The 55,612-nt window shown below is 66.8% G+C and carries 61 protein-coding genes, 1 tRNA gene and 2 pseudogenes (1 of these 64 cut by a window edge); 60 read left to right on the top strand and 4 right to left on the bottom strand.

Features of this window, described 5'->3' with window-relative positions:
• The first annotated feature begins 62 nt into the window (after nt 1-62).
• From AS96_RS12565 to AS96_RS12760, 40 genes are all read left to right on the top strand, one after another.
• A complete protein-coding gene (locus AS96_RS12565) occupies nt 63-650 on the top strand; it encodes a hypothetical protein (RefSeq protein WP_036290331.1) in 588 nt (195 codons plus the stop codon).
• Nucleotide 651: 1 nt separating this feature from the next.
• Nucleotides 652-1,041 (top strand): hypothetical protein, encoded by a 390-nt coding sequence (locus tag AS96_RS14775; protein WP_051498881.1) that lies wholly within the window; start codon nt 652-654, stop codon nt 1,039-1,041.
• Nucleotides 1,041-1,646 carry a hypothetical protein gene (locus AS96_RS12575; RefSeq protein WP_036290334.1) on the top strand — a complete coding sequence of 202 codons (606 nt, stop codon included), beginning with the start codon at nt 1,041-1,043 and terminating at the stop codon, nt 1,644-1,646. The genes AS96_RS14775 and AS96_RS12575 overlap by 1 nt, the downstream gene beginning before the upstream one ends.
• A 242-nt stretch (nt 1,647-1,888) precedes the next feature.
• Entirely contained in the window at nt 1,889-3,037 is a 1,149-nt protein-coding gene (locus AS96_RS12580) for a hypothetical protein (RefSeq protein ID WP_036290337.1), read from the top strand.
• A gap of 131 nt (nt 3,038-3,168) precedes the next feature.
• The gene (locus AS96_RS12585; protein WP_036290339.1) at nt 3,169-4,479 is read left to right on the top strand and encodes a DUF3854 domain-containing protein; all 1,311 of its coding nucleotides are present in this window, start codon (nt 3,169-3,171) and stop codon (nt 4,477-4,479) included.
• Complete coding sequence (locus AS96_RS12590; protein ID WP_036290342.1) at nt 4,476-6,410, top strand: hypothetical protein; 1,935 nt, start codon at nt 4,476-4,478, stop codon at nt 6,408-6,410. Before AS96_RS12585 ends, AS96_RS12590 begins: the two co-directional genes overlap by 4 nt.
• Nucleotides 6,411-6,740: 330 nt before the next feature.
• Complete coding sequence (locus tag AS96_RS12595) at nt 6,741-8,039, top strand: RES domain-containing protein (RefSeq protein ID WP_036290346.1); 1,299 nt, start codon at nt 6,741-6,743, stop codon at nt 8,037-8,039.
• Nucleotides 8,040-8,226: 187 nt separating this feature from the next.
• Nucleotides 8,227-9,318 (top strand): hypothetical protein, encoded by a 1,092-nt coding sequence (locus tag AS96_RS12600; RefSeq protein WP_051498882.1) that lies wholly within the window; start codon nt 8,227-8,229, stop codon nt 9,316-9,318.
• 168 nt (nt 9,319-9,486) lie between these two features.
• On the top strand, nt 9,487-9,663 hold the full coding sequence (locus AS96_RS15330) for a hypothetical protein (RefSeq protein ID WP_155947584.1): 177 nt from the start codon (nt 9,487-9,489) through the stop codon (nt 9,661-9,663).
• 26 nt (nt 9,664-9,689) lie between these two features.
• Nucleotides 9,690-9,761: transfer RNA gene (locus AS96_RS12605), tRNA-Arg, on the top strand.
• 55 nt (nt 9,762-9,816) lie between these two features.
• Nucleotides 9,817-10,047 carry a DUF3039 domain-containing protein gene (locus AS96_RS12610; RefSeq protein ID WP_036290349.1) on the top strand — a complete coding sequence of 77 codons (231 nt, stop codon included), beginning with the start codon at nt 9,817-9,819 and terminating at the stop codon, nt 10,045-10,047.
• Nucleotides 10,048-10,064: 17 nt separating this feature from the next.
• Nucleotides 10,065-10,835 carry an FtsK/SpoIIIE domain-containing protein gene (locus AS96_RS12615; protein WP_036290352.1) on the top strand — a complete coding sequence of 257 codons (771 nt, stop codon included), beginning with the start codon at nt 10,065-10,067 and terminating at the stop codon, nt 10,833-10,835.
• Nucleotides 10,836-11,555: 720 nt separating this feature from the next.
• On the top strand, nt 11,556-12,983 hold the full coding sequence (locus AS96_RS12620; protein WP_155947585.1) for a hypothetical protein: 1,428 nt from the start codon (nt 11,556-11,558) through the stop codon (nt 12,981-12,983).
• Nucleotides 12,983-13,429, top strand: a complete 447-nt coding sequence (locus AS96_RS12625) for a hypothetical protein (protein WP_036290357.1) — start codon at nt 12,983-12,985, stop codon at nt 13,427-13,429. The genes AS96_RS12620 and AS96_RS12625 overlap by 1 nt, the downstream gene beginning before the upstream one ends.
• A 72-nt stretch (nt 13,430-13,501) precedes the next feature.
• Entirely contained in the window at nt 13,502-16,198 is a 2,697-nt protein-coding gene (locus AS96_RS12630; RefSeq protein ID WP_036290360.1) for a type IV secretory system conjugative DNA transfer family protein, read from the top strand.
• 192 nt (nt 16,199-16,390) lie between these two features.
• Nucleotides 16,391-16,897 carry a hypothetical protein gene (locus tag AS96_RS12635; RefSeq protein WP_036290364.1) on the top strand — a complete coding sequence of 169 codons (507 nt, stop codon included), beginning with the start codon at nt 16,391-16,393 and terminating at the stop codon, nt 16,895-16,897.
• Nucleotides 16,898-16,983: 86 nt separating this feature from the next.
• Entirely contained in the window at nt 16,984-17,250 is a 267-nt protein-coding gene (locus tag AS96_RS12640; RefSeq protein ID WP_036290367.1) for a hypothetical protein, read from the top strand.
• A complete protein-coding gene (locus AS96_RS12645; RefSeq protein WP_036290368.1) occupies nt 17,243-17,743 on the top strand; it encodes a hypothetical protein in 501 nt (166 codons plus the stop codon). The genes AS96_RS12640 and AS96_RS12645 overlap by 8 nt, the downstream gene beginning before the upstream one ends.
• A gap of 54 nt (nt 17,744-17,797) precedes the next feature.
• Nucleotides 17,798-18,370, top strand: coding sequence for a hypothetical protein (locus AS96_RS12650; RefSeq protein ID WP_036290371.1), 573 nt, complete (start codon nt 17,798-17,800; stop codon nt 18,368-18,370).
• 81 nt (nt 18,371-18,451) lie between these two features.
• Nucleotides 18,452-19,012, top strand: a complete 561-nt coding sequence (locus AS96_RS12655) for a hypothetical protein (RefSeq protein WP_036290374.1) — start codon at nt 18,452-18,454, stop codon at nt 19,010-19,012.
• A 236-nt stretch (nt 19,013-19,248) separates the two neighbouring features.
• Nucleotides 19,249-19,959 (top strand): hypothetical protein, encoded by a 711-nt coding sequence (locus AS96_RS12660; protein WP_036290377.1) that lies wholly within the window; start codon nt 19,249-19,251, stop codon nt 19,957-19,959.
• Nucleotides 19,943-20,407, top strand: coding sequence for a hypothetical protein (locus AS96_RS12665; RefSeq protein WP_036290380.1), 465 nt, complete (start codon nt 19,943-19,945; stop codon nt 20,405-20,407). The genes AS96_RS12660 and AS96_RS12665 overlap by 17 nt, the downstream gene beginning before the upstream one ends.
• Before the next feature lie 166 nt (nt 20,408-20,573).
• Entirely contained in the window at nt 20,574-22,577 is a 2,004-nt protein-coding gene (locus AS96_RS12670) for a hypothetical protein (RefSeq protein ID WP_036290384.1), read from the top strand.
• Between the two features lie 69 nt (nt 22,578-22,646).
• Nucleotides 22,647-23,150 (top strand): hypothetical protein, encoded by a 504-nt coding sequence (locus AS96_RS12675; protein WP_036290387.1) that lies wholly within the window; start codon nt 22,647-22,649, stop codon nt 23,148-23,150.
• A gap of 604 nt (nt 23,151-23,754) precedes the next feature.
• The gene (locus tag AS96_RS12685; RefSeq protein ID WP_036290393.1) at nt 23,755-24,138 is read left to right on the top strand and encodes a hypothetical protein; all 384 of its coding nucleotides are present in this window, start codon (nt 23,755-23,757) and stop codon (nt 24,136-24,138) included.
• Between the two features lies 1 nt (nt 24,139).
• Complete coding sequence (locus tag AS96_RS12690; protein ID WP_036290397.1) at nt 24,140-25,048, top strand: hypothetical protein; 909 nt, start codon at nt 24,140-24,142, stop codon at nt 25,046-25,048.
• A 296-nt stretch (nt 25,049-25,344) separates the two neighbouring features.
• Nucleotides 25,345-25,737, top strand: a complete 393-nt coding sequence (locus AS96_RS12695) for a hypothetical protein (protein WP_036290399.1) — start codon at nt 25,345-25,347, stop codon at nt 25,735-25,737.
• Entirely contained in the window at nt 25,734-26,066 is a 333-nt protein-coding gene (locus AS96_RS12700; protein ID WP_036290402.1) for a hypothetical protein, read from the top strand. Before AS96_RS12695 ends, AS96_RS12700 begins: the two co-directional genes overlap by 4 nt.
• Entirely contained in the window at nt 26,066-26,530 is a 465-nt protein-coding gene (locus tag AS96_RS12705; protein WP_155947586.1) for a hypothetical protein, read from the top strand. The genes AS96_RS12700 and AS96_RS12705 overlap by 1 nt, the downstream gene beginning before the upstream one ends.
• A gap of 65 nt (nt 26,531-26,595) precedes the next feature.
• On the top strand, nt 26,596-27,408 hold the full coding sequence (locus AS96_RS12710; RefSeq protein ID WP_155947587.1) for a hypothetical protein: 813 nt from the start codon (nt 26,596-26,598) through the stop codon (nt 27,406-27,408).
• Nucleotides 27,408-27,641, top strand: coding sequence for a hypothetical protein (locus tag AS96_RS12715; protein ID WP_036290409.1), 234 nt, complete (start codon nt 27,408-27,410; stop codon nt 27,639-27,641). The genes AS96_RS12710 and AS96_RS12715 overlap by 1 nt, the downstream gene beginning before the upstream one ends.
• Nucleotides 27,641-28,492 (top strand): hypothetical protein, encoded by an 852-nt coding sequence (locus tag AS96_RS12720; RefSeq protein ID WP_036290412.1) that lies wholly within the window; start codon nt 27,641-27,643, stop codon nt 28,490-28,492. Before AS96_RS12715 ends, AS96_RS12720 begins: the two co-directional genes overlap by 1 nt.
• Nucleotides 28,489-28,866, top strand: a complete 378-nt coding sequence (locus tag AS96_RS12725; protein ID WP_036290416.1) for a hypothetical protein — start codon at nt 28,489-28,491, stop codon at nt 28,864-28,866. The genes AS96_RS12720 and AS96_RS12725 overlap by 4 nt, the downstream gene beginning before the upstream one ends.
• Nucleotides 28,863-29,237 carry a hypothetical protein gene (locus AS96_RS12730; RefSeq protein WP_036290420.1) on the top strand — a complete coding sequence of 125 codons (375 nt, stop codon included), beginning with the start codon at nt 28,863-28,865 and terminating at the stop codon, nt 29,235-29,237. The genes AS96_RS12725 and AS96_RS12730 overlap by 4 nt, the downstream gene beginning before the upstream one ends.
• Complete coding sequence (locus AS96_RS12735; RefSeq protein ID WP_036290423.1) at nt 29,234-29,461, top strand: hypothetical protein; 228 nt, start codon at nt 29,234-29,236, stop codon at nt 29,459-29,461. The genes AS96_RS12730 and AS96_RS12735 overlap by 4 nt, the downstream gene beginning before the upstream one ends.
• On the top strand, nt 29,458-29,886 hold the full coding sequence (locus tag AS96_RS12740) for a hypothetical protein (protein WP_036290425.1): 429 nt from the start codon (nt 29,458-29,460) through the stop codon (nt 29,884-29,886). Before AS96_RS12735 ends, AS96_RS12740 begins: the two co-directional genes overlap by 4 nt.
• On the top strand, nt 29,883-30,242 hold the full coding sequence (locus tag AS96_RS15520) for a hypothetical protein (RefSeq protein ID WP_036290428.1): 360 nt from the start codon (nt 29,883-29,885) through the stop codon (nt 30,240-30,242). Before AS96_RS12740 ends, AS96_RS15520 begins: the two co-directional genes overlap by 4 nt.
• Nucleotides 30,239-30,940, top strand: coding sequence for a DNA-methyltransferase (locus AS96_RS12750; RefSeq protein WP_036290430.1), 702 nt, complete (start codon nt 30,239-30,241; stop codon nt 30,938-30,940). Before AS96_RS15520 ends, AS96_RS12750 begins: the two co-directional genes overlap by 4 nt.
• A gap of 9 nt (nt 30,941-30,949) precedes the next feature.
• Nucleotides 30,950-31,711: a hypothetical protein gene (locus AS96_RS12755; protein WP_155947590.1), complete on the top strand. Its 762-nt coding sequence runs from the start codon at nt 30,950-30,952 to the stop codon at nt 31,709-31,711.
• 53 nt (nt 31,712-31,764) lie between these two features.
• Nucleotides 31,765-32,406 carry a hypothetical protein gene (locus tag AS96_RS12760; protein WP_036290435.1) on the top strand — a complete coding sequence of 214 codons (642 nt, stop codon included), beginning with the start codon at nt 31,765-31,767 and terminating at the stop codon, nt 32,404-32,406.
• A 2-nt stretch (nt 32,407-32,408) separates the two neighbouring features.
• Here the strand turns inward: AS96_RS12760 and AS96_RS12765 are convergent, their stop codons facing one another.
• Complete coding sequence (locus AS96_RS12765) at nt 32,409-32,690, bottom strand: hypothetical protein (RefSeq protein WP_155947591.1); 282 nt, start codon at nt 32,688-32,690, stop codon at nt 32,409-32,411.
• A gap of 146 nt (nt 32,691-32,836) precedes the next feature.
• Between AS96_RS12765 and AS96_RS12770 the strand changes: the two genes are divergently transcribed.
• Genes AS96_RS12770 through AS96_RS12785 form a run of 4 tightly spaced genes read left to right on the top strand, consistent with a single transcriptional unit; the run spans nt 32,837 to nt 35,794 of the window.
• Nucleotides 32,837-34,429 carry an Eco57I restriction-modification methylase domain-containing protein gene (locus AS96_RS12770; RefSeq protein ID WP_036290442.1) on the top strand — a complete coding sequence of 531 codons (1,593 nt, stop codon included), beginning with the start codon at nt 32,837-32,839 and terminating at the stop codon, nt 34,427-34,429.
• Nucleotides 34,429-35,343 (top strand): XamI family restriction endonuclease, encoded by a 915-nt coding sequence (locus AS96_RS12775; protein WP_036290445.1) that lies wholly within the window; start codon nt 34,429-34,431, stop codon nt 35,341-35,343. The genes AS96_RS12770 and AS96_RS12775 overlap by 1 nt, the downstream gene beginning before the upstream one ends.
• Before the next feature lie 8 nt (nt 35,344-35,351).
• Nucleotides 35,352-35,564, top strand: a complete 213-nt coding sequence (locus AS96_RS12780) for a hypothetical protein (protein WP_036290447.1) — start codon at nt 35,352-35,354, stop codon at nt 35,562-35,564.
• A complete protein-coding gene (locus AS96_RS12785; protein WP_036290451.1) occupies nt 35,561-35,794 on the top strand; it encodes a hypothetical protein in 234 nt (77 codons plus the stop codon). The genes AS96_RS12780 and AS96_RS12785 overlap by 4 nt, the downstream gene beginning before the upstream one ends.
• A gap of 330 nt (nt 35,795-36,124) precedes the next feature.
• Here the strand turns inward: AS96_RS12785 and AS96_RS12790 are convergent, their stop codons facing one another.
• Both AS96_RS12790 and AS96_RS12795 read right to left on the bottom strand, forming a co-directional pair.
• Complete coding sequence (locus AS96_RS12790) at nt 36,125-37,360, bottom strand: MFS transporter (RefSeq protein ID WP_036290454.1); 1,236 nt, start codon at nt 37,358-37,360, stop codon at nt 36,125-36,127.
• Nucleotides 37,357-37,788 carry a MarR family winged helix-turn-helix transcriptional regulator gene (locus tag AS96_RS12795; protein WP_036290459.1) on the bottom strand — a complete coding sequence of 144 codons (432 nt, stop codon included), beginning with the start codon at nt 37,786-37,788 and terminating at the stop codon, nt 37,357-37,359. The genes AS96_RS12790 and AS96_RS12795 overlap by 4 nt, the downstream gene beginning before the upstream one ends.
• Nucleotides 37,789-38,114: 326 nt before the next feature.
• On the opposite strand from AS96_RS12795, the pseudogene AS96_RS12800 reads away from it, so the two are divergent.
• The 5 genes and pseudogenes from AS96_RS12800 to AS96_RS12820 all read left to right on the top strand — a co-directional run.
• A pseudogene (locus tag AS96_RS12800) lies at nt 38,115-38,741 on the top strand (ABC transporter permease subunit); the annotation flags it as partial.
• A 22-nt stretch (nt 38,742-38,763) separates the two neighbouring features.
• Nucleotides 38,764-40,326: a class I adenylate-forming enzyme family protein gene (locus AS96_RS12805; RefSeq protein ID WP_036290503.1), complete on the top strand. Its 1,563-nt coding sequence runs from the start codon at nt 38,764-38,766 to the stop codon at nt 40,324-40,326.
• A complete protein-coding gene (locus AS96_RS12810) occupies nt 40,313-40,990 on the top strand; it encodes a TetR/AcrR family transcriptional regulator (RefSeq protein WP_036290462.1) in 678 nt (225 codons plus the stop codon). The genes AS96_RS12805 and AS96_RS12810 overlap by 14 nt, the downstream gene beginning before the upstream one ends.
• Nucleotides 40,983-41,735: a 3-hydroxybutyrate dehydrogenase gene (locus AS96_RS12815; protein WP_036290465.1), complete on the top strand. Its 753-nt coding sequence runs from the start codon at nt 40,983-40,985 to the stop codon at nt 41,733-41,735. The genes AS96_RS12810 and AS96_RS12815 overlap by 8 nt, the downstream gene beginning before the upstream one ends.
• Nucleotides 41,732-42,640 (top strand): alpha/beta fold hydrolase, encoded by a 909-nt coding sequence (locus AS96_RS12820; RefSeq protein WP_036290506.1) that lies wholly within the window; start codon nt 41,732-41,734, stop codon nt 42,638-42,640. The genes AS96_RS12815 and AS96_RS12820 overlap by 4 nt, the downstream gene beginning before the upstream one ends.
• A gap of 117 nt (nt 42,641-42,757) precedes the next feature.
• On the opposite strand, the gene AS96_RS12825 is transcribed toward AS96_RS12820, so the two are convergent.
• Nucleotides 42,758-43,546, bottom strand: coding sequence for an IclR family transcriptional regulator (locus tag AS96_RS12825; RefSeq protein WP_005050082.1), 789 nt, complete (start codon nt 43,544-43,546; stop codon nt 42,758-42,760).
• A 106-nt stretch (nt 43,547-43,652) separates the two neighbouring features.
• Here AS96_RS12825 and AS96_RS12830 point away from each other — a divergent pair, with 106 nt between their 5' ends.
• The 11 genes and pseudogenes from AS96_RS12830 to AS96_RS12885 form a co-directional block, all read left to right on the top strand.
• Entirely contained in the window at nt 43,653-44,453 is an 801-nt protein-coding gene (locus AS96_RS12830) for a CoA transferase subunit A (protein WP_036290466.1), read from the top strand.
• Between the two features lies 1 nt (nt 44,454).
• A complete protein-coding gene (locus tag AS96_RS12835; protein ID WP_197017308.1) occupies nt 44,455-45,108 on the top strand; it encodes a 3-oxoacid CoA-transferase subunit B in 654 nt (217 codons plus the stop codon).
• On the top strand, nt 45,105-46,289 hold the full coding sequence (locus tag AS96_RS12840; RefSeq protein ID WP_036290468.1) for an acetyl-CoA C-acyltransferase: 1,185 nt from the start codon (nt 45,105-45,107) through the stop codon (nt 46,287-46,289). Before AS96_RS12835 ends, AS96_RS12840 begins: the two co-directional genes overlap by 4 nt.
• An 81-nt stretch (nt 46,290-46,370) precedes the next feature.
• Nucleotides 46,371-47,891 (top strand): annotated as a pseudogene (locus AS96_RS12845) (MFS transporter).
• Between the two features lie 168 nt (nt 47,892-48,059).
• Nucleotides 48,060-49,454 (top strand): alpha,alpha-trehalose-phosphate synthase (UDP-forming), encoded by a 1,395-nt coding sequence (locus AS96_RS12855; RefSeq protein WP_036290512.1) that lies wholly within the window; start codon nt 48,060-48,062, stop codon nt 49,452-49,454.
• Nucleotides 49,451-50,227: a trehalose-phosphatase gene (gene otsB, locus AS96_RS12860; RefSeq protein WP_036290471.1), complete on the top strand. Its 777-nt coding sequence runs from the start codon at nt 49,451-49,453 to the stop codon at nt 50,225-50,227. The genes AS96_RS12855 and otsB overlap by 4 nt, the downstream gene beginning before the upstream one ends.
• Nucleotides 50,228-50,236: 9 nt before the next feature.
• The gene (ilvD, locus tag AS96_RS12865) at nt 50,237-51,943 is read left to right on the top strand and encodes a dihydroxy-acid dehydratase (protein WP_036290475.1); all 1,707 of its coding nucleotides are present in this window, start codon (nt 50,237-50,239) and stop codon (nt 51,941-51,943) included.
• Between the two features lie 60 nt (nt 51,944-52,003).
• Nucleotides 52,004-53,803 (top strand): acetolactate synthase large subunit, encoded by a 1,800-nt coding sequence (locus tag AS96_RS12870; RefSeq protein ID WP_036290479.1) that lies wholly within the window; start codon nt 52,004-52,006, stop codon nt 53,801-53,803.
• Nucleotide 53,804: 1 nt separating this feature from the next.
• Complete coding sequence (gene ilvN / locus AS96_RS12875; RefSeq protein ID WP_036290481.1) at nt 53,805-54,314, top strand: acetolactate synthase small subunit; 510 nt, start codon at nt 53,805-53,807, stop codon at nt 54,312-54,314.
• A 71-nt stretch (nt 54,315-54,385) separates the two neighbouring features.
• Nucleotides 54,386-55,411, top strand: coding sequence for a ketol-acid reductoisomerase (ilvC, locus tag AS96_RS12880; RefSeq protein WP_005050115.1), 1,026 nt, complete (start codon nt 54,386-54,388; stop codon nt 55,409-55,411).
• Between the two features lie 104 nt (nt 55,412-55,515).
• A protein-coding gene (locus AS96_RS12885) for a copper homeostasis protein CutC (protein WP_036290484.1) crosses the window boundary here: on the top strand, nt 55,516-55,612 show its beginning. It continues 635 nt past the right edge of the window; only the first 97 of its 732 coding nucleotides appear in the window; it begins with the start codon at nt 55,516-55,518; the stop codon falls past the right edge of the window.

The following is a 55,612-nucleotide window of genomic DNA, read 5'->3' on the forward strand; positions in this document are numbered from 1 at the left end:
TCTCGCGACACACCTCAAGGATCGCCCACCCGCCCCACAACAGCATTTAGCAACACGGCCTAGTGCGAGCGACCGGCGCGCTACTGGAAGAGGTCGGTGAGCCGATTGAGAACGCGACCATCGTGCACGGCCTCGCGCCGCAGTGGAAGGGAGCGCTTCAGCGAGCATTCGCGAGCGGTGGAGCGCCAGACATCTTCGTGAAGACCGCGTCACTGGTCACCGGTTACGTCAACGGCAAGGCGGTGCCGGAGGAGCGAAATGACGCACGCCGCACCCTCATCATCGACCTCGATGCGCTCCTCGACGACCAAGGCAGCTTCACGGCACGCGCCGTGACCCGCTTGCACGAACTCGCACATGGCATCGGCGCCTATCGGACCATCATCCGGACGCATGCCTGGTTCGAAATGCCGCCTGCGCGCTTCATCACCGAGATGCTGGTCCCCGGCCAGTATGCAGAAGTCATCAAGGAAGGCGACGGTCGCGCGTTCGCAGACGCCGTCGCAGCGACATCGCACTACCGCCGGTCGCTGGCTGACGATGTGGTCACTCTCCGCGGCTGGGACGATGAGTTCTGGGCAGATTTCGACAGCCGCGCGTGGATGCTCGGGGCGCCCATACTTGAAGTCGAACTCGAAAGCGGGGAGTGACATGTCCGCTGTCGCCTTCGTAGAGCTGTGCGAGCGCGCTCAGGAACACGGAGAACACGCCGTCGCATATCGCGCGTTCCTCACCCTCGCCGCAGACCTCTCCCAGGCGTCGAATGAGGAGCTGGAGGAGCTTGTCGTAGACGCACCAGAGGTCACTGGCCGCTGGAAGGATGCGGTTGCTGCGCTCATCGAGCACCGATTTGCCGCGCGACGTATACCGCTACCGGCATGGGTCGAATCGTGCGACGGGCAGCCAGATGACCCCTGGGAGCCGCAGCGAGCCAAGCGCGCCCTCCGGTTCCCCGTGAACCTCAATGAGGTAGCCGAACCCTTCCTGCGCCGCGGCATCCTCATCGAAGCGAATGAGCTGGAGACCGGGAAGCGCGGCTGATGCACACGCTCCTCGTCATCGACGATGGCGCGTTCTTCGCCGACACGCAGCGCGACTACTCGCCGCTGGACCGCTGGGAACGCGCGGTAGTTGACGAGGCAGGCGGGTGGGATGGCAGCGCGCCGGTCTACCGACGTGCGCTCGCATCCTGGCGTGCCCGGCTGATGGAAGTGCTCGCACTGCTCCGCCCCGATGTCATCGCCGTCACGCAGCAGCCCTCGTTCGCGCCCCGCAGAGCCGCGGCCAGAGTGATGTCAGCCCTTCCTCACCGACGTGTGGTGACCGCGATGCTCCCGGTCGCCGACGGCGGTGTTGGGGCGCTCGCCTACGCGGTGGGCCAACTAGCTGGTGAACCCTTCGCGCGCGTTGTCATCGTCTCCGGCCAGCGGGGGACCGGTGACCTCGACACGCTCCGCTCAGAGGTCGCTTGGCGCTGCGGTGTGACACCGCTCATCGTGAACGCGGGGCGCCTTGGCCTGCTGGCAAGAGATGTCGAGAACCTCGCTGCGTCGGTAAACCCGACATTGCCTCAGAAACGGGCGCAGGACGCGCTGTGCGCGCTCCTCGCAGCCGAAACGGCGCTCGACGCGCAGTCGGCGGGGTAGAGGCTCCCAGGCGCTCACAGAGGCGCTGAGCGGAAGCCATTTCGAACGCGTCTACGACCAGCTTGACGCGCGCGTTCACTCATGCTAGTAGCCCTGTGCTAAGCTAGTCCTAGACAGGGTAACCAATAATCGTCTCACTGACGGGTAGCGGTTGTCAAGTCAGAAACAAAGAACACCGACTGGTCCACCAAACCAGTCACCACCCCGAACCGGCCGGAAGGCCCAAACAGAAAGCAACGCAAATGTCCTTCACCCTCGCAACCCCATACGAAGCCCGCGTAGACCTCACGCAGCTCACCGACGCCGAACTGCTCGAAGAGTACGGCGTCTTCACCGGCGAGTTCGCCGAAATGGTCACCCCAGGCCGTGAACGCAGTGAACGCTACGGCAAGCGCGAAGACTCCTACGCGAAGAACATCAAGTTCCAGCTCTGGCTCCGCTGCTACGACCCCGCCTACCGTGCCGCCCTCGCGCACCCCAGCATCTTCACGGAAAGCGAGGCCGAAATCGCCGCTGAAGCCGCCATGGACTACATCCTCGACTTCGAGAACACTGACGGCCTTTGGGCGTCGTGCAAGCGCGGACTGAGCCTCGCAAAAATCGCGGCCGGACTTGCGACAAAGGAGCGCGCACTCGATGAAGTGCACCGCGGTACCGTCGCGAAGAGTGCCGGTGCTCGCACCGACCTCGGCAAGCCGGTCCCGGCAGCAAACCGTCGCATCTACGCCACCGACCCGCACGGGTACGGCTTCGACGCTGCTCGCAGCATCTCCGCAGACGGCCTGTCCTACGACCTGACCGCCGTCGAAGATGCCATTGACCAGGAGCGCTTCGGAGCGCTCACTGAGACCGAAGCGGCCGTCGAATGGCTTGTCGAGACAGCGATGGCAGCCGGTGTGACCCGTGACGAAGCGCTCACCTGGGTGCACACCACAGGCCTCACTGACGAAGTCCAGCAGTACATCGACCTCGTCATTGAAACAGGAGCACACGAGGAAGCCGGGCGTCTTGCCGACCAGCGCCGGTTCCCGCTGGAAGACATTGCTGCGCTGACAGGCGACAGCCTTGCCACCGTGAAGCGCCGCATCAAGAAGACTCGCGACGCGGTCTACTCGGACTGCACTATCACCGGCTCGCTTCGCTCCGGAAGCGTTGGCACCCGCCGTGCCGAAGTGAATGGCAAGACCCTCGCGTTTGCGCTCACCACCTCACTGAAGGCACACGCGCAGCAGGCCGGTCAGACCCTCACCAAGGCGCTCGTCCGGGCGGTACCGAACGCGTTCTTCGCGGACTACATCGCTGAGTACATGGCTGACGGCACTGTCGCGGCTGACATCGACCCGGCACTCATCGTCGAGATGCGCGCCGCAGCCGAGGCGGTCGCGGCGTGAACGGGCCATTCGCAGGCTGGACGCCTGAAAACCAGACGTTTGAGAGGAGCATCCTCGGCTGGAGGTCGCACGAGGGCGCAGAATATCTGCTTGACCGATTCAATGCTTACCCGTACCCCGACACCGAGAAAGTGCTGAGCGCGAGCGGCATCTCACTCGTCGAGGCATACAAGCGCGGAATCCGATACATCGACAACGTCACCCTGCCCAAGCACAAGCTTCCGGTGCTCGGAGGAGGGTTCAGCACGAAGGGAATCCCAGCCTCCAGCAGCTACGGCCTCGTCTTTCCGCATTTCTCACTGGACGGGCGACGCTCGTTGCAGTTCCGCCCCTTCGTTCCGTACGTAACGAAGTTCATGAAGGCGGACGACAAGGCACGTAAGTACGACTGGGAACGCGACGCCGGAAACGGACTCTCCATCGGCTACAACGCTGCGCTCCGGCTCGCCGACGGCACCGCGCATCGCCTCGTCATCGTGGAAGGGACGAAGCAGGCTATCGCAGCCGACATCTACGCGCCCGCCGACGTTGCGGTGGTCGGCATCGCAGGCATCTGGAACGGCCAGTTCACCAACGAAGACGGCGAGCGAGAACTGCTCGGCGACCTCGCGAAGCTCGCCGGTCAGTTCTCTGACATCACCGTCGTCCCCGACGGAGATGTGAAGACCAAGCCTCACGTGTGGGACGGCGCCTCGCTGCTCTGCGAGCTGCTGTACGACGCGGCGTGCGCCGACCTAACCGAAGAGATGGGCGGAGCCGACCTGGACACGTCCGTCCGGCTCATGCGCCAGGCCACCGAGCGTGCACCGAAGGTTGCTGCGCTCCCCACCGCCGAGGGCATCGACGACATCCTCGGGCGTACCGAAGAGACCGAGCGCGTCGCCCTCATGGCGTCACTGCTCGACAACGCTGACGAACTGCCGGAGCGTCCATACGACGCAGAGGGTGACGAAGCGGCACGAGAGTCTCGTGAGGAGTCTCGCTGGGACCGTCTGAACGCTCACCTGGACGCCTCCGCGTTCGTGGAGCTGGTCTACGGCGGCGGACTTGGCGGCGAGACCATCGAGCTACCCGAAGGCACCCTAACGGTCGGCCGGTTCAACCGCGGCGATGGTCCCGAGTTCGTGAAGACAGCGGACGCTGCGGTCGCGGCGCGGCTCGGCATCCAGGTAGGCAAGTGCGCAACAAGCGCATCGCTCCTCATCGGGGCTGTCGGCGGTAAGGCGGCGTGGAACGTTCTCGGCAAGTTCGACGGTATGCCTGCCGCGCTCGTCGAATGGCTCGACGAGAACGCAGACCGGCTGAAAGCGGCCGCAGCCGAGCTGTCCGGACGCAAGCCGAAGCCGGATGCGCTCCGGCGCATCCTCGTCGCGACCGGTGGCGACATCGACAAAGCACTCACCCTCATCAAGGAGGCACAAGCCAAGGAGACGAACAAGTGACCACGATGGACGACGAGCTGCGCGCGCTGCTGGAGAAGGCCGCGAAGGACATCAAGAAGGAAAGCGACGCGGTCGCGAAGCGTGCTCTCACACCAGTCGTGGACTGGGAGAAGGCCATCATCGGCACCTCTAGCGAACTCGGAGTCACGCCCGTCGCTCAGTTCGCTGCGCGCATCGTCGAGACCGTCGAAGTCCGCGACGACCTCAACGACCCCGAAGACGAAAAGGTCGAACTGCTCCACCAGCTCGAAGTTGTCACGCAGTCGGTCGAGGACAACCCGCAGCGCACGGTCCACGTCATTCGGGGCACAGTGAACGACGACGACCTCGGCAAGCCCGAGCGCTGGCTGAAGCGGTTCGGTGCCGAAGTGAAGTCGGCGGGCGACAACCGCGAGGGCCGGTTCACCGACGAGGCAATCGGCCGTGCCATCAGCGCTCACGCACGGAAGAGCCGTCGCCGCGTACAGCGGGCGCTCCTACGGACCGGGTGGGTCGAAATCGACGGGAAGTGGCACTACGTCAGCCACCACAACGCCATCACCGCGACGGGCAACACAGATGCCGCGACAAGCCGACTCAACGCGAATCGGCAGCTCCGCTTCGTCGCGCCGGAAGGCGACGACGCGCGCCAGCGAGCCATCGCCGGATTCAAGTACGTCACGGCAGCACTGGAAACACCTGACCAGTTCAACAAGGGCGGACACAAGAACCGCACCCCTGGTGTGGCGACCCTCGGAGCAATCTGCTGGACGTTGGCGGGCTTCCTCACCGAGCACGGCGTGCTCGTCTACACGGACATGTCTGCCGGTAAGAGCACCTGGCTCCGGCCCCTCGTGCGTTCGATGATGTCCGGCTACGCCATGCTCCCATCCGGTTCGACCGGCACGCTGATTGGCGATGCATACCGGAGCCTCCACCAGGCGCCGCTCATCATCGACGACGTGAGCCGCGAACAGTCGAACAAGAAAGAGGAGCTGAGCGTCGAACAGGGCATCGACCGTCTCGCTCGTGTCGCATACGACGGCCCAGAAGCCGCGGCCCGTGGCCGAATGGAACGCTCGGGCATCGGTGGCTCGTACGAACAGGGTGTCGTAGACAAGGCACACCCGACCTTCGTCATGGCCGGTGAGCGCATCCCGCAGTCCGGTTCGCTCTCCGGCATCAGCCGCCTCTTCGGCGCACCGTTCCGCGGCGTCAATAAGGCGATGGCGGAGGACAAGGACTCCATCGGTCACCTCTCGGACTTCTGGGGCTACTTCATTCAGGAAGTAGCGAAGCGTCGTGACAACGACCTCGACAGGTTCACTGCGGACTGGCAGCTCGCAGTCGAAACGCGCGCCGCTGACAACGCTGCGAAGTACGGCCCGCGATTCGGTTCCGAGAACGAAGTGAAGCGTCGCAGTCGGCTGCTCGCGGTCATTCAAACCGGCTACGAGCTTGCAGCAGACATCCTCGGCATCGGCGGCGAAGGGTGGCTCGCGGGCGACCTCGCGCTACTTGAAGAGGCGGCGGTCGAGTACACCTCAGACACCAAGGTTCGACGCGACGACGGTACTGAAAACGTCCTGGAACTGCTGCGCTCGAAGGTCGCTACTGACAGCCGCTTCGCGACAACGGGACCGCGGCTGTCCGAAGTTCAGAGCGCGAACGTCATTGCGCGGTTCAACACCATCAAGGTTGAGGGCGGCACGCTCGATGTCGTGCACATCGTGCCGAGCGTTGCAATCCAGGCGCTCGGGTGGGAGCCGGGCGCGGTAGCAAACGAGCGCCTGGAGAAAGCGCTGAAGAGCTGCTTCGTGAGTGGCGCCGCGGCGAAGCAGCGCGTTTCGTCGGGCACCGCACCAATCAAGGTGCACACGATTCCTCTGGCGCTGTGGGGTAGTGAAGCGGACCTCGAAGAAGAACCGGCCGAATCGGTCGAAGTCTTCTGAGCGAGGACGACTGAGGGGACGGGGCCGACGGGCTTCGTCCCCTCAGTCGTTGTAGCCGCGTGTAGCCAGGCTGGCTACAGCTCTGGCTACAGCGGAAACCGCGTGATTCCGCGGCAAAACTGCCCTCTGTAGCCTGTAGCCAGAGAAAAGTGGAAAACCTTGATTGAAACGGGTACGAAAGTCCCTACCTGCGATTTCGAAGGCAAGCTTCCCCAGAGCGGCTACACGGCTACAAGGCCTGTTCTACCGCGGAATCACGCGGTTTCCGCTGTAGCCAGCCTGGCTACACGGCCTGGCTACACGCGGCTACACACCCGATAGCATCGGCCCGTGGATATCCCTGAAGGCTTCACAGGTCTCACCGAGACCATCTGCTTCGACCACATCATCGACGATGCGTTAGCGGACTTGGTGCGCGACGACGTAGATGACAGCGAGTGCGATTACTGCGGACGGAAGGCGAAGCGGGACGAGCCGCCGTTCGCTGTCTCTATGGATGTCGTGGGGCGGCATGTGTTCGAAGCCGCGACATGGCTATATCACGACCACGGTGGCCTTTACCCGGACGACTGGAACCCCAGCTACGACACCGGGGAAGTCATAGACGACTGCACATCCAGGGCGTTCGATGCCTCGGTCATAGAGGCGGTGAATGCGCACATCACGGACGCCATCGCAACGCCGAACTACTGGATGGAATCGGGGCTGCGCGACGAGTTCCTGTTCTCCTGGGAGGGCTTCGCAGAGACGGTGAAGCACCAGTCGCGATTCGTCTACGTCGGTGCCCGTGAGCGGGAGGGGCGGCGAAACGAGCCACCGGCCCGCGTGTCCCGGTTCCTGGACGGGCTGGCCGCGTACGTGCAGGACGACATGCTGACAGTCATCGAGCCGGGGGAGAAGCTATACCGCGCTCGGATGGCTGAGGACGGGTTCTCACTGCGCCGTGATGCCCGAGATGACCCCGCTAAGCACCTCGGACCAGCACCGGCAGGCAAGGCCTCCGCCGGACGCCTGAATCCAGAAGGCGTCGGCCTCTTCTACGGAGCGACCACTCGTGAAGTTGCAGTGAAGGAGACGGCGCTCCATAGCCTCTACGATGACGCGGTCGTTGGCGGATTCACTGCTCAGCGTCAGCTCACGATTCTGGACTTCACGAAGTCACCAGCGCTGCCGAGCATCTTCGCTCCGCACTTACGTCGTCAGTTCCTCTTCGCTCGATTTGCCGATGACTTCGAGGAGCGTCTAACGCAGTCGGTGAGGCTCACGGGTGAGGAGCGCGTGGAATACGTCGTGACGCAAATCATCGGTGAATACTTCCGGTGGGCACCCGAGAAGAAGCTCGACGGCATCGCGTGGAAGAGCCACCTCCTCGACGATGGCGAGGAGGGGAAGAACGTGCTCGTGTGGGCGAGTGCCGATGATGTGCGCTCTGACCCGCCACCGAAGGGCGACCCTGCTGATTCGGAACTGTGGCGCCGCACTTATGGCACGCCGTCGCCGACTCTGACGTTGTCGGACAGGGACGTATCGGTGCATCGCGCGAAGCGCTCTGTCACGGTGAGTCCTCCGATTCTGCCTGGCGATGACGACCCGGACCCGCTGTTCTTGGACGTGCCGTCGGGCGATTGAGCCGAATCTGAGAACCTCTCCGCAACCTAAGACAGAGGGGGATTGAGGGCGTTCGATTCTGACACCACACCCCATCACCTGATTCGCCCGCGGCACCGGATAGCCGAGCACCTTGAATGCTGCTCGTACGGCACCGCACCCTCCGCAACTATCCGCGCCTCCGGCACGGGGAAGGGGGTGGCGAGCAATGTCCACACTCACAGAACAGACCACGCAGGGCTTCACCGCCCCCGTGGCGGTCACCGTCGAAAGCTACGAGCCGCTCGTCACCGACGACGACAAGCTCCGCGCCGCGGGGCACAACCCGAAGGACTTCGAAATCGAGACGCATGTCTCGGTGACCCGGAAGGCCGACGGCAAGTACACCTATAAGTTCCGCATGCGCACTCGCGGCATCTCGCTGCCGACCCTCATGGCGATGTCGAAGGAGCGCGTGAAGCCGCCGCTGAAGCAGGCGACCGGCTACAAGCGCGCCGTCGTCATCGCCCTCGCAGACCTCCAGCTCGGGAAGGTCGGCGGACGGGGCGGTACTGAGGAGGCGCTCGCTCGTATCGAACGGTTCCTCCAGAAGCTGCTGAAGCGCCTACGCCGCCGCAAGCCAACTCTCATCCTGCTGCTCGATGTCGGTGACGGGTTGGAGGGCTTCGAGGCCGGTGGGAACCCGATGGGGACCAACGACCTATCCCTGCCTCAGCAGCTCGACGCCTACGCCGCCGTCCTTTACCGCTGGGTGTGCGAGTTGGCACGTATCTCGCCGGTCATCGTGGCTATCGTCCCGTCGAATCACGCGGCCTGGCGCAACGGGAAGCAGACCCTCGGTAACCCGTCCGATGACTTCGGTATCCATGTCCACCGTCAGGTGCAGCGTGCCGTCGAAGCCCACGGGCTGCCTGTCACTTGGGTCTACCCGGACGGTGACTACGAAGAGACGCTGACCATCGACGTGTACGGCACGATTGTCGGCCTCATGCACGGTCATCAGGTCGGTCCTGGCCCGACCGCCGCAGTCGATTTCTGGCAGAAGCAGACGTTCGGCGAGCAGCCGCTCGCAGCCGCAGATGTCGTCGTGATGGGGCACTACCACCACTTCTGGGCGCTTGACGTGAGCGAACGCCGCAGCATGTTCTGCGCACCGACGCTCGACAACGGCTCCGACTGGTTCCGTCTGAAGGGCGGTCGTGAGACGAAGCCCGGTCTGCTCGTTCTCGAAATCGACGAGAACGGCCTGAACGAGGAAGAGATTGCCGTCCTACGTGACGACTTCACCCTCGCTGCATGACCCCGACGGCGGGCACGTGATTCGCTCCGTGCCCGCCGTCGTCCAACGGAAGGAGCCGTGATGGGTACGCCTCCTGAGTTCCATCTCACGCCTGCGTCAGCAGAGTCCGGAGCGTCACCTGAGACGGTCTACGCGGCTGTGAGGCGGTCGTTCGCTGACGATGCGGCTGTGTACCTCGCCGACCTTCATGTAGCCGTGGACGGCCGCGTGGTGCGCATCTCGGGTGTGGATGTCGCGGCAGGGACCGCTGCGTTGTTCGCTCCGCTCGCGCGCCTGCTCCTGGAGTTGGACGCGGACGTTGTGGACATCGACCTGGAAGTCATCACGCTCACGCTTCGGGCGTGAGTACGGCCGTCTTCGGGTGGCGCCGCGGGCTAGTGGCACAGCGGAAGCGCACCGGTTTGCGGAACCGGCGGTCGCGGGTTCGAATCCCGCCTAGCCCACTGCCCCGTGCCGGGGTTCGCCGGATGTCCCGGCACCTGACGAAAGGACAGCATCATGCTTCTCGAAGAGACCATCGAAGAGACCACCACAACCATCACCGAAGACGGTGACCACGACCGTTTCGCCCACTACTTCCGCCGCGCGGACCTGGACGCTGCCTTCCTGGAAGGCGCGGTCATCACAGCCATCTGCGGCAAGCAGGACACGCCGACGCGGGACTTCACCAAGTACCCCGTCTGCCCGACCTGCAAGGACATCTACGAAGGCTTGCCGCAGGGCGACTGAAGTCGGAAGGAGCGAACATGAATGCATCGCTGAACATCACCTACCTCACTGCCACCGTCGGAGTGGACGACATCACCTCGCAGCCAGTGAGCGTGTCTCTCCACGACAACGTGCTCGTCGCAGGACGCACCGGAAGCGGAGTGTCCAACACCGTGAACAACTTGCTGGCGGACGTGGCGGGCAAGCCCCTCGTCGAACTGCTTGGTATTGACCCGTTCAACGAACTTCGTGACTGGGCGCCACGGTTCACGACACTCGCGTCCGCCGACGCTGACATCAGCGCGCTGCTTGTCTCCATCGTGCAGCGAATGCAGCACCGCAAGGCAGAGCTGCACAGCGCGCGCGCCGTGCGTCTCGGCTTCGACAGCACTCTCGAACCGAGCGGAGAGATGCCTCTGGTCGTGCTCGTGATTCGGGAACTTCCCGACCCGACACTGGCTGACAAGGTACTTCTCCGAGAGATTCTGAGAACGGGACGTGCTCTCGGCATTCGCGTCGTGATGGCCGGTCAGTGTGCATTCAACCTCCGGGGTGAAGAGCGGAACAACTTCGGCACGGTCGTCGTTCACGCAACCCGCAATGCCGCACAGACGCAGTTCCTCCTTGGGCCTGCCGCGGCTTCAGCTCCGGCGGAGCTGCTGAACGTGAACGACCCGGCTCACCGTGGCCTCGGTTACGCCGTCACCCATGGCGCCGTCTCGAAGTTCCGTTCGCCGTACTTCCCGACTGGTCTCATCGCTCGCATCGCGAAGGCGACTAGTCCGCTCGTACCGCAAGCACTCATGTGAGCGGTCGCAGCGCGCCGTCCGGGGTGGCTGTTCTCCGGAACGGTTCGGGTTCGATACCCGCTGCTGCACTTCTGCCTGGCCGACGTTGAGCATGCGTTGGCTGGGAAGCCGTCGAGTCCTTTCTGCTCGGCGCGCTCCGCTGTCGCGGGAGTGGGTAAACAGCGACACGAAAGGAGCCTCCGACCGGGGACACGAGAACCGGTCGGAGGCTTCTCCACGAGAGTGGGTAACTGCCTGTAGGCGGCGGCGGCGGCGTAAGAGCGGAGATTCACGCAGTGAATCGGAGCGACCAGTGAGCGTAGCGAACGGGGGAGTCAGGGGAACGTGAGTGACCCTGGTTCAGGTGTTCATAGAGAACATCGAGATGCCCTCGCATCGACCATGTCGTACCGGTGATTTTGCACCCGCACTCACGCCCGACAAACGCTCCATCTGGTGATGCGTAACGCTCACTAGTTGCCCGCGTTCTGACACCTCTATGTGTCCACGATTCCTGACGTTCACGGCAACGCCGTTCACGCCCTTGAACTCGCTGTAGCGGCGCAGCCGCGGAACGCGAGTTCTTCGACCTGTTCACGTCCCGCTGTTCATCCTGTCCCCGTCACGCTTCGCTGACGGTTGGGCATCCGTGGGTGGCAGGGGTTCGTGAACCCCCAACTACTAGCCTTCCCCGAAATCACTGCCTTCGGCGTGATTTCGGTAGGCAGATGAGGATTCATGATGCCTACACCGGTGTTCACCGCCGCGTATGACAAGGTCAAGGACCGCGACTCGTACATGTCGATGCTCGGCACACTGCTCCCGCAGTGGGAGTCCGAGACGGACGCGCTGCGTAACTCGATTCGTGACACTCCTGGCGTCCACGCTGAACTCGTGCGTCTCGCTAACGATGATGCTCGTTGGGTTCGTGCTGTTGCATCGTCCCGTTCTCATCGCGCTGCTCGTTCATCTCTTCCCGCGGCGGTCGCGATTGCGGAGAGCGCTGTGCGCATCATCCGACCCGCGACGCAGGCGCAACTCGACGCACTCCCTCGCATCGACAAGGATGACCCCGACTCCGGCCCACATCCGGACGCGCTGTTGAAGTGTCGTCTCGTCTCCGCGTTCGTGTTGCAGCAGCAGCTCGAACACTTCGGAACCAACGTCTACCCGCACATCTACATGTCCAACGCCGCGCCGTTGTTCATGGTCGGCCGCGACACGGTTCGCGAGTGGTTCCAGTGGGCGACGGATGCGCGCTTCCTGCACCAGTCACAAGCGCCCGCGGCGCGCATGCCGGGGCGCTGGAACGTCCGCAAGCTCGACGAGCACGACGCCCCGTTGACACCTGAAGAGTCGCTGCTGGCTGAGGCCCTGGTCGCTGGTGACATGTCGCATCCGGCGGCGTTGCTGTTGCTGAACTCGACGCACGCCGCGTGGTCGCAGAAGAAGCGCTCGATGAAGGGGTTCCGCGACTGGTGGGCTGCGTTGTGTGTCGCAGCGAACCGCCCGACCTCGGAGGTGTCGAAGTCTGACGAACGCCGAGCCGCGCAGCTCAACATCCGAACGCTCGACGACATTGAAGCGCTTGTCACACCGGAGGGTCGCGCTCGCTACGACGCGCGTCAGGCGCAGCGCGCTGAGGAGCGCGAAGCATCGAACGCCTGGTTTGCCAGTATCGGCGAGAAGAACACGGATGCCTGGACCATCATCCGTGAACGGCTCGACTGGTCGGAGTGCACGGAGGAGACGCTGCTCGATTGGACGCGGGAGGCGCTGACGCGGCTGTCCGCTGCGAACGAGCGCGCTTGGGCTTCCGGCGACGGTCCGCGGGCGGACGCTCGTGCGGTCGCGGTCCGCGATTCGCTGACGTGGCGCATTCGGGAGAAGTTCAAGCTGGCCCCGGACCTCGCTGCCGCGCTCCGTGCGCTGCACGTGTCGGCGCTGACTCGCGCTGAACGGAACCTGCGCGATGTCCTCGGCTGGGGCACGGTGTCCGCTGACCAGCTCATCGACAAGGCGCAGGAGACGGTTCTTCGCCTCGTGTCGGCGCCGGACGACCTGGCGGCGGACATCCGCCGCACTCTCATCGACGCGATTCCGCGCCGGTACCCACATGACGCTTCCGCTGTGGCGGAGGCACTCACCATTCTGAAAGGAGCGGCCTGATGGACGCTGAAATCTACCTGCCTGAGGCCGCTGCGGCGCTCGGGCGCTCACCTGAGTCTGTGCGTCGCGACGCTCGCCTTTACGGCAAGCTCCGTGACCGTCGCGGCGATGCCCCTGTCGAAGTGAAGGTCTCCGGCGGCGGCATCGGCCGTCACTACCGACTGGACCGCGGCTCGATGAAGCGGTTCCGCCGTTTGCTGTTCCTGGAGCGTGAAGCGCCGGAGCTGAGCGACGCGGCGTCCCGGCAGACGCTCGGTCTCGCCATCTACCTGCTGGGTGAGATGTGGCTGGCTATCGGCGAGGTCGGTGTGCTTCGTGAGGTTGCGGCTGCGCGGCCTGACCTGTGCTCGGTCTACGAGACCGGGGCCGACAATCGCGTGGAGGTCGTCGTCAACGGCGACGGGCGCACGCTTCGTGAGGCGGTGAGCGAGGCATGGCGTCCCTGATTCTCGGGGGCGCCTGCCTGGCGCTGCTTGTTCCGATGTTCATTTTCACTGTCCTGCGAAAGGGGGAGCCTCATGGCAACAACGACGACGAAGGAGGACCAGCGGGTTCTTAAACTGCCGAAGGTTCCGGCGGTCCGGAAGGCATGGCTGCACACCGCAGCGGCTCACCGTGAAGCCTTCGGCAAGGCGAGCACGAAGCGCGGCAAGGGCTGGGCGAAGCTCCTGACGACGGTCCCGGCTGTATGGCTGGGTCTGGGCGTGTGGGTGGCGCTCGTTCTCATCTGGTCGTGCGTCTTCGGGTGGGTAGACGACCTCCCTCGTTTCTTCAAGGACGAGGACGACACCGACCTTCGCCGCAAGCTCGCACTGTTCCGCTGGCTGAGCCTCGTGAACACGGCGCTGCTCATCGCGCTGCTGGCGTTCGCGTTCCCGGCAGCGTTCCCGCTCGGCGTCCTGGTGTTGGGCGCCGCGGTGACGAACCGTGTGACCGCTCAGGTGTGGAAGTCGAAGAAGAACCCGTTCGCGCCTAAGACCGGCTTCGTGAAGAAGGCGGGGGACCGCTACGCGGCATCCGTCATCGAGCGCGATGGTCAGATTGTCGGCTCTTGGTGGTGGCGTGCTGCCAGCGCGTCGCTGCTGGTGCCGATTGTCGCGTTCGCTGTCGAGGGTATGAAGGCTCCGGAGCTGGCGGCGTACGGCCTCATCGTGCCTGACGGCATCCGCAACATCGCGGTGGCCGCAGTCGCCGTGTTCGCACTGCTCCTCGCCGTGCTGGGCGGTGTGTCCACTGGTCGTCGTCTGCGTGCGGAGTTCGGTCACGAGGTCGCGTTCAAGGACGCTCTGCGCGAGAAGCTGATTCTGGCTCTCGGTCAGGAGTCTGCCTCCGGTCAGAAGCAGTTCATGACCGCGGAGGAGCAGGGTCTCCTCCGTATTGAGCGCTCGACGACTGAGGTGGGTGGTTGGGAAATCACTCTGCCTACGAGCCTCTGGCCGGTGCTCCGGGACGAGGAAGCGCTGAAGGCGTCCCTCCGTCGTGAGCTGGACACGGACAACCTCCAGTTCATGCTCTCCGACGTGTGGGAGGGCCACTTCGCTATCGGACCACTGGACGACGAGGAGCGTCGCATCCGTCGCAACCTTCGCGAGTCCGGTGGCCTCACCATGGACGACCCCGGTTTCGACGACCCGAACGGCATGGAGGAGCCGCTGCCCCGTGGCTTCACGGTGGACGACCTGGAGGACTGGGACAAGACCGCTGCTATCGCGGCTACGTTCGCGGAACTGGGCCTTCAGCTCGTCGGCTTCAACCGCGCTTCCAAGAAGTGCATCGTCGAGGCGGAGGCTACGGCGACACCTCGCGCACGCTGGAAGGAGCTCACGAGCGCATCTGAGCGCGCTATTCGGCAGGATGCCGAGATGCTGGCACGGCGTGACCGCGCTGTCGTTCTCGACCTCGACCTGGTCGAGCGCCGTGTGTTGCTCAGTCCGATGCTCCCTGCGATTGTCGCGGAACGCGAGACGATTGCGACGGAGCTGAAGGCGGACCTGATGAAGGTCCGTATTGCGGTGACGTGGAGCACTGAGGGTCGCGCGGAGTCCATCGACGTGGAGACGCGTGCGGTATCTCCGGACCCGGACGCTGCTCGCGAGACGTGGCGTAAGGTCATCAACGCGATTCATGGCGGCTCGAACGGCTGGCTGATTCACCCGGACCCCGTCCGTGGGATGACGAAGCTAGTCTACGGCGAGCCTCGTGCGCTGCCTGCGCTTGTGCCCGTGGTGGACCTGCTGCCGTCGGCAACGGGTATCGACGCGTGGAATCACATTCCGCTTGGTCGGGACTCCCGTGGCGGGCTGGTGACGTGGGACATGGAGGCGGGCGTTCACGCGCTCATCGTCGGTCCCACGGGGTCTGGCAAGTCCATTCAGCTCCTCGACATCATCCTGAACGTGCTTGCACGGGGCGGGGATGTCGTCGTCATCGACGGGTCGCCGAAGCGTGGCGCTGACTTCATGAAGGTCCGCGGCTTCACACGTGCGTGGGCGGACAACCCGCTGGACGCGAGCGAGGTTCTGGAGGCGGTCTACGCCGAGGGCCGTCGTCGCGCGGACCTCGTACTGGAGTACGGGGGCGCGTCCTGGCACGACATCCCGGCTGACGTGCGTGCACGTGAGCGGGTCGTGCCTCTCGTCGCTGTGGTGGATGAATACGCGGCGCTCACTGCGCTCCGTGACATCCCGAAGGGTGCCGACAAGGAAGACCCGAAGGTCGTGGCTGCGCAGGAGGTCAACGCTGCGAAGTCGAACGTGATGATGGTGATGGATGACATCACCCGCGAGATGCGCTTCGTCGGCATTCGTGTCGTGCTCGGGTTGCAGCGCGGTGACGCGTCGATTCTGTCTGGCTTCATGCGGAACAACTTCCCCACGAAGATTCAGTTGAAGACGCCGAACATGCCGCTCGACCCTGCCGGTCTTCGGATGATGTTCCCCGGCGAGTACGGAATCGCTGCTGAGGAGGAGTTCCGCGCTCTCGATACGGGAGAGCCGGGCCTTGGGGTGACCGCGCAGGAGGGTGGTGCGGTTACCGGCTATCGCGGCGGCTTCATCAAGGCTGAGGGCGATGCTATCCCGGAGCTGATTGCTTCCCTGGGTATCAGCGTTCCTCCGCCGCTGGTCGCTCAGTCGGCTCCAGCTCCGCAGCAATCGCCGGCTCCTGCGCCGCAGCCTGTGCCGTCCTCTTCGAAGGATGACGACTGGCTGTTGTGACCGCTTCGGGGCGTCTCGAAATCTTCTGGTTTCGGGGCGCCCCGATGAGCCGTTTTCGGAGACCTCTCCGCAACCACTAGTAGGAGAGGGAGAGAGCACATCCGGTTCGGGGAAGCACCCGCACACACCACACAGAAGCCCGGCTGGCCGCGCATTGCTCTCACCCTCCTCCAACAACTTCTGGAGGTGACCATGGCTGAGTACGAGCTGCCGAAGCGTCGCTGGGCGACCATTGTGACCGTCCTGTTCATTGCGCTCATCGCAGCGGCTATCGCGGCGCTGTTCTTCTTCGCACCGAAGACGGAGACGCGCCCCAACGCAGAACCCGCGCCCGTCGCGACGGAGCCGGTAGAGCAGCCCGCTCCCGCTGAACCGGCACCGGCACCCGACGCGACACAGGCCCCCGCGCCGGAGCCGAGCGAGACTCCGGTTTCGTCGGTCCCCGAGCCGAAGTACACGCGCGACGACCTCAACATCCTGGGCAAGTCCATCTGGGACGCGTTCGGTGAGGACGTGGTGCTCGTGAACAGCGGTGTGCAGTACCCCGACGCGAACTTCAACACGAAGGTCATCCGCCCGTTCGACCCCTCCGCGGCGGTCGGCGATGAGAAGCCGCTGAACATCGAAGGTTCGAACTGGGTCATCCGCGTGACCGAGACTGACGCGAAGAACGGCACCGTCTGGAGCATCATCACATGACGCCGCGTTTCCCGGTTCGCTTCCGACCAACAACCCCTATCCGTCGTTCCGATGGCATCATCCAGGGTTACCACGTCGGTCCGCAGGTGACGGAGAACAGTGACGCGCGAGCTGCCTTCAATCCGCGGCCGTCGCGGTCACTGTTCGACACGGTTCCCGTCTCGCCGACGGCGCCTGACCTGACCGCTGCTCGTTCGACGAAGGTCGGTCACCGACGCACCGTCCATGTGACGGCGGACTCGTTCGTGCTCGAAGAGTGGAACCACCGAGCGCTCGACTACCGCTCGGTGCCGCGCACCGCTGACTCTGAGGCTGCTCTGCGCAGCCGTTACCCGGAGGTGTTCGATGCCTGAACCCACACCCATCCGCCGCTCTGACGGCGTTGTCCAGGGCTACCACGTCGGCCAGCGGGTCACGTCGAATCCTGACGCGCGCGCCGCGTTCAACCCGAGGCCTCAGCGCTTCCTTCCGGTCGAACAGTGTGCGTCGTTCGCTGGCGCCGCTCGGCACTACCGCGAGGGTCGCACGCTCGACTGGACGTGGAACCGCGACCTGGCAGCAGAGAGTGGTCTACCGCTGGAGCGCGTGGACGAGCTGGTGAAGCGTCACGTGCACCGCGAGCTGCTGGCGGAGTACGGCGACCCGCGCGAGACGGAGGCGTTCGCCGCTGCCGTCGAGGCGACGCGTCGGGCTGAGGCTGACACCGAGTATTGGCACCACATCGAGATGGCAGCGGTTCACGCGCGTCACGCGGTGGTCGTCGAGCTGCTTGGTGACCGCACTTCGCCGGGCCACGTGCTCGACGCTGCGGTGGACGAGGCGGTCCTGGACGCGACTCGCAACTGAGACATCAAGTCCTCGCTGATGCGGGGGTCAACGCCAACAGACAGGAGAAACCACATGGCGAAGCAACGTGAACTGAAGACCCGCGCAGACGGTGTCAAGCAGCACTACACGACCGGTACATCGGTAACCTCAAACGCGGACGCGCGGGCGGCTTTCAACCCGCGTCCCGCGAAGAAGGAGGAGCCGGTGGGATTCACCGACGAGCAGGTTGAGGCTATCGACCGGGTCGCGTACGACGACTACGACGCCGTTCAGGCAATCCAGCGACCTCGCGACCACGGCGATGACTACGTCGCGATGACGGTCACCGTTAGCTGGGAGGACGAGAAGCCTGTCGTCACGCTGTCCCGCAGCGAGGTCGTGGCTGTCGGTCACCTGAACTACAACGATGGCGAGCCTGACTTCTGGGAGTCGATGCTCGACAATGCGAAGCAGAATCACGAGTCCACCGAGTTTGAGGACTTCGCTGAGGCGCGGGAACGCATTGAGGCGGAACTCGAAGAGGCTGGTGTCTCACCATCAGATGTTGAGTTCCGCGAGGTCAACGATGTCGATTGGTATGACGCTCGTTCCTACTCGGATGACGACCTGGATGAGGACGGGTTCCTCATCGACCGCGGCGACTGAGCCGCACCTCGCAGAACGCCCCGCTGAGCAGCTTGCTCGCGGGGCGTTCTGCGTTCCGCTGACTACTGAACGGAGACGCCCATGGCGAAGAACAGGGAACTGAAGACCCGCGCAGACGGCGTCAAGCAGCACTACAACACCAGCTCGTCGGTAACCTCGAACGCAGACGCGCGGGCAGCTTGGAACCCGCGTCCGGCGAAGGGAACGGCGGTGGCTGCACGGGAGCCGAAGAAGCTCAGCATCCTCGATGCGATTCTGGCGGAGCCGGGCGGACGCCGCGCACAGGGTCTCCCGTCATTCCTTCGCGAGGACAGCCCGGTCCTCGACCCGAACTCCCCGAAGTATCAGCCCGCCGCGGTGAAGGTCTATGAAGGCGACTTCATCTATGACGCGGACGGCTATAACCGTCATGGCCGCGACCGCGACCTGCGAGACCGCGAGGGGTTCGACCCCGACGGACTGGACGCTGAGGGTTTCAACCGGGACGGCCTCGACAAATACGGCTGCAACCGTGAAGGCGTGAACGGCGACGGCATCCCGCGCGCGTACGTCGCGCCTCTCGTGAACGTCGGCAAGACGAGCGACGAGATTCGCCGGTTCTACGAGGAGCGAATCCCTGTAGAGCTGGCTGTGGAACTCTGACGCAGAACCACGGCATAACGCCGACCAGACTTCCGGCAATCGTGCTCGATATCGCGTCGTTTCGACGTATCGAGCACGATTTGACCTCATGGAACGCGCTGTGCGCCCCGCTGAGCGCCTAACAGCGCTCTCGGCCACAGCCACCCCACCCCGCGCTCGTTCGTCCATCTGGCGAACTCGCCCGAAATCACGGGTGCCACATCTTGTTGGCATCTGCCGCCCGGAAGGAGGGCATCATGTCGCTCGACATCATGAAAGCCAGGGCCGTCATCGCCCTCATCATCGGCGCCGGAGTCTGGGGACTCGTCGCATTCCTCCAAGAACGCGCAGTCTTCGAACCTGTCGTCTTCGCGGTCCTCGCCGCGCTCTCGTTCGCGGTGCAGACCGCGGGCCGTGGCCTTCCCATGCGACTGCCGCACCGCTTCGACGGCTCCATCGTTGAGCTGCGCAAGAGCGTGGGGGAGCGGTGGTGGGTCTGGGTGCAGGCCGGTTCCGGTCTCTGGGTCGCGGTCCAGGCTCTCGCGTTCGGACTCATCTCGCTGCTCGCGCAGACGTTCCTCGTCGGTGTGTTCGGCGGTACCGAGGTGGCGCAGTTCATCGGGACGGTGCTCGCGGTCGCCGCGTGTTCGTTCGGCCTCGGCCTGCTCGTCCGCCGTCTCCGGGAGGTGACCGGCATCGCCGGTCGCTTCGACGCGTTCAAGGCGCGACTGAAGGCTGACGTGGGCATCGACGTGGAGGTTCATCCTGTCGGCGGTCTGGCGCTCGGTTCGCTGGCCCGCGCGGTCGCCGTGCAGCTCCTGAAGATGCTCGTTGTCGCATGGTCGGCGTACTTCTTCTCGTGGTGGTTCGCGCTGTTCCTCGGCGCGGGCATCCTCATCGCGATTGTCGCGCCTGAACTCATCAAGCGCCTGAAGCCGAAGGAGGCTGCACATGTCGGAGACAACTGAAGCTGAGCCGCGAAAGGTCCGTATCGGGCTGCTCCCGGTGCTGGTACTCATCACACTCATCGTGGGCGGCGGTATCTGGCTCGCGCTGTCACAGAACGCCGGTCCGTCTGCGGCACCTGCGCCTACTGAGAGTTCGGCAGCTCCGGCGCTGACGCAGACTGCTCCGTCCACCTCCCCGTCGCCGAGCGCGTCGCCGACGGAGCGTCCGCTGCTCACGGCGGACGAGTTCCTGACGGCGAACCTCGGCCGCGGGTACGAGCTGCGCGACGACGCGGGCAACCCCGCAGACCTCTGCTCGGCATCGCGCTTCATCGCGCCGTACAACCTGGACGCCGGAGCGCCTTCAGGGCGCACCTTCGACCGGGAGACTGTCGAAGGTTTTATCCGCGTGACGCCCGTCACCAACGACTCGAACGGCTACTTCGGAATCATCGACGCGGACTGCTGACGGCAGCAGAGAACGAAGCCCCAGCCACCTACATGGCTGGGGCTTCGTCGTTCCGCGGGGCGCTCTGGAGGCGTGACCGCAAACGTTACGAGGCGTATCTCGCCCGCATCACATCCACATCCTCCGACTCGACCGCCGAGCCGGACTCACCAGCAAAGGACACAGCATGAACAAGAAGAAGACCATCCTGAGCTGCGGCGCAACCGTCGCAGCATTCGCCATCATCCTCGCCCCAGTCGGCAGCGCTCTCGCGGCCGACGAGGTGACCACCGAACCGACCACGACCGTGAGCATCGGCGAGGAGACCACGGTACCCGCCGACGCTCCCGCCGCCGATGAGACGCCGACTGCCAACCTCGCCGCCGAAGGGTCGGCCGCGGAGGAGGTGCCCGTCGAGCCGACGGTTTCCATCGCGGTGCCCGAAGTGGCTGTCCAGGCGGCACCGGTCGAGAACCAGACGGAGACCGCGGCTCGCGCCGTGGCTCCGCTCATCTCCACGGATGGTCTGACACCCATCGGCACCGGCGTGTTCCAGCCGTCGCCTGCCGCGCCTCCGGTCGAGTACGACCGGTACATGCCGAGCCTGCACGATGCGTTCATCTCCGGTGTTGCAACGCCGGAAGGCAACCGAGCGCCCGATGAGGTCGAGCTGAACCTGCGCAGCCTCGTCGGCATCACCGTCCAGTCCCCGACTGAGACGTGGCAGGAATCCGGATTCCGCTACTCGATGGACGGTGCCCTGGCTGCCCGCCCGGACACGGGGGAGTCAGCGAACGTTCCCGGCTTCAGTGAGCGCATCGACTGGAGCGAGTTCGCGTTCGATGTCACAGCGCTCCCGCGCACCGGCATCGCGTCTGACACGACCGCGGCCGACGGCAAGGTCCGTCTCGTCGCGTTCGACCAGAACTCCACGTACGGCGTCACGGTGGCACTCCGGCACATCGCGACCGGCGTCACGAGCGCTCCCGTCACCATCACCGGCCGCTCCGGCATGGACGGTGCGTCCACGTTCGCGTGGGTCGGCAACGCGCCGACAGCCTCCTACGAGGGAGGCATCCCCATGTGGAGCGCAGCCGACCGTGTCGAATGGCGCAACGGTCGCTACTTGACCTGGGGTGCGCCGCGCGAGACCATCACGCCGACCGGCGCCCGCACGGTCACACCGTCGGAGCCTCGGCTGACTGTCGGGCAGGCGCCGCTTGGTACTCCGGCGGGCTTCGGTCTGACGGACTACGGTACCGGCCCGCAGACGACGGGGCAGCCGAGCTACCGCGTTGGTGAGCTGACCGGTGAGCTGACGAAGACGGTCTCCATCGACCTGGCCGAACGCATCCCTGGCGTCACCGCCGTCGCACTTCCGAGTGCGGAGGACGGCACGCTGGCGCTCCCGGCGACCGATGGTCTGTGGTCGAAGGACCGTGAGTTCATCGGTCTCGACTACAACGCGCCCGAAGGCCTCACGGTCACGGTCAGCGGCACGGTCGTGACGTTCGACTTCGGGAGTGCGGAGTGGCTGAACGCTGCTGGCATCAACGTCCCGGTCCTCCTGGCGGACGGCACACGTGCTACCGCCGAGGTTCGCACCGAGTCGCTGCCGCGTGACATCGCGGGTGGCCTCGTCGAGAAGCGCATCCCCGTCGAGACGCCGCTGTTCATCTCCGACGAGGAGATGCTGGCCGCGAGCCGCCTGACAGGTCTCAGCCCCTCGATGGCTGAGGTACAGGCTGTCGAACTGCCGGACGGCGTCCAGCGTGTCAGTGGCGGGTTCGAGTACGAGGGTTCCACAGAGCCGACGGCGCTGAGTTTCGGATTCACCGTCGCCGAGACGGTGGACACGGAGTTCGGTCCGGTTCGCCCGGACGTTGCGGCTCCCGGTGAGGTTCGTATCGCCGTTGTCGCGGGGGAGACCCCTGTGACTCCGGAGCCGGAGGCGCCGGTTACCCCGCAGCCGAAGCCTGAGCCAAGCGCCCCCGCGCAGCCGCAGACCCCTGCGGTGAAGCCGAACCCGCGCTTCGAGACCGGCGACTCCGGTCCGCTGGTCGCATCGGAGAACGTGACGGAGTCGGGTACCAACCCTGCTCTACTCACTCTCGGCGCTGCTGGAGGCCTCGGCATCCTCGGCCTTCTCGCGGTGCTCGCAGCTCGTCTGCGTCGCCGTAGCGAGGGCTGACTCGTAGGCGGCTCGCCCTGGTGTCAGAGCGAGCCGCCTACACCCTTGGACACGAGATTGGACACCTTCATGAAGACCCTCATCAAGCTTGTCAGCGCTGGCGTCGGCGCGGCACTCAGCGTCGTCGCGCTCACTGGCGTCGCAGCATCCGCGACTACGCCTCAGCAGGCGACTGCGCGTACAGCCGTTGTGAACGGCGGACAGGTAGTCGCGCTGCCTCCGCTCGTCACCGTTGAACCGCGCGCTGCCGTGCAGCCGGAGCAGGCTGCCGTCAAGACGCTGAACACGGGCGTGGGAATCCCCAGCGGTGGCTACTGGCAGTCGCGTCCCGAAGCCATCTTCGGCCGACAGTCCCTCATCCTCCCTGCGGGCGCGTGGCTCTCCACGGGCCAGGCGGCTGCCGCCCTAGGCGTCGGCTCCGTTCAGGATTCCGGCTGGGCGAGCGCCGCTGCAAGCGGGTATCGAGTGAACCTCGGCGGCGGGGGCTGGTCCGGTGGTAGCGGAGGCTGGGCCATGATTCAGGCGCCGACGACCGGTCTCGTCAACGAGATTCTCTACGTCCAATGGCGATGACCCGACGCACGATTACAAGAGCGCTCCGCACACTGTTGCGGGGCGCTCTCTCGTTTGTCGGGGGTGCGCTCCTGTCCGCCTCGCTGATTCTGGGAGTGAGCGCGCTGTCGCCAGCTCAGCCCCTGACCACGCCCGTACCCACGCCAACCGCGACGCCCGTTGTCACGACCATCGCTCCCGAACCGGAAGCGACCGCGAGTTCGGAAGCGCCTGCCCCTGCGACGCACGCCATCGACGACATCCGCGAGATGTCGGTAGCGGCAGACGGCGTCATCTCTCCGCCAGACTTTGACCATGTCTTCCGTGTCCGCGGGCTGCCGGACGGCCCCGTGTGGCTGGCAGCGCACGCGCGTTCACCGGGCCGCGGGACGGCACCAGGCAACGTCTTCCTGACGTTCCAGGTTGGCGACCGTATCGAAGCACTAGGCGGCTCCTGGCGCATCGTTGAGCGCTGGTCCGCAGCGAAGGGCGCCGCGGGCGAGCAAGGCCCGTACAGCGACCCCCAGGCCTACTCGGACCACCTCATCCTCGTGAGCTGCCTACCCCGCGAAGGGGGAGCTGCTCTCTCGAACACGTGGCTCGTAGCCGAGCCGATTGGAGCACCATGACCATCGACATCCGGGGCACGCGCCTCTCGCTCGAACGGCACCTATCCGAGTTCGTGAAGGCCGGAGGTGTCCGCTCCCTCGGGGCGGAGTCATATCAGGTGGCCGGTGGCCGCGTTCGTGTCCGCCTGACCGAGGAGCGCCGCTTCGAAATCATCGTGTCGTTCACGGCGCTGCGCACGTCGAGCCGCCTGTTCGTCCGCGACATCGAGCTTGACTACCAGGCTGCTGTCACCGCCGAGGTTGTCCGATTCCTGCTCGCCGTCGGCATCGGCGTCGAGTTCTCGGTGACGACAGCGGCGTTCTTCGGTGCTGTCGTCACCGTGGACGCCCTACCCCAGACCCCCGCCGCTGCCGCGGCTCATACCTTCGAGTGGAGATGACATGACAAAGCACTCAACCGACCCGAGCAAGAGCCTGCGCCGCTCCAAAGGCGGCACAGGACCGCGCCGCTACCAGAACCTCTACACGGTGACTGCGGATGCTGAAGCTCGCGCTCGCATGTACCCGCGTCCCGGTGCGCCACTCCCGGACACCCGTGTCTGGTGGCAGAAGCTGCTCGAAGCATTCATCGAGTGGCGCGACAGCCGTGAAGAGGCTCGCGACGAGGCGGAGGCTCACGCGGCCTTCATGGCCTCCATCGAACGCCTGGAGGAGCACACGCCGCACCAGGACCGTCGCACGCCGGAGGAGCTGGAGGAGCTGCGCGAGACCATCGAGCGGTTCACTGGCGAGACACCGGAGCATCTGCCTCGGATGACTGCTGCGGAGTGGGTGGACCGATACCAGGACGGCGTCGGTATAGCCCTTCGTAGTGCTCGTCGTGTTCGTGAGGGCCGCGACCCGGTCACCGGTATCGACCCTGTGACTGGCCTCGACGACTTCGACATGAACGCGGAGCAGCGCGCCGACCTTCAGCGTCGCTTCGACGCGGGCCAGGTGCAGTTCAAGGCGCTGCCGAAGTCGAAGGCTACGGGGAAGCGCTGGCTGGAGGACGGTGTCACCGCGGTCGGCACGTGGCGCGACTCGAACCTGCGAGTGGACCCACGCTCACGCTTCCACTTCACCCCGATGGAGTGGTACCTCACCCCGCTCGGGTACATGAACCGGAACGGCACCTGGTTCGGCGACAACGGTCTGACATTCGACGACAAGACGCCGGAGCAGCACTCGATTCGGATGGAGCACCTTCGGTCCGATGAAGTTCAGGCTGACGTGCTTGACCAGGCTCGCCGTGAGGCGGAGATTGCTCGGCTGTTCGAGAGCGAGCGATTCCAGTTCAAGTACGACTGAGCGAGCGGCGCCTTCACGAGTGAATGCAGGGGCAGGGTGGGGAGCCATCACGGTTCTCCCACCCGGTCCCTTCATTCGTGAAAGCTAGCCGCCTACATAGGAGTTGACGCGCGCGTCCACTTTCGAACAGGCGTACTGATACCATAGAGGTAGTGGGAAAGTCAAGTACGAACATTTGACCGACCGAGACAACTGAACAAAGACGAAGAGCCGGACCTTCCGGCCCGGCTCTTCAAGAAACAAAGAACACATCCCGGAGTTACCAGCTCCGGCCCATCCCAAAGGAAAGGAACGCTATGTTCACCCTCGATTCTACCATCTCCACCCTCCGCTGGGTGCTCGTGGCCATCGGCCTCGTGGCGCTTGTCGCGGTCGGTATGACGGCATGCCTCACTGGCTTCGCCGCATGGAACGCCGTCGCGACTGAGGCCGCGGTGAACCACGAGGCATCGCCCGCTCTCATTCCCTTCATCGTGGAGGCGCTGGGGCAGCTCATCGCGACCGGTGGCCGCACGGCCGTAGCTCTCGCCGTTGGCGTCGGCGCGCTGGTCTCCGCGGTCCTGGTCTCCCTCGCTCCGCGCATCGCGTCGGCCGTGAGCACCGCTTACTGGGCGGTTCGCGTTCGTCGCGAAGCAACCCGCCGCGCCGTCTACTGCGCCTCGGTGAACACGACGGCGGTTGCCCGATGAGCGTCTACTACCAGGACGGCGCTCCCGCGCACCGTCGCTTCTCAATGCCCGGCAAGGGCTTCTGGACGCTGGCTGCCATTAGCCTCGTGCTGTTCGGTGGACCAGCCATCAGCCCCGCGGTGGTCTCCGCGGCGTCCGGCTACATCACCGGCACCGTGGACCAGCGCACCCAGCAGGCGAACGAGGCTGCGCAGGCTCTCGCCGACACCGGCGATGAGCGTGGCGTCGAGGCGGGTGAGCGGTTCGTGGAGAACGCGAACGGCATCCTGACAGGCTTCTCGAACTTCGTCGAGTCCTTCCGCTTCTCTCTGGCGGGGGAGGCCCGCTGATGGCTACCGACCCCATGCTCATCATCGGCGGCGTTGTACTGACTATCGTCACATCCGTCGGAGCGGCTATCGCTGTCCCGGCATGGGCGAACCAGACTGCTGACGCGGTGAATACCGCCTACTCCGTCTGCTACACCCCGCAGGACGAGAACCTTCAGTCCATCAGCTCATCCGCTGAGGCGGCGACCGCTGGTGGCGCTGACGTGGACGCGAAGACCGCGGAGTGCCAGGCGCTGTACGGCGTGCTGAAGCCTGCGCTGGACGCCTACCTGGCGGGCGTCGCCCCGCTCGAAGACTTCGACCTCGACACCGCGACGCCGGAGCTGCGTGCGGAGGTTGAGAAGTGGCAGGCGGTTCTGACGCCGGAGGTGCTGGAGCAGATGCAGCGCACGGAGTCCACGGACGAGGCGCTCGCGTACTGGCAGTCCATCGTGACCGCCGCTGAGAAGGGCGGTGAGCTGTGATGAATGCGGAACGGAATACCGGAGGCGGCTCGGGGCTGCTCATCCTGGCCCTGTTCATCATCTTCGTGCCGGGACTGGTCGCACTCCTCTTCGCAGTCTTCGTCGGAACTGCTGCGATTGCGCTGGCCGTCGCGACGCCCATCGTCGCAGTTGCGGGTGCTGTCGCCTTCAGCGTCTGGCTCATCCAGCGTCGCCGATTCGCCAAGGAACTGACCGTAGTCAACAGCCTCCCCGCGTCGGACAACATCTTCGAGCGTCAGCGGCGACAGGAGCGCCTCGACAATGCGCGACCTACGATTCCAACTCGCGTTGCGTTCGGGGGACTGGCTGCGGCTCTCCTCGTCGGCGCCATGGCAGTGACGTTCTTCACGGTGCAGAACGCCGAGACCGCAAAGAAGGAGGCAGACGCCGCGGCGTTCGCACAGCGTGTCGCGTCGGTGGTGGATGTTCCTGAGTCAGCCGTCATCTCGCAGCCGAAGGGTGTCTACGTTGACCGGGGCGGACGCTCCGAGTTCAGCTTCTGCACTGACCAGCGCGACCCGAAACCGCTCAACCCGGACACGCACGTAATCATCCCGTTGACCTCCGACTGCTTCTCCGTCTGGACGGTGGAAGAGCTGGCCCGAGCCGAGGCGTACGACGCCGAGTACGAGATGGCGGAGACCGCGCAGTATGTGCTCGGCGACCTCGCTTACGTACACGACGCGGCGGTAGGGCCGGACAACACGCTCTTCGTGCTGATGCCTGAGTATGAAGCCAACGGCGCCATGCGTGACCCTGGCTTCCAGGCAAGGCTTGCCGACGCTCACCTGACGGCTCAGGTCAGCGGGAACGCGCTGGTGTTCACGTTCCCAGCGGAGAAGGGCGGTGAGCTGTGATGCTCGGACCCCAGCTTCAGCTACGTTCCCTCGCGACATTCGTCGTCACCCTCGTTCTCGCGTGGGTCTTGACTCCGTGGCTCGGCATGGAGGCGTTCCTGTACGTCCCGCTGTTCGTGTTCTTTGTTGTCGCTGGACTCTTCGCCGTATGGACCATCGACGAGTGGCTGCGTGAACTTCGGGCTGAGCGTCGAAACGAAGTGACCCTCGCTGAGAAGGTCGGTGAGCAGTGATGAGTGCTGAACTCGCCATCAAGGCGGATGCTGTCTCCGCGGCCCCTCTCACCTACCTGAAGGACTTCAGTCGGACCGGTTACTGCATGGAAGCCTGCTGCGTGCATCTCGACCTCGACGGCGGGAATGAACCTCATGAACAGTTCGAGTGTGAGCACGGCGTCTGGCGCTTCGTAGAGCGCATCTACCTCACGAGAGCTGTTGAGGATTCGACCGAAGGTTGGGACTTCAACATCGACGGAGGAGCGACCCGCTACGTGCAGTCCGGTTGCGACCTGTACGCGACGCTCGTGTGCGGTGACTGCGGTCACGAGACCCTCATCGAGGACCGCTTCTACGGCCCGCTCGAATGCGAAGCGTGCGGCGCTGAATGGGCACGCACATGCACTTGGTCCGTGGAGCCGGTTCCTGCTGGCGAGGTGGAGAACCCGCTGAACGTCATCGAGTACCGCGTTCTGCGCGGGAGCCTCGAAGAGCTGTGGTCCAACGGCAGTATCCAGTTTGGGATGTGGGACGGTGAACTCAACTCCGCCGAGGCGAAGGTTGTGGGCCGTCGCTACCAGGCGGTCGCGACCGAGGATGTCATCGAGCAGTTCCTCGCCATCGGCGACACTGACCAGGCTCTCGCACACTGGCATTCGCTCGTCGAGCGCGCCCAGGCGAGCGGGGACATCGAGCGTGCTGTGGCGAAGCTTGAAGAGCGGGAGGCCGCGGAGCGAGCGGCTGACAGCTCGCGCGCTTCTCGCCCCGCGCGGTTCGTCCAACCGCTGGTGTTCATTCAGCTCCCGCCGTCCGCGCCGCAGACTCGTGACTCGGCATTCGGGCGCATCGTCGAGCGAGGTGCAGCGTGACCGCTGTAGAGCTGGCCGAGGACGAGAACCTCGAACTCATCCTCGCTCTCGCGGACATCGCGGTGGCGAGTCGAAGCGGACACGAGCTGCTCGATGAGCACGGTCGAGTCGTCGCTTCTGCGCCGGAGCGCTGCGGCTGCCGTGTCGCCATCCCCGGCCACGTGGATGGTCTCGGCGATGTTCACCCGCTCGCGCGTGGCAACGTCATCCGGACGGTTCGCGGCCGTCGGCAGCATTTCATCGAGTTGGACGCGACATGGGGTGAGCTGGCAGCGGTGCTCATCGACCCGCTGCTCATCGCCCCGTCCACGTTCTCCGTGGACCCGGACCGCGTGCTTCAGCGGCTCCAGGAACGCCGGGGAGGTGTGCGATGAGCGTGCTGGAGGAGAACCGCCACATCGAGGTGGACTTTCACCGATATGACGGCCTCGAAAGAGCGGTCGAATATGACTCGGCTGACGAGACCGCGGCCAGCCGAGACCTCGGACACGCGGACGCCGCCCGCGTGTACATCGACACTGCGCTGGGCCGAGAGCCGTGGCTCCTCGACTGGAACTCAGGAGACGGCTCTGAGGCCTTCCTAGTCGGCGTGGGGACACCGGGAGCGTGGGTCACCTGGGACTTTCTCTACCACATGGGTCGGTCCTTCACGCTCATCGCGCTCCGTGCGACGCTGACACTTTCCGAACGCGTCGCCACAGACGGTCGCTATGACCTGGCCCTCACAGCGGGAGATGCGGCATGAGCATCATCCTGTTCTCCGTCGCATTCGCGGTGGGCGCGTATCTCGTCCTCGTGTCGGGTGCGGTCGTCGCGGCACACCTCATCCTGTGGCGTGACCGCCGAGCCGTAGAGCGGAACGCGCAGCGTGATGCTCGCATCGCGACCGCCGCCCGCGCTTTCATCCCCGGATGCGACGGTCTCGACGACCGTGCTGCGGTCCGCGTGGTTCTGGAGGCTCGGCCATGAACGTGTTCAAGATGGTGGAGGACATCGTCGCTCAGATTCGTGAGGCCGACCAGCCGATGCAGGGACGGTGGCAAGTCGGCTTCGAAGTGATTGCGGTCGCGCGGCCGGAGAGCGACACCATCCGTGTGCGGTACCCGGTTGTCGCTCAGCTACCGTTCACCGCGGATGAGTGGCTGAGCCACCCGGCCGTCGTCAGCTTGTCGCGTACGGCGCGCACTGCGCATACCCGCGAGTTCGATGCAGTCGAGTTGGCGCCCTGGGTGCTGGACGACGGCGCGCTCGATGCGGTGGTCGCGGCTGAGGTGGACCCCGACTATGCACGTGCCGCGCACCGTGCGGGTGTGACCGATGCGTGGCAGCTCATTGAGGCGTGGCGCAACGGCATCCTGGTCGAGTTCCTGAGCGCGCTTGGCGGTGCGGCATGACGGTCGCGGTCCGGTTCACGGCAGCGTCGGCCAGCGGGAGCTTCATCGTTCTCGCGGCCGTCGCTGTGGTTACCGCGTCACCCGGTGCGCCGCTGACGGTCATCGCGTCGGTTCTCGGCATCCCGCTCGCGTGGCTGTCAGCGCCGCGCATCGTGCACACGGTCCGCTCGCGGTTCGCCGCTGCGCATCGAGCGGAGCGGTGCCGGACGATACTCGCGGCGGTGCCCGAAGAATGGCTACGGGTCGCGACCGGTGCCGACGTGGACGACCTTGCACTCACGGCGGGCCGAGCGCATCGGCTCGTAGAGCAGTACGTCGCCGGAATGCCGGGGGAGATGGTGGGGGTGAAGGTATGAACACGCGAATCGCGCTGCATCGCGCGGATTGCCGCGAGGTATTGCCTGCCGAAGCGGATGTCATCATCACCGACCCGCCGTACGGCGTGACGAAGCACGGCGAGATGCTTGGCCAGATTGCACCGAACTACAAGGAGAAGGGAACGCATACCCGCGGGTATGCAGACCACGACCCGCAGGCGTTCTCCGACCTCCTGCGCCCCGCGTTCGACCTCATGCTCCGGAGTGTGCCGAAGGGCGGTCTGATGCTCGCCTGGTGTGGAAATCGGACGCTCGCGCAGATGGTCAGCCACGCGGAGTACACCGGCTGGCAGATGCTTGACCTAGTCGTCTTCACAGGAGGCGGTTCCTGGGCGAAGAGCAAGAGCATGCTCGCGCCACGTCATGAAACTGCTGCGCTAATGCGTCGGCCGGGAAGTATCCGCAACTTCAATACCGACCGGACGAAGACGAATCACATCCACCTCCCGAAGACGCGCGGTGAATCTGACCACCCGACCACCAAGCCGCAGACTTGGATGCGCGCTGCGGTCGAGGCGTTCACGGAGCCTGGTGAGGTTGTGCTTGACCCGTTCGCCGGGTCCGGCTCCACCCTCATCGCCGCGCACGCGCTCGGTCGAGGGTTCGTCGGGGTGGAGCGCGACACCGAGTTCGCATCCATCGCTGCACGACGCATTGGGGAGGCGCTGCGTCGATAGCGTGTGAGCATGGGCCAATCCGAGTACGACTTCACGACACAGCTCATCTGGACCCGCCAGGAGATTGAAGCGGGGCGGATGGTGAACCTCCAAGACGACGCCTTCCTAGACTGCGCAGCAAGCCCGCTCCTCGCGTCTGCGCCGCGGTTCGTGACGACAGTCCACTTCGATGAGGACTCGTCGGACTGCGCGGAACACGCGTCAATCGCCGCCGGACGAGCAGCATGGGCCGTTCACAGCAGGCACGCCAGATTTGAACGGCTCTCAGGACGTGACTGGCGCGTGACCGCCGTTGACCATGATGAGGAGTTCGAGTGCATTCGCCACGTTGACGTTGAGATGACGTTGGCCACATACGGTGACCTGCGAGTCGAGACGCTCGACCGTTGTCTCACCGGCGTCGAGGCCGACGCCACGGGCGGCACAAGGGGCGCGACCTTCAACAGCATCCTGGGTGCGACGTGGTACGACTTTCTGAACGGCTGGTGGCACGCTTCGGACCGCGACCTGGGGCACTTCAACGACATGGTGCGTGTGGGTACAGACCTCAGCCTGCGGTACATGCTCGCTCTCAGACGCGGGGAGAGTGGAGCGCCGCTTCCGCTTAGCGTCGAAGACAACTTCGCGGTGTTCCTCAACGCGGCGCGCGACCGGCCGTTCGTTGAGTACGCCAGTCAGCTGGTTGAACGGACGCACGACGCAGCCGCCATCGTCCACTGGTTCACAGACGGTATTGCCGTCGAGTACGCCGCTGGCGCCCTCGAAACATAACGGCACGCCACAGCAATGACGCTGCGGTGTCGCCAGCCGCCTACAGACCAGGCATGACACGACACGAGCACCCCGCATCCCACCTCATCGTTCAGACCATCACGCGCCTGCGCGACGCTCTGTTCCACCTCGACGGTGCGCGACTCAGCGCCACGGACGACATCTACGACCGAGTGCACCGCTGCGCCCACGAGGCTGAAAGGCTCGCAGAGCGATGGGCCGCGGTGCTCGGGGAGTCCGTGGACCCGCGTCCTATCGACGTTCGATTTCCCTCACGCGGATACGGCCTGGTGGTCGCGCACAGGGTCGGTCTCGTCCGGCTGTGGCTAAGCGACGCCGCGATGTGCTTCGTTGCGAGCTTGGACCCCGACCACGAGTGCGAGCACATGGCGCCGCTCGTCGTTCAGACGCGTGAGCTGCTGGTGGATGTCCGCGTCCTCGATGAGGAGCGGCTGGAGACGCTCGAAGCTGTCGCCTACGTCAACGAGTGCGATGCGCTTGGGCTGGCGGAGTTGCTGGACGCTGCGGCTCCTGACTTCGTGCACGACATCGACGCCTGCGACCTGGAGGTGCTCGATGCATTGCGCGACGAGCGCGTCCCCGCATCGTTCGTGCGCGACGCCCGAGGCAACCGCCCGTATCTGAGCACCGACGAACTGGTGGACGTTCTCGACAGCTTCATGCGCCGCGAGTGACCTCACCTCCGGTTGCTCCGCGACGGTCCGGCGGCGCGTATCCACTCCTGCCAGGTGATGACAGCGGCGAGCTTCAGACCTACCGCGTCGTTCGGGAAGTATCCGATGAGCTGACGCTGTGCCGGGTCGGAGTGGTAAGTGACTGACCGAATCAGCGAACGGTCGGTCCCACGGATGGGGACGACCCGCAGTATCGCGATGCGCTTCGACCGGTCGAACATCAGCCACGTACCCTGCTCGACGCCGCGCTGAAGCTGCGACATCGGAGACCAGTGCTGCACCACGAGCACGACGATACGTCCGTCCGACGGCCTAGTACAAATGTTCGACCGGTGTCGGAGCTTGCTCGTACGCTCGACGCGACACGTCGCGTCGGTTCGTGCCGTGTCGTGGCGTTTCTCTAGGACTGGAGTCAGCGATGATAGAACACATGGACCTGCGCACGACGGATGACATCGCCGCCGCTAGCGCAGCCCTCATCGGCGACCTCGGCGCGGTCGGACCGCAAGAGCGTGCGCTCCTCGACCGCGCGTCTGACGCAGCTCTGCCTGACACGCTGGTAGGGCGTCTCCGCCAGGACATCGAGGCGGGTCTCGACCCGCTCGGGGACGCTTATACGAGCATCGTCTCGCCTGCCGACCGTCGTCCCAAGGGTCAGACGTACACGCCGAACGCCATCGTCGAAGCGATGCTGCACTGGGCGGTGGACCACGGTAAGCCGGAGCGCATCGTGGACCCCGGCGTCGGCTCCGGCCGGTACCTCCTCGCGGCGGCGCGAGTGTTCCCCGATGCAACCCTCGTCGGACTCGACATCGACCCGCTCGCGACCCTGATGCTTCGTGCCTCGCTCAGCGCCGCTGGCTTCGCCGACCGGGCCACCGTGATGCTCGGCGACTACCGCAAGGCGAAGCTGCCGCGCATCAGCGGGAGCACGCTCTACATCGGCAACCCTCCGTATGTGCGGCACCACGACATCGACGAGAAGGGCAAGAACTGGCTCGCGCTCGTCGCCGCGAAGCACGGCCTCCGCGCCTCGAAGCTCGCCGGTCTGCACATTCACTTCTTCCTGGCCACGGCGGAGCACGCGCGCCCCGGCGACTATGGTGCGTTCGTTACTTCGGCCGAGTGGCTGGATGTGAACTACGGGTCCGTCCTGCGTGACCTCCTGCTCAACGACTTCGGCGGGACCGACATCCACGTCATAGACGCGGAGGCGCAGCCGTTCGCGGACGCGCAGACCACCGCTGCCATCACCGGCTTCGTCATCGGCAAGAAGCCCGAGAGCCTTCGGTTCCGCTCCATCTCGTCCACTGGTGAACTCGGGCGCCTGAACACCGGCCGAGTCGTGACGCGCGAGCGTCTGGCCGAGGCAAACCGCTGGTCTGTCTTCCTGCGCACCGGAGCGGACATCCCCGAAGGTCTCATCGAACTCGGTGAGCTGGCGCGAGTCCACCGCGGCGCCGTCACCGGCGCGAACGACGTGTGGGTGCAGCAGCGCCTCGGACTCGACCTCCCAGAGGACGTGCTCTACCCCGCGGTGACGAAGGCACGCGAGCTGTTCGCGGCGGGGGAGCGGCTGTCGAGCGCTGACTCGCTGCGCGTCGTCGTTGGTCTCCCCGAAGACCTTGACGTACTCGATGCGGCCGACCGCAAGCGCGTAGACCGGTTCGTCCGGAAGGCGAAGGCGGCGAAGGTGCCGAGTGGTTACGTCGCGTCGAAGCGCCGCGCATGGTGGAGCGTCTCGCTCCGCGACCCCGCGCCCGTGCTCGCGACCTACATGGCCCGCCGTCCGCCCGCCTTCGTCCGCAACGATGCCTCTGCCCGCCACATCAACATCGCTCACGGGTTGTACCCACGTCAGCAGATGAGCGATGCCGTCCTCGACAAGCTGGCCGCGCACCTCCGCACGGCGGTGTCCCTCGCGCAGGGACGCCGCTACGCGGGTGGCCTGACGAAGTTCGAGCCGAAAGAGATGGAACGGCTTCTCGTTCCATCCCTCGAAGAACTGGAAGCTACGACGTAATGCCTTCACTCCAGCCCCGTCAGTGGACCCTCGAAGAGCTTGAACAGCTCGCGTCAGACTCGCAGCGAGTCTTCATCGAGGAGCGAACCACGGAGCCGCTGGAGAAGTACGGCGAAGACTTCGACGAGGCCCGCGGGTACGTCGAAGATTTCCTGGAGCTGACGACGGATATGTCTCTGCTCGCCGACAACGCCCTCGAAGTCGTCACGCACCCTGGGTACTTGCGCGCCCTCCGGTTCCTCGGGGCGCCCCCAGTCTCCGAAGACGACCTGAAGACGGTTGCGGACACGACCCTCAGCCCCGGCCGCATGCGCAGCGACTCGGACGCCATGGTCCGCGTCGTCGAGACCGTCCTGCTCGTTCTCGACCGCCGCCGCTTCGCGTGGGTATCAGAGAATCGGGAGCCGTCGCCCGCAGAGCGCGACGCGGCCGTGCTCGCCACCGCCTCCCTGATGGCGACGGAGAGCACGCGCACCTGGCGGCGGAATCAGGCGAAGAAGGGCCAGGAGGATGAGGTCGCAGACGTTCTCATCTCACTCGGCTTCGAGGAATCGAGTCGGAGACGCATTGAACGGTTCTCGGACGGCCCGCCGCCCGGAAAGTTCTACCGCGAGATTCAGTTCGGCCCGAAGAAGGCTGACATCATCGTCGGGCTGCATGACGGTCGATACATGCCGATGGAGTGCAAGGTCTCGAACTCCTCGGTGAACAGCTACAAGCGTGTGAACAAGGACGCGGTCGGGTCGGCGAACGAGTGGCGACGCTGGGGCGGTGAAGGCACAACCGTGACGGGAGTGGTCGTGGCCGGAGTGTTCCGTGCACAGAACCTCCTAGAGGCGCAGGCTTCCGGTCTGTCACTTTTCTGGTCGCACGACCTCACGTCATTCAAGAACTTCGTCGAGGAAGCCCGATAGGAGACGCCATGGTTGCCCACGCCCCTGAAGACGCAAAGGTCGGTCTCGCGCAGGTGAAAATGCGGGACAAGACCGTGTGGCGTGCGAAGGTGTCGTTCGTCCAAGACCGTGATGGCGAACCGTTCCGAAAGACGCTCACCGGCATCGGACCCACGCAGGATGCTGCGCGCGAGCGACTTGCCGCGAGCATCGCGCGATACAACGAGGAGCCGAGGTCGTGACGCGCCAACGCCGCGTCCGCGGTAGCGGCGGCCTGACGCAGGTGAAGATGCGCGACCGTCTCGTGTGGCGCGCGAGTATGGGATTCTGGATTGACCGGCCGACGGCCGATGGCGGGACGGAGCGGTTCCGCAAGACGGTCACCGGCATCGGAGATACACCCGAGGCTGCCCAAGAGCGGCTGGCCGTGAACCTGGAGAAGGCTCGCGAGCAGTTCCCGGAGGCGTCGTGATGGCCTCATTCCAGAGCTATTCCAGAGATTCCCTTGCGAAGGGTCATATCGAGGGCTACTCCGTCCCGGAAAGACGGTGCTCTCACCGCGTTATGCCGCGAATGGCGCACTAAAAGTACAATCAGTGGGTTCTGGGTTCGAGTCCCAGGGGGTGCACCACAGCAAGGCCCGGCCCGCGAGTGATCGCGGACCGGGCCTTCGTCGTTGCTGACGCCCCTGCCCGCGCGCAGAACGGGAGGAGAAATCACCTCCGGAGGATGAACGCGCCGTTGCGCTCCTCCCGGGGTGAAATCTCCTCCCGAACTGCCCCCAAGCTCCGGCGAGGACGGCCTATGCCGCGTCGCCCACGAGCACCGCGGCTGCCTCTTCCGCGGCATCCGCATCGTGCGCGTCGATGCGCGCGAGCGCCCGACGGCCGATCAGGATCGTCGCCGCCGAGATCAGCACCGAGATGCCGGCGAACACGAACGGCACCGAAGCGTTGAACGCGTGCCACAGCGCAGCGGCGATCGGGGGAGCGGCAGCCCCGCCGAGGAAGCGGACAGCGGAGTACGCCGACGAGGCCACCGATCGTGGCAGGTCGGTCGCCTCCATCACCGACTCGGTGAGGATCGTGTTCATGAGACCCAGGAGCAGTCCGCCGACGATGATGCAGACGACCAGCCCCGCAGCCGAGGCCACGACGACCGCGGCTACGAACAGGTCGATCGCCAGCAACGGCAGCACGATGAGCATCGCCGTGCTCCGCGACAATCGGCGCAGCAGGATCGGGGCGATCCACACGCTCGTGATCGCGAGGGCCACGCCCCAGCCGAAGAAGGTCAGGCCGATGCCCATCGCGCCGAAGCCGAGCGGAAACGGCGAGAAAGCCAACAGGACGAAGAAGCCGATGTTGTAGAAGAGGGCCGCGATCGCGAGCACCGCCAACGCGGGCTGGCGAAGCGCCTGGAAGGGGGCGGACAGCTTCACCGGCGTCCGCTTCTCCTCGCCGCCACGCAGCAGAACGAGCACCGCGACGAAGGCGATCGCCATCAGCGCCACGACGCCGAAGAACGGCCCGCGCCAGCTGAGCTCGCCCAGGATGCCGCCCAGCAGCGGCCCGATCGCGATCCCCAGTCCGAGGGCCGCCTCGTAGAGGATGATCGCCGCCGCGCTGCCGCCGGAGGCTGCACCCACGATCGTGGCCAGTGCGGTCGAGATGAACAGGGCGTTGCCCAGGCCCCACCCGGCGCGGAAGCCGATCACGGCATCGACGCTTCCCGACACGGCGCACAGCAGGGCGAACACGACGATGAGGCCGAGGCCGATCAGCAGCGTCGCCTTCGTGCCGATGCGGGAAGAGATCCAGCTCGTGACGAGCATCGCAAGACCCGTGACGACGAGGTAGCTCGTGAAGAGCAGCTCGGTCTCCACGGGTGTGGCGCGCAGCGACTCGGCGATGGCGGGAAGGATCGGGTCGACCAGACCGATGCCCATGAAGGCGATGACGCACGCGAACGCGACGGCCCAGACCTGAGCGGGCTGGCGCCAGATGGTGACCTTCTGGGACGTGTGGGCGTTGTTCATCGAGCCACCTCCGCCACGCGTGTACGCGCGTTGACGATGTCCGCGGCGCGGCGGATGGTGTGCCATTCGTCCTCGTCCAGGTCGGCGAAGCGCGGTGCGAGGGCTGAGCTCAGCACTTCCAGCCACTCGTCGAGGGCGGTCATGCCGGACTCTGTGGCCGAGACGAGCGTTGCGCGAGAGTCGTCGGGGTCGCTCGTCCGCTCCAAGAGCCCGGCATCCGCCATCTGTGCGACCAGCCGCGTCATCCCGGGTTGAGTGACCCGCGAGAGCGTCGCCAGGTCGCCGATGCGCAGCGGTCCGTTGTCGCGGAGGAGCACGAGCGTGCGCCACTGGGCGGAGGGGGCGTCGGTGCGGGTGTCCAGGGCCGCCACCCGTGTGAGGGCATGCGCGCCGATGAGCAGTCGCAGGATGTCGTCGGAGTGTTGCATACCGCAAGCATATACCCGAGGTATGCAAAGAGGTTGTCGGATCGTGACCGTGCGTCGGTGCGCGCTGTTTGACACGGGGCGTCCGCCCGAACATGATTGCAGTACCTGAATCGGTTCTCAGGTCTTCCTTCCAATGGTGAAAGGCACGCACATGCGGGTTACGAAGAAGTTGCTCCACGTGAGTTTTGTGGCCGTCGTCGCGACGACGGCTCTCCCCCTCTCGGCCTGCGCGCCGCAGGACGCGACGACGGGTGGAGCGGCGACCGCCGGCGGCGGACCCGCGGAGGTCACGGTCGGCGTCGTCACGAGCGAGACAGGTCCGCTCGCCGGCTACGGCAAGCAGTATCTCGAACACCCGCAATCTGTACTGGCTGACTCTCGTCGTGCTGGTGGTGGTGTACCTGGTGGTGCTCTGGGTGGACCGCTCGCGGCTCGGACATCTCGCACAGGCGGTGCGTGAGAACGAGCTGCGCGTGCAGGTGCTCGGACTGCGCCCCTACACCGCGAAGCTGCTCGTCTTCGTCCTCGCCGCCCTCTGCGCCTCGCTCGCCGGCATCGCGTACATGCTGCTGCAGTCGGGCACGCAGCCCAGCACCGTCGGCGCCGATCTCACGATCACCGTGCTGGTGATGGTGGTTCTCGGCGGCGTCGGGTTCCGGTGGGGTGCCATCGTGGGCGGTGTGCTGTACACGATCCTCGACCAGCGGCTCACGGTGCTGGCGCGCGCGGAGTGGATCCGCGACCTTCCCGACGTGCTGCGCATCCCGTTGTCGGAGCCGCTGTTCCTGCTGGGCGTACTGTTCATCCTCGTGGTGATGTTCCTGCCCGGCGGCATCGCCGGCACGATCGATGCGGCGGTGCGTCGTCGTCGGGGCGAGCGCACACGCTCGCAGCTGCGCCAGATCGACGACGCGGACGAGAACGTCGCGGAGCCCGCGGGGGTGCGCGCGTGAGCTTCCGAACGAGGTGGAGATCGTGAACGGCGACCTCGACGGCGCGCACACGATCGGCCGCTGGCTCACCGATCGCGCCGGCGGTACACCCGACCGCACCGCCATCGACGATCGCGGTGTGCGCATCGGCTACGGCGACCTCGAAGCCCGGGCCCGCGAGCTCGCGGCATCCCTCCGGCGCGCCGGATACGGTCCCGGCGACCGGCTCGCGACGATCACCGGCAACTCGATCGACCACGTGGTGGTGTTCTTCGCCTGCGCGAAGGCCGGCATCGCGATGGTGCCGCTGTCGTGGCGGCTCTCGTCACGCGAACTGAGCGAGGCGCTCGTGCACGCGGCCCCCGCGCTCGTGGCGATCGAGGACGAGTACCTCGGGGTGGCCAACGACGCGCTCGCGCGGCTGGACGCACCCCCGCCCACGACCCTGCTCGGAACGACCGGTATCGAGGCCGCGGTTCCGCGACGCGGGGACGGGAGGGATGCCGCGCCGGCCCGGGCCGTCCGTGACGACGATCCGCTTCTCGTCATCTACACCTCCGGCAGCGAGGCCGCGCCCAAGGGCGTCGTCCTCACCCACGCTAACTGCTTCTGGAACAACCTCGCGCTGGCCGGTGTCGCCCAGCTGACCACCGAGGACATCGTGCTCGCGGTGCTGCCGCAGTTCCATGTCGCCGCGTGGAACTGTCAGCCGTTGCTGGCATGGTGGGCCGGCGCGACGGTCGTCCTCGAACGCTCCTTCCAGCCTCGGCGGGTGCTGCAGCTGCTCGCCGAGCGGGGTGTGACGGCGATGATGGGGGTGCCCACCCAGTACCGGCTGCTGATCGACGACCCCGGCTTCGCCGCGCTCGCGCGCGGACGGCTGCGCCAGGCGCTCGTCGGCGGCGCGACGATCCCACCGGCGCTCGCGGCGCGGTGGGCGGATGCCGGTGTGCCGCTCACCCAGGGTTACGGCCTGACCGAGGCCGCTCCCAACGTGCTGTGCCTGCCGGCATCCGAGAGCCGCGCGCACCCCGGCGCCGCTGGGCGGCCCTACCCGCACGTGGACGTGCGGGTCGTCGATCCCGACTCCGGTCTCGAACTCGGCGGTGAGGCGACCGGCGAGCTGTGGGTACGCGGTCCGAGCGTCTTCGCCGGGTACCTCCACGATGCGGAGGCGACGGCGCGGGCGATGGCCGGGCCGTGGCTTCGCACCGGCGACATCGTGCACCGCGACCGCGACGGCGTGTTCCGCATCGTCGACCGGCGCAAGGACATCTTCATCTCCGGCGGTGAGAACGTCGCCCCCGCGGAGGTCGAGCGCGCACTTCTGCTGCACCCTGCGATGGCGGACGCCGCCGTCGTCGGCGTGCCGGACGATGTGTGGGGCGAGCGCGGCGTCGCGTTCGTCGTGCGTGCTGAGGGGGCCGCTCTCGGCACCGACGAGGTGCTCGCGCACGCCCGCGCCGAGCTCGCGAGTTTCAAAGTCCCCGTGCGCGTCGCCTTCGTGGACGAGCTTCCACGGTCCACGATCGAGAAGTTGGCCCGTTCGCGACTGCGCGCACGGGCCGCCGACATGGTGAGAGGAAGTGCTCGTGAGCACAGTTGAGCAGTTCGAGCCCGAAGCGGCTTTCTCCGCGGCCGGCAAACCGCTGACCAAGCGCGGAGAGGCGACCCGCCGCAAACTCCTCGAAGCCGCCGAGGACGTCTTCGCGCGGCTCGGCTACCACGAGGCCTCGATCGTCAAGATCACCGAGAGCGCCGGCATCGGCCTCGGCACCTTCTACCTCTACTTCGACAGCAAGCAGCAGATCTTCGAGGAGCTCGTCGTCGATCTCAACCGGCGTGTGCGACACGCGATGGCCGAGGCCATGGCGGGCACCGACAACCGCATCGACGCCGAACGTGCCGGCTTCGAGGGGTTCTTCCGCTTCACGGCCGCGCACCCGGCCCTGTACCGCGTGGTGCGTGAGGCGGAGTTCGTCTCGCCCGAGATGCTGCGCCTGCACTACACCCGCATCGTGGAGGGGTACGAAGCCGGGCTGCGCGCCGCCCAGGCATCCGGCGACGTCGATGCCGGTCTCGACCCGGAGGTGACCGCCTGGGCCCTCATGGGCGCCGGTGAGCTGATCGGCATGCGCTTCCTGCTGTGGGAGCGCGACTATGAGGGGCAGCCCCCGGCGGCGATCCCCGACGCCGTCATCGACGGCATGATGCGCTTCATCCGCAACGCGCTCGCGGCACGCGGCGAGAGAGGACAGGACCATGACTGAACAGGACCTCGCCGGGCGTCGCGCCGTCGTGACCGGCGGCGCGAGCGGCATCGGCCTCGCGTGCGCCGAGGAGTTCGCCGCGCGCGGCGCGCACCTGGTCATCGCCGACTTCAACGGCGACGCCGCGCACGAGGTGGCGCAGCGCCTCGGCGGTGAGGCGTGGGTCGTGGACCTCTCCGCGACGGAGGCGCTGGACGACCTGTCGCTGGATGCCGACATCCTCGTCAACAACGCGGGCGTGCAGACCGTCGCGCCGATCACGGAGTTCTCGCCGGACCGCTTCCGGTTCATGCAGCGGCTCATGGTCGAATCGCCCTTCCTTCTCATCCGGGCCGTGCTCCCCGGGATGTACGAGCGCGGCTGGGGCCGCATCATCAACATCTCCAGTGCGCATGGCCTCCGCGCAAGCGCGTACAAGTCGGCCTACGTGACGGCCAAACACGCCCTGGAGGGGCTGTCGAAGGTGACGGCGCTGGAGGGCGGGCCCCACGGGGTGACCAGCAACTGCATCAACCCCGCGTATGTGCGCACGCCTCTGGTCGAGAAGCAGATCGCCGACCAGGCGAGCGTCCACGGTATCGCCGAGGACGAGGTCGTCGAGAAGATCATGCTCACCGAGTCGGTCATCAAGCGCCTGATCGAGCCGACGGAGGTCGCCTCGCTCGCCGGATGGCTCGCGAGCGATCACGCCGGGATGGTCACCGGCGCCAGCTACACGATGGACGGCGGGTGGACGGCGCGATGAGCACCCGCGTGGTGCGTGCGGTCGATGTCGCCGTCCCCGGCGGTTCGCTGCGGGTCGGTGTGTGGGAGGCCGACCCCGGCGCCCCGACGATCCTCGCCGTCCACGGGGTCACCTCGTCGCACCTCGCGTGGGAGATGCTCGCCGAGGCGTTGCCGCACGTGAGGATCATCGCGCCGGATCTGCGCGGCCGCGGTCGCAGCAACGGCGTGCAGGGAGCGGCGGGCATGGCGGCCCACGCCGACGATCTGGCCGCTGTCTGCGCGGCGCTGCACGCCGTGCCCGACCTCGTGGTGGCGCACTCCATGGGCGCGTTCGTGTCGGTCGTGTTCGCGCACCGGCATCCGGACTTGGTTGCCCGTCTGCTCCTCGTCGACGGAGGACTGCCGCTGGCGGCTCCGGCCGACCTGACGCCGGACGAGCTCGTCGCGGCGATCCTCGGGCCGACGGCTGCGCGGCTCTCGCGCCGCTTCGCCGACGTGGACGACTATCTGGCGTTCTGGCGCGCGCACCCCGCGTTCGCGGACGACTGGTCGCCGGCGCTCGAGCATTACCTCGCGTACGACCTCGAACGCGAGCCCGACGGCTCGTACCGACCGGCGACGAGCTACGCCACCACGGTCGAGGACACCGTCGACATGAACACGCGTGACACGGTGCGCGACGCGCTCGACGCGCTCACCACGCCGACCACCCTCGTCACTGTGCCGCGGGGACTGCAGGACGAGATCCCCGGGCTGTATCCGCCGGTCCACCTCGCCGCCCAGCTGGCGGCCTATCCGTCGGTCGCGCATGTTGCCTGGCCGGAGTTCAACCACTACACGGTGGTGCTCTCCCACGCTGGTGCCGACCGCTTGGCCGTGCTGGTGGAGGAGCAGCTCGCCGCCTCCGTCCCGCACGCGCCGTAGCTCCGCCGCGTCCCGCGGCATCCCGAGAAACCATCGGCGTCTCGACACATCACCGCTGCGGTGGTTTCTCGTCGTCGAGGTGGTTTCTCGGCGGGGATGCCGGCGCGGCGGAGGCGGCTAGCGCGCGCCGGCGGCGATGCGCGTGGTCAGCTGGTGCGCGTGGGCGAGGAGCGTGCGTCCGAGGTCGGGAACGCGCTCGGGGGAGAAGCGGAAGTCGACCCCCGTGAGGCTCAGCGCCCACTGCGGGTGACCTGCGCGCGTGAACACGGCCGCCCCGATGCCGTAGCTGCCCTCGACGATGAGCCCCGGGTTGAGGGCGTAGCCGCGGGCCTGCGTCTCTCGCAGACGCGCGCGCAGGCGCGGCTCGGCGTGCGCCGCGCCGTGGCGCTCGGCGAGCTCGGGATGCCGGTCGAAGTACGCGTCCACATCGTGAGGCGGCAGGAACGCAAGGATGGCCAGCCCTGCCGAGGCGACGCCCAGGGGGAAGCGCACGCCCTCCGACAGGACGAACGACCGGATCGGGAACGCGCCGTCCTCGCGGATGAGGCACACCGTCTCGTCGCCACGGCGCACCGACAGGAACGCGCTCTCCTCGGTGCGCACCGCGAGCGAGCGGACGATGTCGCGCGCGATGGCGGTGATGTCGTAGCGGGATGCCGCGACCGTGCCCATCAGATAGAGCTCCGGTCCCGGCATCCAGGCGCCGGAGTGCTCGTCCTGGTCGACGAGGCCCTCGTGACGCAGCGCGCTCAGCAGGCGATGCGCGGTCGGGCGGGTCAGCTCGGCGCGGCGTGCGATCTCCGCGACCGACAGGCCCTGCTCGCCCGCCGACGTGACGAGTCGGAGGAGTGCCGCCGCGCGTGCCACTGACTGTGCGCCGGGGATGGTTCGTCGCGAGGCGTCCATGATGTGGACAGTACGCGCCGCGGCATCCACATGGCAAGCGCCGACGTGCGCGGCCGTGTGCGACGGCGGAGGATGGAGGTGATACGCGGTGACAAAGGAGTGATTCGTGATCGACAAGACCTACCCGTCGGCTGCCGATGCGGTGGCCGACATCCCGGACGGCGCGTCGCTGGCCGTCGGCGGATTCGGCCTCTCGGGAAATCCCATCGCGCTCATCGAGGCGCTGCTGGCTCAGGGCACGCGCGATCTGTCGATCGTCTCGAACAACTGCGGCGTCGACGACTGGGGCCTCGGCGTGCTGCTGAACGCGAAACGCATCCGCAAGATGACCTCCTCCTACGTCGGCGAGAACAAGGAGTTCGAGCGGCAGTTCCTCTCCGGCGAGCTCGAGCTGGAGCTGACACCGCAGGGCACGCTCGCCGAGAAGCTCCGGGCCGGCGGCGCGGGCATCGCGGCCTTCTTCACCCAGACCGGCGTCGGCACCCAGGTCGCGGAGGGCGGACTGCCGCGCAAGTACGACGGTGCCGGGGGCGTTGCGGTGGCGTCGCCGCCGAAGGACGTCCGCACCTTCGCCGTCACCGGCGAGGAGCGCGACTACGTGCTCGAGGAGGCGATCGTCACGGACTTCGCGCTCGTGCACGCCGCGAAGGGCGACACCCACGGCAACCTCGTCTTCCACAAGGCCGCCCGCAATTTCAATCCGCTCGCCGCCATGGCCGGGAGGGTCTGCATCGCGCAGGTCGAGGAGCTCGTCGACCCCGGCGAACTCGACCCCGACGGCATCCACCTGCCCGGCATCTACGTGCACCGCATCGTGGAGGTCGGCACCGACATCGAGAAGCGCATCGAGCGCCGCACCGTCACGGTCGACGACAGCGCCGATCGCGACATCCCGGAAGGAGCCTGAGATGGCGCGCACCCGCAACGAGATGGCTGCACGTGCGGCCGCGGAGCTGGCCGACGGGTCGTACGTGAACCTCGGCATCGGCCTGCCGACGCTCGTGCCGAACTTCGTGCCCGACGACGTGACCGTCGTGCTGCAGTCGGAGAACGGCATCCTCGGCGTCGGTCCGTACCCGACCGAGGCGCACGTCGACCCCGACCTCATCAACGCGGGCAAGGAGACCGTCACCGTCCTTCCGGGCGCCGCGTTCTTCGACTCGGCGCTGAGTTTCGGCATGATCCGCGGCGGCAAGATCGACGCGGCCATCCTCGGCGCGATGCAGGTGTCGGCCTCCGGAGACCTGGCGAACTGGATGATCCCCGGGAAGATGGTCAAGGGTCCGGGCGGCGCCATGGACCTCGTCCACGGTGCGGAGCGGGTGATCGTCCTGATGGAGCATGTCGCCCGCGACGGCTCGGCCAAGATCGTGAACGCCTGCTCGCTGCCGCTGACCGGACGCGGCGTGGTCGACCGCATCATCACCGACCTGGCCGTCATCGACGTCACGGACGGCGGCCTCGTCCTCATCGAGACGGCCCCCGGCGTGAGCGTCGACGAGGTCGTCGCCGCCACCGAACCCGATCTGATCATCGCCGACGCACTCAAGGAGATCGCATGAGCACCGACGACATCGTCATCGTGGCCGCCGCCCGCACGCCGCAGGGGCGGCTCAAGGGGCAGCTCGCCTCCTTCACCGCGGCGCAGCTCGGCGGGTTCGCCATCGCCGGCGCGCTCGCGCAGGGCGCCATTGCCGCCGAGGCCGTGGATGCCGCGATCATGGGGCAGGTGCTGCCGGCCGGTTCCGGACAGAACCCGGCGCGCCAGGCGGCCCTCGCCGGCGGACTCGGCTGGGACGTCCCGGCATCCGCCGTCAACAAGGTGTGCCTGTCGGGCCTCACCGCGATCATCGACGCCAAGCGGATGATCGCCTCCGGCGACGCGAGGGTCGTCGTCGCGGGCGGCATGGAGTCGATGACGCGTGCGCCGCACCTGCTCATGGGCTCGCGCGAGGGCTGGAGCTACGGATCCGTCGAGGTGCTCGACCACATGGCCTACGACGGTCTGACCGACGCGTACGACCGCGAGAGCATGGGCGCCTCCACGGAGCGGCTGAACCCGCGCTTCGAGGTCACGCGCGAGCAGCAGGACCGCGTCGCCACCCTGTCGCACCAGCGCGCCGCGGCGGCGCGGGATGCCGGGGTCTTCGACGCCGAGATCGTCGCCGTCGAGGTGGCGCAACGCCGCGGTCCCGCGGTGACGATCACCACCGATGAGGGCATCCGCGACGAGACCACCGCCGAGACGCTCGCCGGTCTTCGCCCCGCATTCGCGCCCGACGGGTCGATCACGGCCGGCAACGCGTCGCAGATCTCCGACGGCGCCGCCGCCGTGGTGCTGACCACACGCGCGCACGCCGACGCGAGCGGATGGCCGGTGCTCGCCGTGGTGGGCGCGGCTGGTCAGGTCGCCGGTCCCGACAACTCGTTGCACGCGCAGCCCGCGCGCGCGATCGCGCAGGCCCTGCAGCGGCAGCAGCTCGCGGCATCCGATCTGGATCTCGTCGAGATCAACGAGGCGTTCGGCGCCGTCGTCGCCCGCTCGCAGCGCGAGCTCGGTGTGGGGGAGGACGTCGTGAACATTCACGGCGGCGGCATCGCCCTCGGGCACCCGATCGGCGCCTCCGGCGCGCGGCTCGTCGTCCACACCGTGCACGAGCTCGTCCGCCGCGGTTCGGGCACGGCCGCGGTCGGCCTCTGCGGCGGGGGAGGCCAGGGCGAGGCGCTCCTGCTCACGCGCTGACGCGCGACGCCGGCGGTTCGCCGCACACCGCGCGCCGGCCGGCCCGGCTATCGTCGGGGTGACGCACGGGGAGGTGACCGCGTGGGCCGAGCGCGCGACGAACGGTCTGCGGCGTTCGCCCGGTACTGGACAGCGGCTGCGCTGAGCTCGTTCGGCACTGCCATCACGACGGTCGCGATGCCCGTTCTCGTGGTCCAGCTGCTCGGCGCGACACCGCTCGAGGTCGGTGTCGTCAACGCGGCGCAGTTCGTTCCGTACGCCGTGCTCGGCGTCATCGCCGGTGTGTACACGGATCGCTGGCGTCGCCGACCCATCCTCGTCTGGGCCAGCATCGCGCGGGCGCTGTCGCTCGGGGCGGTACCCGTACTCTGGGCATGCGGCATCCTCCAGGTGTGGATGCTGGTCGTCGCGCTCCTGCTGTTCGGGTCGTTCTCGGTGTTCGGCTTCGCCGCGGCACAATCCCTCCTGCCTCGTCTCGTGCCGCGTGACGGGTAGCTTCGCGCCAACATGAGACTGGGCCCGACGGATGCCGCGGCCCAGACGCTCGGCCCGAGCATCGGCGGCGGCCTCGTGGGGCTGGTCGGCGCTCCCCTCGCCATCGTCATCGACGCGGTGAGCTACCTCGCCGAGGCCGTGCTGAACGCCACCGTGAGGGTCGAGGAGCCGCGGGCGCCGCATCGCCCAGCCCGACTGGGCACCGAGATCGGCCAGGGGATGCGGTGGACGTACCGGCATCCGATGCTGGGCCCTCTCACCGTATCGACTCACGTCTGGTTCGTCGCCAACGGCGCGGCGTTGACGGCGCTGTCGCTGCTGGCGCTTCGCGAGCTGGGATTCTCCGCGCTCACGTACGGGTTGCTGCTGACGGTCTTCGGAGTCTCGAGCCTGATCGGAGCGTCGAGCGCCGCCGTGCTCACGGGACGCATCGGCGCGGGACGCGCGATCGTGGGCGCACGCTCGCTCTACCCGCTGGCGTGGATCCTGGTCGCCGTGGCGCCGCCGTCGGAGCTCGGCGCGGCTCTTCTGTTCGTCGCGATCGGCGTGCAGGGCGCCGCGATGGGCATCGAGAACACGCCGGAGCAGCTCCTCTGGCAGACGCTCACCCCCGATCGGTTCCTGGGGCGTACCAACACGACCGACGCGCGGGCAACCGGACGCTCGCCGCTGTCGGGGCGTTGTCGGCCGGCGTCGCCGTCGGCCTTATCGGGGATCGGGGCGCTCTGGCCGCGACCGTCGTGGTGTTCGCCGTCGCCGCGGCGATCGCGTGGTTCTCTCCGCTGCGCCGCCGCGGGGAAGAAACTCTGGCGTTCGATTGACGTCTCCGCCAGTGCACGGTCCGTCGAGACCTCCGCGCGACCCGTCAGCCGGCGCGCGACCGGGTCGCGACCGACACCGGCTTCGTGCACTACGAGATCGGGCTCTGATCTCGTCGTGGGTATCGGTGCTCAGCGCTGGAGGCGCGTGGCCAGCAGCTTCTGTTCCCTCCCACGGATGGGGGAGTCCGTCGAGACGACGCGCCCGCGTGAGGCGCGGTACGTGTCGACGATCGTGCCGATCGACAGCGCGAGCGTGATGCCCCAGCTCAGCCAGGCGAGCGCCTGACGCCAGGTGAACGGCACGTCGCCGCGCAGTCCCCGCAGCAGCGCGAGGCCGCTGGTCACGGCGGAGATGATCCCGGTCCCGAACAGGTACTTGCGCATGAGACCACGTTAGCCTGGAAGAACGCCTGCCGAGAGGAGCCGCGTGAGCGACCCGAAGTCAAAGGCCGACATGATCGTCGTGTCCAACCGTTTGCCCGTCGACCACGACCCCAGCGTCGAGGGCGGGTGGCGTCGCTCGCCCGGAGGTCTCGTCGCCGCGCTCGAGCCGGTGCTCCAGCAGACCGGGGGAGCGTGGGTCGGCTGGCCCGGGACCGCGGGGTTGGAGCTCGAGCCGTTCGAGCTCGACGGCATGGAGCTCGTTCCGGTGACGCTCACCGACGAGGACGTCGAGCTCTACTACGAGGGCTTCTCCAACGACACCATCTGGCCGCTATATCACGACGTCATCTCGCCGCCCGCCTACCACCGCGAGTGGTGGGAAGCCTATGTCCGCGTCAACGAGCGGTTCGCCGCCGCCGCGGCATCCGCCGCCGCTCCCGGCGCGGTGGTGTGGGTTCAGGACTACCAGCTCCAGCTCGTCCCGCGGCTGCTGCGGGCGCTGCGACCGGATGTGGTGATCGGCTACTTCCACCACATTCCCTTCCCGGCATACGGTCTGTTCGCGCAGCTGCCGTGGCGCAAGCACGTGCTGGCCGGTCTCGTCGGAGCCGACGTCATCGGCTTCCAGCGGGTGCAGGATGCCGGCAACTTCACGAACGCCGTGCGGCGCCAGTTGGGGTTCGAGACGAAGTCGGGCGCGATCCGCGTGGTCGCGGATGATGGTTCCGTGCGCACGGCCGTGGCGAAGGCGTACCCGATCTCGATCGACACGCAGCTCTATGACGAGATCGCCCGGCGCCCCGAGGTCCAGGCGCGAGCGAAGGAGATCCGTGCGAGCCTCGGCGACCCGCAGACCGTGATCTTCGGCGTCGATCGCCTCGACTACACGAAGGGCATCGGCCATCGGCTCAAGGCCTACGGCGAGCTCCTCGAGGAGGGCCGCCTGGACGTCGAGGACGTCACGCTCGTCCAGGTCGCGAGCCCCAGTCGCGAGCGCGTCGCCGCATACATGCAGCTGCGCGACGAGATCGAGCTCACCGTGGGACGCATCAACGGCGACCACGACACCGTCGGCCACACCGCGATCAGGTATCTGCATCACTCGTACCCGCGCGAGGAGATGGTCGCCCTGTATCTCGCGGCCGACGTGATGCTCGTCACGGCGCTTCGCGACGGCATGAACCTCGTCGCGAAGGAGTATGTCGCCAGTCGCATCGACAGTCGCGGGGTGCTCGTGCTCAGCGAGTTCACCGGCGCCGCCGACGAGCTCTCGCAAGCCGTGAAGGTCAACCCCCACGACATCGACGGACTCAAGGACGCGATCATGGCGGCGGTCGAGATGCAGCCCGCCGAGCAGGCCCGCCGGATGCGGGGCCTGCGCCGGCGTGTGCGCGACCACGACGTCGCCGACTGGTCACGACGCTTCCTGGCCGACCTCGACGCCGTCCGGAAGCAGGACGCGTGAGCGGCTGGGAGCCTATCGCCGGCCTGGCGCGTGTGCCGCGGTTGCTCGTCGCACTCGATTTCGACGGCACGCTCGCGCCCCTGGTCGACGAGCCGATGGCGGCGCGCATGAGCCAGGATGCGCGGGCAGCGGTCGAGGCCCTCGCACAGGCGCCGGGGACGACGGTCGCCTTGGTCTCGGGACGGACGCTGCGCGATCTGCGGGTGATCGCCGAGTACGACGACGACTCGCCGCTGCTTCTGGCCGGCTCGCACGGCGCGGAGCAGTGGCCGCCTCCGGGGGAGGCACCGGCTCCCGTGGACCCTCTGCTGCTCGCGCAGCGCGACGACCTGCGCGCGCGTGCCGAGGCCATCGCCGCCGACGCCGACCGTGCCTGGGTTGAGCCGAAGGAGTTCGGCTTCGCGCTGCACACGCGCCTCGTGTCGGATGCCGCCGTCGCGCGCGGCGCGCAGGAGAGGATCGCTGCGCTCATGGCCGCGGAGGCTTCCGACTGGCGTCGTCGTGACGGCCACGACATCCTCGAGTACGCCTTCCGTGCGGAGGGCAAGGACGGCGCGGTCGCACGGCTGCGCGCGCAGACCGGTGCGAGCGCGGTGCTGTTCGCCGGCGACGACGTGACCGATGAGGACGCCTTGCGCAGTCTCCAGCCGGGTGACGTGGGTGTGCGGGTCGGCCCGGGTGAGACCGCGGCGACTGTTCGTGTCACCGGCATCCCCGAATTGGCGGCGCTGTTGACACGTCTGGCGCGCGAACGGGACACCCTGCGGGAATAGACTTCGAGGATGCCGGACAGCGATCCCTCCATCGACATCAAGCCCCGCAGTCGTGTCGTCACGAACGGCATCGAGGCGACCACCTCCCGCGGCATGCTGCGCGCCGTCGGCATGGGCGACGAGGACTGGGACAAGCCCCAGATCGGCATCGCGTCCAGCTGGAACGAGATCACGCCGTGCAACCTGAGCCTGGACAGGCTCGCGCAGGGCGCGAAGGAGGGCGTGCACGCCGGCGGCGGGTACCCCCTGCAGTTCGGGACCATCTCCGTCTCCGACGGCATTTCGATGGGTCACGAGGGCATGCACTTCTCGCTCGTGTCCCGCGAGGTCATTGCCGACTCCGTGGAGACCGTGGTCATGGCCGAGCGGCTCGACGGCACGGTGCTGCTCGCCGGCTGCGACAAGTCGATTCCGGGCATGCTCATGGCCTCTGCCCGCCTCGATCTGTCGAGCGTTTTCCTTTACGCAGGATCCATCGCGCCGGGCTGGGTGAAGCTGTCGGACGGCACCGAGAAGGACGTCACGATCATCGACTCGTTCGAAGCGGTCGGCGCGTGCCTTGCGGGGAAGATGAGCGAGGCCGACCTCAAGCGCATCGAGTGCGCGATCGCCCCCGGAGAGGGGGCGTGCGGTGGCATGTACACCGCGAACACGATGGCGTCCGTCGCCGAAGCCCTGGGGTTGAGCCTTCCGGGCTCGGCCGCGCCGCCTTCTGCGGACCGTCGGCGCGACTACTACGCGCACCGGTCGGGGGAGGCGGTGGTGAACCTGCTGCGCCAGGGCATCACGACGCGCGACATCCTCACGAAAGAGGCATTCGAGAACGCCATCGCCCTGGCCATGGCGCTCGGCGGCTCGACCAACGTCGTGCTGCACCTGCTTGCCATCGCCCGCGAAGCTGATGTCGAGCTGAGCCTGCACGACTTCAACCGCATCGGTGACAAGGTGCCGCACGTGGCGGATATGAAGCCGTTCGGTAAGTATGTGATGAACGACGTCGACCGTCACGGCGGCATCCCCGTGATCATGAAGGCCATGCTCGACGAGGGACTGCTGCACGGCGACGCCCTCACGGTGACGGGGAAGACCCTCGCCGAGAACCTCGCCGAGCTCGATCCCGACCCGATCGACGGCACCGTCATCCACACCTTCGATGACCCGATCCACGCGACGGGCGGCATCACGATCCTCCACGGCTCACTGGCTCCCGAGGGCGCCGTCGTCAAGACAGCGGGCTTCGATGTGTCGGTGTTCGAGGGGCCCGCGCGGGTGTTCGAGCGGGAGCGCGCGGCGATGGACGCCCTGGAGGCGGGCGAGATCGCCGCGGGCAGCGTGATCATCATCCGCTACGAGGGCCCGAAGGGCGGCCCCGGCATGCGCGAGATGCTCGCCATCACAGCGGCCATCAAGGGCGCGGGGCTCGGAAAAGATGTACTACTCTTGACGGACGGCAGATTCTCAGGCGGCACAACCGGCCTGTGCATCGGCCACATAGCACCCGAAGCGGTGGACGCAGGTCCCATCGCCTTCGTGCGCGATGGTGATCTGATACGGGTCGATATCGCGGCTCGCACTCTCGACCTACTCGTCGACGACGCAGAGCTGAACTCCCGCCGTGACGGCTGGGAGCCGCTTCCCCCGCGCTACACCCGTGGCGTTCTGGCCAAGTACTCGAAACTCGTGCGCTCCGCAGCGGAGGGCGCGACGACCGGCTGAGGCCGTGACTCCCAGGGCGGGAAGCCGCCCTCACACGCATCTGACACCCGAGGTACCACTATGTCTCTCGACACCGCGGCCGTGCCGCGACCACCCGCCCGCGGAGCTGCTGCTCCGGTGATGACCGGAGCCCAGGCCGTCGTCCGATCCCTCGACATGCTCGGGGTCACAGACGTCTTCGGTCTGCCCGGCGGCGCCATCATGCCGGTCTACGACCCCCTGATGGACGATGAGGCGGTGCGCCACATCCTCGTCCGCCACGAGCAGGGCGCCGGTCACGCGGCCGAAGGGTACGCCGCGGCATCCGGCCGCACCGGCGTCGCGATCGCGACGTCCGGTCCCGGCGCGACCAACCTCGTCACCGCCATCGCCGATGCCTACATGGACTCGGTGCCCCTCGTCTGCATCACGGGCCAGGTGTTCAGCCACCTCATGGGCACCGACGCCTTCCAGGAGGCGGACATCGTCGGCATCACGATGCCGATCACCAAGCACTCCTTCCTCGTCAAGAGCGCCGAGGAGATCCCCGGCGCGATCGCTGCGGCGTTCGAGATCGCCTCCACGGGGCGCCCCGGTCCCGTCCTGGTCGACATCACGAAGGATGCGCAGCAGGCCTCGGCGCCGTTCGTGTGGCCCCCGAAGATCGAGCTGCCCGGCTACCGCCCGGTCACGAAGGCGCACGGCAAGCAGATCCAGGCGGCGGCGCAGCTGATCGCGCACGCCAAGAAGCCCGTGCTGTACGTCGGCGGCGGCGTCATCCGCGCGGGTGCGGCGGCGGAGCTGCGCGTGTTCGCCGAAGCGACCGGCGCCCCCGTCGTGACGACGCTGATGGCGCGCGGAGCGTTCCCCGACTCGCACCCGCAGAACCTCGGCATGCCCGGTATGCACGGCACGGTCCCGGCGGTGCTCGCGCTGCAGGAGTCCGATCTCATCGTCGCGCTGGGTGCCCGCTTCGACGACCGCGTGACCGGAAAGGCCGACGAGTTCGCTCCGAACGCGCAGGTCGTGCACGTCGACATCGATCCGGCGGAGATCTCGAAGATCCGCACGGCCGACGTGCCGATCGTGGGGGATCTGAAGGAAGTGCTCGTCGACCTGGATGCCGCGTTCCAGAGCGCCCGCGTCGACCACACGCCCGACATCGCGGAGTGGTGGGCCTACCTCGACGGTCTGGTCACCGAGTTCCCGCTGGGTTACGCCGAGCCCGAGGACGGCCTGCTCGCGCCGCAGTACGTCATCAAGCGCATCGGCGAGCTCACCGGACCCGAGGCCGTCTACGCGGCGGGCGTCGGCCAGCACCAGATGTGGGCCGCGCAGTTCATCAGCTACGAGCGGCCCAACGCATGGCTCAACTCCGGTGGAGCCGGAACGATGGGCTACTCGGTGCCGGCCGCCATGGGCGCGAAGGTCGCCGAGCCCGACCGTGTCGTGTGGGCCATCGACGGCGACGGCTGCTTCCAGATGACCAATCAGGAACTGGCGACGTGCGTCCTGAACGACATCCCGATCAAGGTCGCGATCATCAACAACTCGAGTCTCGGCATGGTGCGCCAGTGGCAGACGCTGTTCTTCGCGGGCCGTCACTCCAACACCGACCTCAACACCGGTCACGGCACGGTACGCGTGCCCGACTTCGTGAAGCTCGCCGACGCCTACGGCTGCCTCGGCATCCGCGTCGAGAAGATCGAAGAGGTGGATGCCGCCATCACGCTGGCACTGGAGACGAACGACCGGCCCGTCGTCATCGACTTCGTCGTGTCGGCCGACGCGATGGTGTGGCCGATGGTGCCGCAGGGCGTGAGCAACAGCTTCGTGCAATATGCCCGCGACCATGCGCCCAGCTTCGACGGGGAGGACTGAGATGAGCCGTCATGTCCTGAGTCTTCTGGTCGAGAACAAGCCGGGTCTGCTGACGCGGGTGGCCGGCCTGTTCGCGCGCCGCGGCTTCAACATCGAGTCGCTCGCGGTGGGTGTCACCGAGGTGCCCGGCCTGTCGCGCATCACGGTCGTCGTCGACGTCGAGGAGCTGCCGCTCGAGCAGGTGACCAAGCAGCTGAACAAGCTGATCAACGTCATCAAGATCGTCGAGCTGGAGCCGGCGGCATCCGTGCAACGCGAGCACATGCTCATCAAGGTGCGCGCCGACAACCAGACGCGCTCCAACGTGATCGAGGTCGTGAACCTGTTCCGCGCCTCGGTCGTCGACTACGCGACCGACGCCCTCGTTGTCGAGGTGACCGGCGATCGCGGCAAGATCGACGCCATCCTCCGCGCCCTCGAGCCCTTCGGCATCAAGGAGCTCGCCCAGTCGGGTCTGCTCGCGATCGGCCGCGGCGGCAAGTCCATCACCGAGCGCGTCCTGCGCGGCTGACACCTTCGCGGGCGTTTCGACTCGCTGCGCTCGCTCAACGACCGGAAAGAAACCAAGGAGAAACACACACCATGGCTGAGATCTTCTACGACTCCGACGCCGACCTGTCCGTCATCCAGAACAAGAAGGTCGCGATCGTCGGCTACGGCTCGCAGGGTCACGCGCACGCGCAGAACCTCCGTGACTCGGGCGTCGAGGTCGTCATCGCGCTGAAGGACGGCTCGAAGTCGATCGCGAAGGCCCAGGAGGACGGCTTCGAGGTGAAGAACGTCGCCGACGCCACCGCGTGGGCCGACCTGATCATGATCCTCGCGCCCGACCAGCACCAGCGCGGCATCTACAGCGAGAGCATCCTGCCGAACCTGTCGGCCGGCAAGACCCTCGCCTTCGCCCACGGCTTCAACATCCGCTTCGGCTACATCGACGCGCCCGAGGGGGTCGACGTGATCCTCGTCGCCCCGAAGGCGCCGGGTCACACCGTGCGCCGCGAGTTCGTCGCCGGTCGCGGCATCCCGGACATCATCGCCGTCGAGCGCGACGCCTCTGGCCACGCCTGGGCGACGGCGCTCTCGTACGCGAAGGCGATCGGCGGCACGCGCGCCGGCGTCATCAAGACCACGTTCACCGAAGAGACCGAGACCGACCTGTTCGGTGAGCAGGCCGTGCTCTGCGGTGGCGTGTCGCAGCTCGTCCAGTACGGTTTCGAGACGCTGACCGAGGCCGGTTATCAGCCGCAGATCGCCTACTTCGAGGTGCTGCACGAGCTCAAGCTCATCGTCGACCTCATGTGGGAGGGCGGCATCGCCAAGCAGCGCTGGTCGGTCTCCGACACCGCCGAGTACGGCGACTACGTCTCGGGCCCGCGCGTCATCGACCCGCGCGTCAAGGAGAACATGCAGGGCGTTCTCGCCGACATCCAGTCCGGCGCGTTCGCGGAGCGCTTCATCGGCGACCAGGATGCCGGAGCTCCCGAGTTCCAGGAGCTGCGTGCGAAGGCCGCCGCCCACCCGATCGAGGCCGTCGGCAAGGACCTGCGCGCCCTGTTCGCGTGGAAGCAGCAGGACGCCGACTACACCGAGGGCTCCGCCGCGCGCTGACCTCGTCCAGACCCTCGGCACACCCGCCGAGCAGGCTTGCGAAAGCCGTACCGGCCCGGCCCCCACACAAGGGGTCCGGGCCTTTCGCTTGCTAGCGTGACGGCATGACCGTCGCGTTGGAGATAGCCGTTCAGGATGCCGCGGGCGCCTGCGCCGCCATCGCCGCCGGAGCGGACCGCCTGGAGCTGTGTCAGGCCCTCG

Source organism: Microbacterium sp. MRS-1, from assembly GCF_000585455.1.
Lineage (GTDB): Bacteria > Actinomycetota > Actinomycetes > Actinomycetales > Microbacteriaceae > Microbacterium > Microbacterium laevaniformans.

What these genes read in the sequence shown, in the direction of transcription:
- AS96_RS14775 (WP_051498881.1), top strand. Translation starts at nt 652, where the DNA reads ATGTCCGCTGTCGCCTTCGTAGAGCTGTGCGAGCGCGCTCAGGAACAC.
- AS96_RS12575 (WP_036290334.1), top strand. Translation starts at nt 1,041, where the DNA reads ATGCACACGCTCCTCGTCATCGACGATGGCGCGTTCTTCGCCGACACG.
- AS96_RS12580 (WP_036290337.1), top strand. Translation starts at nt 1,889, where the DNA reads ATGTCCTTCACCCTCGCAACCCCATACGAAGCCCGCGTAGACCTCACG.
- AS96_RS12600 (WP_051498882.1), top strand. Translation starts at nt 8,227, where the DNA reads ATGTCCACACTCACAGAACAGACCACGCAGGGCTTCACCGCCCCCGTG.
- AS96_RS12610 (WP_036290349.1), top strand. Translation starts at nt 9,817, where the DNA reads ATGCTTCTCGAAGAGACCATCGAAGAGACCACCACAACCATCACCGAA.
- AS96_RS12615 (WP_036290352.1), top strand. Translation starts at nt 10,065, where the DNA reads ATGAATGCATCGCTGAACATCACCTACCTCACTGCCACCGTCGGAGTG.
- AS96_RS12620 (WP_155947585.1), top strand. Translation starts at nt 11,556, where the DNA reads ATGCCTACACCGGTGTTCACCGCCGCGTATGACAAGGTCAAGGACCGC.
- AS96_RS12625 (WP_036290357.1), top strand. Translation starts at nt 12,983, where the DNA reads ATGGACGCTGAAATCTACCTGCCTGAGGCCGCTGCGGCGCTCGGGCGC.
- AS96_RS12630 (WP_036290360.1), top strand. Translation starts at nt 13,502, where the DNA reads ATGGCAACAACGACGACGAAGGAGGACCAGCGGGTTCTTAAACTGCCG.
- AS96_RS12635 (WP_036290364.1), top strand. Translation starts at nt 16,391, where the DNA reads ATGGCTGAGTACGAGCTGCCGAAGCGTCGCTGGGCGACCATTGTGACC.
- AS96_RS12645 (WP_036290368.1), top strand. Translation starts at nt 17,243, where the DNA reads ATGCCTGAACCCACACCCATCCGCCGCTCTGACGGCGTTGTCCAGGGC.
- AS96_RS12650 (WP_036290371.1), top strand. Translation starts at nt 17,798, where the DNA reads ATGGCGAAGCAACGTGAACTGAAGACCCGCGCAGACGGTGTCAAGCAG.
- AS96_RS12655 (WP_036290374.1), top strand. Translation starts at nt 18,452, where the DNA reads ATGGCGAAGAACAGGGAACTGAAGACCCGCGCAGACGGCGTCAAGCAG.
- AS96_RS12660 (WP_036290377.1), top strand. Translation starts at nt 19,249, where the DNA reads ATGTCGCTCGACATCATGAAAGCCAGGGCCGTCATCGCCCTCATCATC.
- AS96_RS12665 (WP_036290380.1), top strand. Translation starts at nt 19,943, where the DNA reads ATGTCGGAGACAACTGAAGCTGAGCCGCGAAAGGTCCGTATCGGGCTG.
- AS96_RS12670 (WP_036290384.1), top strand. Translation starts at nt 20,574, where the DNA reads ATGAACAAGAAGAAGACCATCCTGAGCTGCGGCGCAACCGTCGCAGCA.
- AS96_RS12675 (WP_036290387.1), top strand. Translation starts at nt 22,647, where the DNA reads ATGAAGACCCTCATCAAGCTTGTCAGCGCTGGCGTCGGCGCGGCACTC.
- AS96_RS12685 (WP_036290393.1), top strand. Translation starts at nt 23,755, where the DNA reads ATGACCATCGACATCCGGGGCACGCGCCTCTCGCTCGAACGGCACCTA.
- AS96_RS12690 (WP_036290397.1), top strand. Translation starts at nt 24,140, where the DNA reads ATGACAAAGCACTCAACCGACCCGAGCAAGAGCCTGCGCCGCTCCAAA.
- AS96_RS12695 (WP_036290399.1), top strand. Translation starts at nt 25,345, where the DNA reads ATGTTCACCCTCGATTCTACCATCTCCACCCTCCGCTGGGTGCTCGTG.
- AS96_RS12700 (WP_036290402.1), top strand. Translation starts at nt 25,734, where the DNA reads ATGAGCGTCTACTACCAGGACGGCGCTCCCGCGCACCGTCGCTTCTCA.
- AS96_RS12705 (WP_155947586.1), top strand. Translation starts at nt 26,066, where the DNA reads ATGGCTACCGACCCCATGCTCATCATCGGCGGCGTTGTACTGACTATC.
- AS96_RS12715 (WP_036290409.1), top strand. Translation starts at nt 27,408, where the DNA reads ATGCTCGGACCCCAGCTTCAGCTACGTTCCCTCGCGACATTCGTCGTC.
- AS96_RS12720 (WP_036290412.1), top strand. Translation starts at nt 27,641, where the DNA reads ATGAGTGCTGAACTCGCCATCAAGGCGGATGCTGTCTCCGCGGCCCCT.
- AS96_RS12730 (WP_036290420.1), top strand. Translation starts at nt 28,863, where the DNA reads ATGAGCGTGCTGGAGGAGAACCGCCACATCGAGGTGGACTTTCACCGA.
- AS96_RS12735 (WP_036290423.1), top strand. Translation starts at nt 29,234, where the DNA reads ATGAGCATCATCCTGTTCTCCGTCGCATTCGCGGTGGGCGCGTATCTC.
- AS96_RS12740 (WP_036290425.1), top strand. Translation starts at nt 29,458, where the DNA reads ATGAACGTGTTCAAGATGGTGGAGGACATCGTCGCTCAGATTCGTGAG.
- AS96_RS15520 (WP_036290428.1), top strand. Translation starts at nt 29,883, where the DNA reads ATGACGGTCGCGGTCCGGTTCACGGCAGCGTCGGCCAGCGGGAGCTTC.
- AS96_RS12750 (WP_036290430.1), top strand. Translation starts at nt 30,239, where the DNA reads ATGAACACGCGAATCGCGCTGCATCGCGCGGATTGCCGCGAGGTATTG.
- AS96_RS12755 (WP_155947590.1), top strand. Translation starts at nt 30,950, where the DNA reads ATGGGCCAATCCGAGTACGACTTCACGACACAGCTCATCTGGACCCGC.
- AS96_RS12760 (WP_036290435.1), top strand. Translation starts at nt 31,765, where the DNA reads ATGACACGACACGAGCACCCCGCATCCCACCTCATCGTTCAGACCATC.
- AS96_RS12770 (WP_036290442.1), top strand. Translation starts at nt 32,837, where the DNA reads ATGGACCTGCGCACGACGGATGACATCGCCGCCGCTAGCGCAGCCCTC.
- AS96_RS12775 (WP_036290445.1), top strand. Translation starts at nt 34,429, where the DNA reads ATGCCTTCACTCCAGCCCCGTCAGTGGACCCTCGAAGAGCTTGAACAG.
- AS96_RS12780 (WP_036290447.1), top strand. Translation starts at nt 35,352, where the DNA reads ATGGTTGCCCACGCCCCTGAAGACGCAAAGGTCGGTCTCGCGCAGGTG.
- AS96_RS12790 (WP_036290454.1), bottom strand. Translation starts at nt 37,360, where the DNA reads ATGAACAACGCCCACACGTCCCAGAAGGTCACCATCTGGCGCCAGCCC.
- AS96_RS12795 (WP_036290459.1), bottom strand. Translation starts at nt 37,788, where the DNA reads ATGCAACACTCCGACGACATCCTGCGACTGCTCATCGGCGCGCATGCC.
- AS96_RS12815 (WP_036290465.1), top strand. Translation starts at nt 40,983, where the DNA reads ATGACTGAACAGGACCTCGCCGGGCGTCGCGCCGTCGTGACCGGCGGC.
- AS96_RS12820 (WP_036290506.1), top strand. Translation starts at nt 41,732, where the DNA reads ATGAGCACCCGCGTGGTGCGTGCGGTCGATGTCGCCGTCCCCGGCGGT.
- AS96_RS12825 (WP_005050082.1), bottom strand. Translation starts at nt 43,546, where the DNA reads ATGGACGCCTCGCGACGAACCATCCCCGGCGCACAGTCAGTGGCACGC.
- AS96_RS12835 (WP_197017308.1), top strand. Translation starts at nt 44,455, where the DNA reads ATGGCGCGCACCCGCAACGAGATGGCTGCACGTGCGGCCGCGGAGCTG.
- AS96_RS12840 (WP_036290468.1), top strand. Translation starts at nt 45,105, where the DNA reads ATGAGCACCGACGACATCGTCATCGTGGCCGCCGCCCGCACGCCGCAG.
- AS96_RS12855 (WP_036290512.1), top strand. Translation starts at nt 48,060, where the DNA reads ATGATCGTCGTGTCCAACCGTTTGCCCGTCGACCACGACCCCAGCGTC.
- ilvD (WP_036290475.1), top strand. Translation starts at nt 50,237, where the DNA reads ATGCCGGACAGCGATCCCTCCATCGACATCAAGCCCCGCAGTCGTGTC.
- AS96_RS12870 (WP_036290479.1), top strand. Translation starts at nt 52,004, where the DNA reads ATGTCTCTCGACACCGCGGCCGTGCCGCGACCACCCGCCCGCGGAGCT.
- ilvN (WP_036290481.1), top strand. Translation starts at nt 53,805, where the DNA reads ATGAGCCGTCATGTCCTGAGTCTTCTGGTCGAGAACAAGCCGGGTCTG.
- ilvC (WP_005050115.1), top strand. Translation starts at nt 54,386, where the DNA reads ATGGCTGAGATCTTCTACGACTCCGACGCCGACCTGTCCGTCATCCAG.